Below are 53,604 nucleotides of genomic sequence, written 5' to 3'. Positions count from 1 at the left end.
ACAATAAATGTGTATAAAATACCATTATTAGTATTTCCTGATAATAAAAAAATATTACTAGAATTGAAAGTTTCCAGTAATATTTAGTAGCAAAAATATATATTTACACAAATCTATATACATTCTCGCTTTTTTATATAATTATAAAATTTTCCTACATTCTATTAGAATTGCCCATAAATATCTTCAAGTTCTTCTTTTAATACCTCAGGGTCATTTATACCAATAGACATGGTTCTAGCCAATATATTTGCTTGGTCGTAAGTTGATGTCCATGAGAATACACCACCTAGACAATTTCTAAGAACATATTGAGTTTTTAAGAATATTGATAAAGCATCCTCATATGACATTGCAAAATCTCCATCTTTAACTAAAAATGGGACTTGAGCAACATTATCAAATCTATATTCATATCCATTTTTATTTATATAATCCTTTCTAAGTTCATCGTAAGTTCTTGTTATAGTAGCACCTAGTCTTCCGTAAAATGGTATACCAAGAAGGATTTTTTCAGAAGGCATTCCAGCATTTTCAAGATTTCTTACCATTATATCAACACTATATCCTGGTAAAGATAAGTCAGACTCAAAAAGGTTTGCTTGATGTTTTCTACCATTTGGTCCTGTTTCACCTGCTGTAAAATCATAACTCATAAGATTAAAATAGTCTATTATTGGAGCTATTTTATCTATTTCAGCACTTAAATTTATATACCCTCTATCTCCTGTTCCAGCTACACTAAGCCATTTGTCATCCCCTATAACGTCTCTTATAGCAGTTAATAAGAGTGTAAAGTTTTCTCTATCTTCAGGTCTTGATTTTATTCCGGCCGCACCACTTCCAGGGTATTCCCAGTCTATATCCACTCCATCCAAAGCATATTCATTTATCATTTGGTTAACCTGTCTTGCAAAATTATATCTAGATGTAGGAGTTAATGCTGCATCAGAGAAGCCTTCAGCCCCCCAACCTCCAATAGCTACGATTACTTGTAAGCTAGGTTTTTCAGCCTTAAGAGCAAGTAATTGATTTAAAAATCTAGGATAAGGAATAAATACATTGCCAGATTCGTCTATCTCTGCAAAAGCAAAGATAACTGCATCCAATAATTGTGCATCTACATTAGTTGGATTGCCAAGAACGTATTCTGCCACAATTGGATTTATGTTTGGACAGTTTATATTTTCAACTATTGGATTGTATGGATCTGTTATTTGTGGTCTAACTAGTTTTTTTGAATCTTTTAAAGTTTTCATAGCTATTTTTTTAGTGTTTTTTTCACTAGTATAATCGTAATTTTTATAATTGTGTTTATAGAAATCTTCATAACTACTATCTTCTTTAGCGTAGTTAGAATTTATTTTGTCACAAGATTTGTCTTTATCATAGTTAGAATCTATTTCATTACAAGATTTATCTTTAAACTTATCCTGTTTGGAGTTGTAAACCTTGTTAGTATTTTTATTATATTTTTTGTCATGTTTACAATCATCTTTAATATCAGCCTTGTGTTCTTGTTTACAGTCAAGAGCTTTGTTCATGTAGTCATGATGTTCATGTTTACAATTACATTCCTTTTCAATATTCTTAGTATGTTCTGTTTTCCAGCTACTAGTATTATCAATTTTTTTGTTCAATTCTTCATCATTATAATTATCTGGTACAAAACATAAGTACCAGTCCATACAGGAATATTTCTTATTACAATTATTAACTCTATTTTTTAACTCCTTATAGTTTTTAGGATATGGTAAAATCACTGGCATTCCAGGAAACCAGTTTGCAGGAGTAACTATATTATCTCTATCACTAGTTTGAAGTGCATCTACTATTCTAAGTATTTCTGGAATATTTCTTCCTGTAGTTAGTGGATAATAGAGAATCGTTCTTAGAATTTGATTACTATCTATAATAAATACAGAGCGAACAGTTGATGTATCGCTCATTGGTTTTGATATCATGCCATACAATTTGGCAATTCTCATATCTCTATCTTCTATAATAGGAAATGGTATTTCTACACCTGTAAGTAAAGACATATTGTACATCCAAGCTAAATGTGAGCTGTTGCTATCAACACTTAGACCAATTAGTTCCGTATTTCTTTTTTTAAATTCGTCATAATATTTAGCAAAACATAAAAATTCTGTAGTACAAACTGGTGTAAAATCACCAGGATGTGAAAATAAAACAATCCAATTACCTTTATAATCAGAGAGTCTAATGGAGCCGTTTGTTGTATTGGCTTTAAAATCAGGAGCCTTTGATCCTAAACTTGGCAAATTTGGCATGTAAATCACCCCTCAATAAATTATCATTTATTTTATTCTATTAATTAGTACATATTAGTGTTACTACTTTATTAAAAATTAAGGAACCCTTATGTCAAAAAAAGATATTTATTAAAAAGATTTAATATTTTCCTAATATAAATGACAATAGTAATTGCTATTTTTTTACTAATTTGGTATAGTAATGGATAAGGGTTAGTGTCAATTTTAGTGATTATACGAGGTGAGTGGATTGAAAAAAATTCTAAGAATTTTAATTATCTCCATGATGATATGTTTTGCAATGACTTTTGCATTAGTATTAATAAATTCAGTTATGGGAGTGCATATAGGATTGGATTATTACTTTTTGATGGGAAGCGTGCTTACAGTTTGTTTGACAATTGGAATTGTTTTATGCAATGCTAGAAAAATATTTGATAGCAAAACTATACATAAAACAAGAATGAAAAATGTCAGTGTTGATAAAAAACAAAAGAGTCATTCTAGGGATATAAAAAGAAAGATATCATAGTTTATGTAAAGGAAATATTTATGTATAAAATAATGATTGATAGGTAAAATAAAAACACGATTTAAGTTGTGTTTTTATTTTTTTTCATGAATTATGATATAATAACCAATAAGAAATTTAGTTTACCATAAAATATAAAGATTGCTAAATGGAGAGGGAATTATAATGAATTTTAGAGATTTATTTGAGAAATCTGTAGATTTTATTGATGAAAAAAGAAAATCTATAGTTGCAATTTCATTATCAGCACTAGGTGTAATTGTTTTAATGATAGTATTTTTCTTAAGTAGTAATGAGTTTAGTGTAGGAAATGAAGCTAATGAGTTGTTAAAAATTATAGAAAAAAGACAATATTCTATAGCTGTTGATTATTATGCAAGTATAGAAAAAAAGTTTTCTGATTCAAAAATGGAAAGGTTTAATAAATCTGTTTCTAAAAAAATAAACAAATTGCTATTAAATAGTGGTGATAAATACTTGGATGGAGATATAAGTCAAGAAAGTTTTATTGGATTAATAAATACAGTGAAAGAGCTAAACAAAATAAGTATAGATGTTGAGGATTTATTAGTTCAAGCTGATAGAGTTAGAGAAATGTATAAAGAAGAAAATACTACTTATGATATTGCCATTAACTATATAAACACTATTTCAATATTGAATGGTATAGGTAGTAACTTAGATGTATACAAACAGAATATAGAAACAATCAAAGAGTCCAGAGATGTTTATGATTCAGCAGTAAAAGACCAAAAAGTATATAAGTTTTATGAAGCTATTGAAAAGTATAATAAGGTATTAAAAGAAGATGAAAAGTATTACGATATGGCTCAAAATGGGAAAGAACAATGTATTGAAGAAATGTATGATTACTATATAAGTAGAGCTGAAGAGGCAAATACTTCTGGAGACTATGAAAGAGCATTACAGTATATAGAGTATTTAAAAGAAGACTATTCAGATGATGAAAAGGTACAGAATTTAGAAAAAAAATATAAAAAGAATCTATCATTGTATACTTTAACATCTGATGACATTATAAATGTAATATCCAAAAAAAGTGGGAAAGACAAGGCAAATCTATCTATAAACTCACTTCCACAAATGATAAAAAATAATAAATACTATTATGCTGAAGTATATGAGTATGACAAATTAATAAATGAGGTCTTGGTAAGTGCAAAAACTAAAGATTTATATTCCTATAAAGATGGTAAAAAAGATTACAAAGTAGATTATGGTGATGGATACTTTAGAATATTAGAAGATGGAAGCTATCAATTTGGTATTACAAAAGATAAAGCTAAATTTGTATTAACTAATACTCTTGATGAAAAAGAAAATAAGTATAAAAAGATTGAGATATTAGACATAGAGAAAGCTGATAGATATGTAAAAAGTAAAAAGAGTTTGGAGGAATTATTTGGGAAATATAAAAATATTTATTATTATGCTGTAGTAAACAAAGGTTTTTTTAGAGGTAAAGAGGTTTATGCCATTAATATTTACAATGAAAAAATATATACCATATCAGAAAATGGGTTAAATGAATATTAATTAATTATATTAATAATGTTAAATTATTATGTAATTAAAAAGTTTTTGATTTTTTAAGGCATATTATGTAGTAATATAATAGTAGGTGTATAGAAATAATTTTATTGTAAGGAGAAGTATGGGATGATTAATGTGAACAAAAAGCTAGTTATAGCTATTGGAGCTGTAGCACTAGTAGTAATAATTTTTATAGGCATAATGTTTATGCAATTTAAAGGGGAGAAAATAGCAAAAAACACATATGTTAATGGAGTAAATATTGGAAAATTAACTAAACCGCAAGCAAAACAGGAGTTAGCTAAAAAATACAAATTAGAGAATGTTGAGTTTAGTTATAATGGTAAAAGTTGGAAAGTAAAAAGCGAAGATTTAAATTTAGCTACTGACTTGGATAAAACAGTAGATAATGCATATAATTTAAATAGAAAGAGTGGTTTCTTTAAGAATCTGTCAAAAACTATTTCAGCAAATTTTGGGAAAAAGAGCAACTTAGTAGTAGTGATAAATTATGATAAAAGTAAATTAAAAGCAGAAATGGAAAAAATAGCTAAAGAAATAGATGTAGATGTAAAAGATGCAACTCTTGATATAAGTGGTGAAAAAGTAAAGGTTGTACCAGATTCTGATGGTCTTAAAATGGATGTTTCTAAGAGTATGGAGAATTTTGATAATCAAACTAAAAAAGGTAAGTATAAAAATGAGTTAGTGGTAAAATCTACTCCAGCAAAAGTAAAAAAAGATCAACTTGCTAATATAGATACAAATTTAGGTAAGTATTCAACAACGTTTAAAACTTCCCAAATAAATAGAAGTATAAACATAAAATTAGCAACAGATAATATAAGTAATATATTACTTATGCCAGGAGAAACTTTCTCATTTAATAAACATACAGGTAAAAGAAGCAAGGAAAATGGATATAAGAGTGCACCTGTAATAATGGAAGGTGAGATGGAAGAAGACTATGGTGGAGGAGTTTGTCAAGTTTCATCTACATTATACAATTCTGTGTTATACGCAGGTCTAGAAATTGTTAATGTAAAAAATCATACAATACCATCAAGCTATGTTCCAAAAGGAAGAGATGCAACTGTTGCAGATAGTGGAATAGATTTTTTATTTAAAAATAATCTAAAGCATCCAATTTACATAAAAAATTACGTTTCAGGGAATCAAATTGTTTGCAACATATATGGAAGTGCAGAAGATAAACAAAACATAACAATATCAACAAAACTAGATGGTGTTTCACAGAATACGATGAAAAGGGTTAATGACCCTACAATGCCTAAAGGTAAAGAAAAAGTAGATAAGAGTGGAAGAAATGCATATTCTGTATCAACATATAGAACATTTAATGATGCAAATGGTAAGAAAATAAAAACTGAAAAAATAGCTAATTCATATTATCCTAAGAAGGAAGGTATTATATTAGTTGGAACTATGGAACCAAAACCAGAGGAAAAACCGAATACAGATGAAAATAAAAATAATCAGAACACAAATAATCAAAATCCGGATAATAAACCAAAACCAGAAACACCACCAACTGATAATAAGCCTAATGAGACACAACCACAACCGCAAGCTTAAAGTTCTCAAGAATAGGATTTATGTAGAGTATTAAAAAATATAAATCTAAATAGGAGGGATTACTTTGAATTTAAATAATATAACGAATTACGTTCAAAGTATTTGCGAGAATATTTCTAATGTGTTGGATGTAGATGTTACCTTAGTTACAAAAGATTTAACTAGGATAGCAGGTACAGGAATATTCAGAGGTAAAATAGGAGAGACAATATCAGAGAAATCTGTATACTCTCTTGTTTTAAAAGATGGAAAATCCTATGTTATAAATAAGGAGATAGAAGAGAACTGTAATAAATGTGCAAATAGAGAAGATTGTAAAGAGTTAGCTGATATATGTACTCCCGTTAAAATGGGAGAGCATATACTTGGAATTTTGGGTATAGCTGCATTTAATGAAGAGCAAAAAGAAAAGATACTTTCAAAAGATAAAGAGTTAACTGCTTTTGTAAGGAGTATGTCTGACTTAATATCTTTTAAATTAGATGAATTGTATAAACAAGAAGTTAAGACTATAGATGACCTTGAGAGGGAAGCTATAGAAAATGCCATAAAAAAATATGGAAGCAACACAGAAGGTATGAAAAAAGTAGCTGAGGCACTAAATATAGGTATAGCCACACTCTATAGAAAAGTAAAAAAATTCAACATTAAAAGTTAATAGTATTGAAAAAGAGGTAGCCTTTTCATAAAAAGAAGAGGATTACCTTTTTTATTATGAGAATAATGGCAAAATATGTATAGTTTTGACTTGACATATTAAATATGTTATCTTAAATATATATTTTAGAGTGGAGGTGAGTATTATTTTAGTTAAAGATATAAAACAAGATATAGAAAACATGCCTAGAAAAATTTTAGATATATCTTTGATAGAAGATAATAAAAGTGATTTGACTTTTTTTAATATAGAAGAAGAAGACGGTGACGAAACATTAAAAACATTAAAACAGAGTTATGTGACTACAAATTATAAAGAAGAAACACTATTGAACTTACAAGGAGCTTTAAATTCAAAGTCAGACACAACATCAAAGGAGTTAAAATTAGAATCATATAAAAGATATAATAATGCATTGGATTTAGCATATAAAAATTATATAACTAGTGCTATTAATATGGTCAATAAAGCTTTAGAGATAAATCCTAAAGACATTGATATACTAAATCTTAGAGGGCTTTTAAAGTTATTGAAATGTGATTTTGCTAAAGCCTTTGAGAGTTTTTATACTGCTTTATGTTATGAAAATAATCATATATCTAGAAAATATGTAAATCTAATTTCATCTGAAGATTTTAAAACTTTTTTAGGAAGATACAATCATTCTATAAGATTTATAAATGAAGAATTAAATTATGAGTCAATACATATTCTAGAAAACATAGTTGAAGAAGAACCTGAGCTAATAGAGCCATATGTAATTTTATCTTTGTTGTATGATAAACTAGGCAATATAAAAAAGAGAGAGGGATACTTAGACAAACTTAAAGAGTTAGATAAAGATAATCCAATATTTGAAAAAGGTGAAGAAGAAAAAAAAGATACAAATAAAAAGGAAGAAGTAAAAAAAGTAAAAAGAAAGAAAAATATTTTACCATACATTATAGTTGGTTGTGTTTTAGTAGGCATGGGTCTATATTTGATTCAAAACAAAAAAAGAATAGAAAATTTAAATAACCAAATAAGTAGTAAAGAGGAAAAGCTAAATGAAACTGATAAAAAGCTAGGAGAAACGAGTAAAAAATTAGAGAAAACGAATGAGGAATTAAATGCGGTTAAAAATAAAGAACCAGAAAGAGAGATAGCTGTAGTTGATGAGGAAGATTTATATTATCAAGCTCTAAATTTAAAGAAAAATAAAGAATATAAAAAAGCTATAGATAATTTTAAAAGTGTAGTCTCTTCTGGAAAAACTAAAAAATATATTTCTGAATCAATATATCAATTAGCAATAACAAATAAGTTGTTAGGAAATAAGGATGAAGCTATAAAATATTACAAAAAGTATATAAATACTTATACTAAACATGACCAGTATTATGATGACTCATATTACGAGTTGGGTATGCTTTATTATGATAATGGTGATTTAAAAAATGCACAACAAACTTTTTATAGTTTAAGAAGTGAAGTTCCTGATAGTATGTATAACAATTCAAAAATAAAAGAAATTTTAAGTGAAAAATAAGTTTATATAGTTAAGTTTTTTTGAAACAAACGAGTATGTATTTTATTAAATTAAAATAAAAATAAATTAAAAAAGAGATTGTATTAAATTATAACTTTCTATTTCAAGAAAGATATTTGCTTGTTGATAAAACTACAAATATATGATTTGAAGCAATCTCTTTAGTTTTAGGAGGTGGAAAATGAAAATTTTCAATCAATTAGTAATAATTTTATGTATATGGGTATTAGGAGAGTACATAAGTTCCTTTATACAGGAAATTATACTTATTCCTGGGAGTATAGTTGGTATGCTATTATTATTCATACTACTACAATTTAAAGTTTTAGATTTGAATAGTATAGAAAATGTAAGTGGATTTTTCCTTGACAATATGGCTATATTTTTTATACCAGCAGGTGTATCACTTATAAAATCATTAGACTTAATAAAGGAAAATGTATTAGTGCTTTTATTAGTCATATGTTTAAGTACACTAATAGTAATGTATACTACTGGAATTATAGTAGAAAAGATGATAAAAAAGAAGGAAGAAGGGCAAAAAAATGTATAATGTATTACAGATGCCAGTGTTTGGAATAATAGTAACAATAGTATTTTTTAATTTAGGGAGATATATTCAGAGAAAAACAAATAACCCCATATGTAATCCTATGTTAATTGCAATTATTGGAATAATATTATTTTTAAAAATAACTAAAGTTCCTTATGAGAATTATAAGATGGGAGCTGATAGTATAAATTTCTTTTTGGGTCCTGTTACAGTAGTACTTGCAGTTCCACTTTACAAGCAATTTAAATTATTAAAAAAGCACATACTTGAGATTCTTATAGGTATAGGTTGTGGCATATTAATTTCTCTTCTATCTGTACTGATAATTGGTAAAATAGCTAATTCAGATGTAAGTATAATAAATTCGTTGATTCCAAAGTCTATAACAACACCAATGGGAATATCTTTGGCAAATTCTTTGAATGGTGTAGAATCAATAACAGTTGTAGCCATAATTTTTACAGGTATTTTTGGTGGCATGGTCGCTTCTATAGTATTCAAACTTGGAAAGATAAATCATCCAGTTGCTAAAGGAATTGCCCTTGGAACGTCTGCACATGCTCTAGGGACTACAAAGGCTTTTGAACTTGGAGAAGTAGAAGGGGCTATGAGTGGCGTTTCTATTGGAGTTTCTGGTACAATTACAGTAATACTAATCCCAATTATAATGAATTTTATATAAAAAATAAAATTAAAACCAGTATCTTGAATACTTAAAACAAAATAAAATAAAAAAAATTTAAAATAAAAACTGAATGAAAAAAATGCAAATAATGAAATAAAAAAATCATGTACTGAAATTATAAAAATAAAAATTTCATTTAGGAATTAATTATGAACAGATAATTATTAAATTTAAATTTGTTAAAATAAAATAAATTGCTGTTTGAATGGATATTTAGAAAAAGATACTATAAATTTACTATATTGCAAGTTAAATAATAAGTAGTATCATATTATGCTAGAAAGAGTTTCATTTAGAGCATAAATGAGATGATTTGAACGTTTTTAAAGATTAAAATATAAAAGTTTGCACTAGACATATATGAAAAAGGTACTATAATAGATGATGTAATAGATGACAGTTCAAGACATTATATAAAAAAATTTATTTGAAATATTATCTATTGCATCAGGAATAATATGTGTAAAAGTGAGTTTTTAAAATTCTAAAGATTTAGAAAGATTGAAGGGAGAAAGAAATGAGTGAAGTTAAGAATACCCTACAAAAACATCCAGTTTTAAGATATTCAACGATGTTATTTGGGATGTTGATGACATCTATAGGAATAAATGGGTTCTTAAGACCAGCACATCTACTTAGTGGAGGTGCTACAGGTATAGCAACATCCATCAACTATTTGACAAATATAAATGTGGGTTTATTAACATTTTTAATCAATATTCCAATATTTATCTTAGGGTTTATATACCTTGAAAAAGAGTTTTGTATTTCAAGTTTAGTAAATATGATTGTATTTTCATTATTATTAGGTGCAACTCAAGAAATAAGTAAGATTATACCTATACATGATATATTGCTTCAAAGTGTATATGGTGGTATATTATCTGGTTTGGGTGTTGGGATTGTATTTAGAACTAGGTCTTCCCAAGGTGGTACAGATATAATAGCTGCAATACTAAAAATTAAGAAGAATATAGAACTGAAAGATACTGCTTTAGCAATAAATGGCTTGATAGTACTTACAGGAAGCTTTTTATTTGGATTAGATTTAGCATTGTACACTCTTATAGGTCTATTTTTAAATGCGTATTCAATGAGTTTTATTAAAGATGCAATGAATTATCAAAAATCTGTTATGGTAATGTCAAATGAAGTCGATTTAATAGCAGAAGATATAATGAAGAGTTTAGTTAGGGGTGTAACTTTTTTAGATGCAGAAGGTGCATACACTCATCAAAAAAAGAAGATTATATATACAATAGTATCATCAAATGAGATACCAAAAATAAAAGATATAGCTTTGAGGCATGATAAAAAAGCATTTATATCTGTAAATGATGTTACAGAGGTAAAAGGAAGAGGGTTCAAAGCAAAAGATTTATAGAAAATTTTACAAGCTGGGAGTTTATAATATGAATTCGTATATTATAGCTCTCGGCTTGTTTAAATTTAGTATAAGCAAATAAAGGTTTTATTAATAATTTGTGTATCACTTTAAAAAATATCATTTTAAAATTAAAATTGAAAAAATTACTCAATATGTAGAAAACATGACCACTATTAGGATATAATAAATTTAATAGATTTAGTAAAATATCTAGGAATAACGTTGGAGGAATGGCATTATGAATTTATCTAAAGAATATGTTAATTTGTATGATAATTATTTGAAATATATAAATGAAGTAAACAAAGAGATTAGAAGTATAAAGAACATGAAGAAGCGTGTTTTAAAAAAGGGCTATTTTGCTCCAGAAAATGAAGTATTAGAATTAGAAGGAAAAACGATACGTGATATAGATGATGTTGAAACAAAAAAACCAAAAAATAAAATATATAAATTTTCAAATGGAGATATATATGTAGGAAAATTTCTAGATGGAAAAATGGAAGGGCAAGGGTCATATACTTTTTTTGTTGATGAAGGGACGGATATGGAGTACATAGGAGAGTTTAAAGAAGATAAAAAAAATGGAAAAGGAAACTTTGTATTTTCAAATGGAAATGAATATATAGGTCATTTTGAGGAAGATATGATGAATGGTGTTGGAAATATGCTCTATAATAGTAAAGATGAGTACATTGGAACTTGGAAAAATGGCAAGAAGGATGGAAAAGGTATTTATAAGTGGAGTGATGGATGTATATATGCAGGCGAATTTAAAGGTGGAAAGATGGAAGGGTATGGTATTTGCTATGATAGTAAGGGTGAAATACTTTATGAAGGAGAATGGAAGAACAATTTGATTCATGGTAAGGGGATTTATATATGGGAAAAAGGTAAAAAATATGTAGGCGAATTTATGCATGGTAAAAAACATGGGCAAGGAACTTTTTATCTAAATAATGAATTGGTTTATGAAGGGACTTGGAAATTCGATAAGCCGTCCATCTTTGATAGAACATTAGATGAAATATTTTCTTTGAGACTGTAGCTTTATCTATTAGTAGATAAAGCTTTTTTCTAATACTTTACTGTAAATAGGTATGAATGATGCTGATTAGTACACACTATCAATATTAACGCAATAAATGTAATATTAAAAAATTTTGATTGATTTTAAGAAGGAGGAATATATTGAAGAGATTAATTGCTTTAGTGTTAGTAATACTTATTGTTTTATTTTATAGTCCTGAATTTTTAGAAGAAGGATATGATTTAAAAGAAAAGTTTTTTCAAAGTGAAATATGGAATGAATTTTTAGACAAGATAAATATAAATAATAATTTTAAGAAAGATAAAAAAGAAAAAAATCAAAATTTACAATCAAATAATACTGAAGGGGAAAATTTAGGAAAATCAGATATAAAGAACTTTGAAAAAATAAGTTTAGGAGACAATTTAAGTCAAGTTTTATCAAGTATTGGAAAACCTGGTAGAATTGATACTAGTGAATATGGTTTTGATTGGTATGTATATAATCAATATGGAAAAGAATTTGCTATGGTTGGGCTTGAAAATAATGAAGTAGTGGCACTTTACAGTAACTCTATGAATTCATGTGAGAATCAAGATATAAAAATAAATCAAGATAGACAGACAGTGAGAACTAAGATTACACCATTAAAGTATAAGAGAAAAGGAAATACCAGATATATAATAAACTCAGAAAATCAATATGATATAATAAGTAACGAAGGTAAGTATATTACAATTTTCTACGATATTCATGAAGAAAATAGAGTTTGTTCATATTTAATAATTGATAAAAGTACTGAAGATAGGTTTAAAAAATTGTATCCAGATGATAGAGAAGAAATTAAAAAATGTTTTGAACTTGAAGTTATAGACCTTGTAAATAGTGTTAGAAATCAAAGAGGGTTAAACTCGCTGAGATACAGTGAACAGGCAACTTTGAGCTCAAGAAAACATAGTGAAGATATGAGAGATAATAATTTTTTTGACCATATAAATAAGAATAATGAAACTCCATTTGATAGAATGAAAAGAGAAGGGATAGTATATACTTCAGCTGGAGAAAACATAGCAGCAGGACAGATTAATGCAATATATGCACATGAAGCTTGGATGAATTCTGAAGGACATAGAAAAAATATTTTGGGGAATTATAATAATATTGGAGTTGGAGTAATATTTGGAGGAAGCTATAAAACATATTACACTCAAAACTTTTATAAATAACTAAAATATTTGAAAGGAAGTTTGAAAATGACATCATGGAAAAAAAAGACAGTATATAAGTGTTTAATAGCAGTAATCTTGTTTTGCGGAATAATGTTAATATCTAATTTTAGTAAAGTTTCTGCTTTGATGACGGATACCAATGGAAATGTTTTGATTAAACATGGTTCAAGGGAAAAAAAGCTAGTAGCAATTACCTTTGATGATGGACCTCATCCTAAAGAAACTAGTCAAGTTTTAGATGTGTTAAAAAAATACAATGTAAAAGCTACCTTTTTTATAGCAGGAAAGCATGCAAAATGGTATAAAGAGCCATTAGTAAGAGCAAGTAAGGAAGGTCACGAGATAGGAAATCATACTTTTAATCATCCTGATATAAGCAACTTAAGTTCTAATCAAATAGAAGAGGAGATTGTTAAGTGTGAAGATATCTTAAAGGAAGTAACTGGAAAAAAACCTACATTATTTAGACCACCATTTGGAAGTTATAGAGAAAAAGACCTAATCGAAATTGCAAAGAAGCATGACTATAAAGTTGTTTTATGGACAGGTGTAGATGTAAAAGATTGGAAAAATCCAGGAGCTAATAGTATTGCAGATAAAATAATTAATAAAGTACAAAATGGAGATATAATACTTTTACATGATTATGCAACTAATGATACAGTTGAAGCTTTAGATATGTTTATTCCAAAAATGATTGAAAAAGGTTTTAAATTCGTAACGGTTTCTGAGTTAATAAAATAATTTTTAGGGGGAGATTTATAGTATGATTCTAATGATAGACAATTATGATTCTTTTGTATATAACCTAGTACAATATATAGAAGAATTAGGGGAAACAGTCGTAGTAAAAAGAAATAATGAAATCAAAATAAGGGACATTGAAGAACTAAATCCAGAGGTAATTGTGTTATCTCCAGGACCATGTTCTCCAAAAGAAGCTGGCATTTGTATAGATATTGTTGAGTTTTTTAAAGGGAAAAAACCTATACTAGGAATTTGCTTGGGTCACCAAACTATTGGTCATGTTTTTGGAGGAGATGTTATAAAAGCTCAACAGCCTGTACATGGAAAAGTATACAGTATAAACCATATTAATGAAGGCGTTTTTAGGGGGCTTAAAAATCCTTTAAATGTCACTAGGTATCATTCACTAATAATTGATTCTAATACAGTTCCTAAAGAACTAGAAGTTACAGCAACCACTGATAAAGGAGAAATAATGGGAATTAGACATAAGAAATACTTAATAGAAGGAGTACAGTTCCATCCAGAAGCTATTTTATCAGAGTATGGGCATGAAATGCTGAAAAACTTTATAACAGAAGCTAGAGAAAGGATACATATGTAATATGATAAGAGAGATAAATACTAAACTGAATTCTTTTGAAATATTTACTATTTTTAGAAATGAACATGATAGTTTTATATTAGATAGTGCTATGGATAAAGAAAAATTGGGGAGATATTCTTTTATAAGTAGCCAACCATTCAAGGTATTAAAATATAAGGATACTGATGAAAATCCTTTAGAAGTTTTAAAAGAAGAACTACATAAATATAGAGTTGTAAATGATACTAATCTTCCGTTTGTAGGGGGGGCTGTAGGATATTTATCTTATGATTTAGGTAATTACATAGAAAAATTACCTAGAACTGCTATAGATGATATTGACATGCCTGATATGTATTTTGGATTTTATAATCATGTAATAGTTATAGACCATCTTGTGGAAAAAACTTACATAGCTACTCCAAACATAGATATAAAATTAGAAGAAAAGATAATGGATGATATAGAACAAAAAATATTAAAAGAAGAGAAAAAAGGTATAGATAGCATATGTTATCAAGAAAAAGAAGTAAAACCTATAAGACTTAAATCTAACTTTACAAAAGAAGAATTTAAAAATGCAGTTCAAAGTGTTAGAGAGTACATAAGACAGGGAGATATATATCAAGCTAATTTAACACAAAGATTCAGTGGAGAAACAGAACTTACCAGTTTTGAATTGTATAGAGACTTGAGAAGATTTAGTCCAGCGCCATTCGGAGCATTTTTAAACTTTGAAGGTACACATATATTATCAAATTCTCCAGAACGATTTATAAGATGTGTCGATAAGAAAATAGAAACTAGACCAATAAAAGGTACTCGTCCAAGAGGTAAAGATAAAGAAGAGGACTTAAAGCTTCAACAAGAACTTAAAAGTAGTGAAAAAGACAGAGCTGAACTACTTATGATAGTAGATTTAGAAAGAAATGATATTGGCAGAATATCTAAAACTGGAAGTGTAAAAGTTCCAGAACTATTTGTAATTGAACCATATGCAAATGTAAATCACTTAGTTTCAACAGTTGTAGGTGAGCTAAAAGATGATAAAGATGCTACTGATGTAATAAAAGCAACTTTTCCAGGGGGGTCTATAACAGGAGCACCTAAGATTAGAGCAATGGAAATTATAGATGAGCTGGAGCCAACGCAAAGAAATGTATATACTGGTTCAATAGGTTATATAGGTTTTAATGGTGATATGGATTTTAATATAGCGATTAGAACAATAATTAAAAATGATAAAAAAGTTTATTTTCAAGTTGGAGGAGGAATGACTTGGGATTCTGACCCAGATGAAGAATATCAAGAGACACTTGATAAAGCAAAATCTATAATGAAGGCTTTGAGGGGATATTATGAAGAATAATGTAGGTTTTGATAGTAGTTTAAGTAAATTTGGAATTGGTTTGTTTGAAACTATTAAAGTTAAAAATGGCATACCAATAGATTTAAATATCCATATAGAAAGAATGCTAAGTTCAATAAAATGTTTAGATTTAGATATAAACTATAAAAAAGATTTCTTAATAAATGAAATTATTACATATATAAAAAAAGAAAATGTTATTGATAAAGCACTTAGAATTACCGTTTTTGATGAAGGTTATAATATATCCATTAGGAATATTCCATATAATCAAGATACATATAAGAAGGGATTTAGATTGACTATATCGCCAATAGTTAGGGGGAATAGTTTAATTCATAGACATAAGACTACTAATTATTTTGAAAATATATATACCAAAAATGTCGCAAATAAGGATGGTTATAATGATGGTATATTTTTAAATTCAGAAGGTGTAATATTAGAATGTTCTATGAGCAATATATTTTTCATAAAAGAAGAAAGAGTGTATACTCCTAGTGGTAAATTGCCAATATTAAATGGAATAATAAAAAAAAGGATTATAGAGATTTGTGACGAATTAGATATAGAGTTGGTAGAAAATGAAATTAATATATCAGAAATTAGTAGTTTTGATTTTGTTTTTGTCACAAATAGTCTTATGGGCATTATGAAAGTTACAGAAATTGACAAAATAAAATTTAATAAAGAAAATGCTGTTTTTAATAATATATTAGAATTATTAGAATAAATTAAAATATTAACAATTTGTTGGAGACAAAGAATGATAGGTTGCATTTATGAAGTATATAATGAAGAGATAACTAAAATAATAGAAAACCAAAACACTTTGGCCGTATATTTGGTGGGCTCTAGTAAAAATGTAGATTTTACTCTTTATGATGTAGAAATAAACGATATTGATGTATTCGTTTTTGTAAAAGAAGGGGAAAAACAGAAGAGAATACTATTTGAAAAAAAGGGAATAGAATTTGATATAAATTACTTTTCAAAAGATGGTGTAAAAAATTTATTATCAAATAGGGAATATTTCTTTGTGAAAGAAATGAAAGATGCTAAAGTACTGTTTGATAGAGAGAATATATCACATACTATAAAAGATATAAGTAGAGATATTTACTTAGAAGGACCTAGTAAAATATCATTAGAAGAAAAGTCTTTTTTAAAGCAAGATATTGGAGCAAAAATATCAAATTTAAAAAATAAAGAAAAATTTGATGTTTTTGAATATCATTTTTTGACGAATTTATATTTAAAAGATATAATAATTGGGTACTTTAATATAAATGATAAATGGGTACCAAAGGATAAAAAATTGCTAAAAGTTTTAAAAAAAGAAAATAATGAGCTTTTTGAACTAGCATCAAGAGTAAGTGAAAATTATGACTATCAAAGACTTTTAGATGTTTATAATTATATTTTTAAAGAAATTGAGACAAAAGAAGTTATAAAACTAATCTTCTAGTCACAAATCAATGGGGGGAGTTTAAATGAATAAAGTTGATAAAGAAAAGATACAACATGCAGTAAGAGAAATATTAGAGGCAATTGGGGAAGACCCAGATAGAGAAGGTTTAATCGAGACTCCAAATAGAGTTGCTAGGATGTATGAAGAGATATTCTCTGGTCTTAGTGAAGAACCAAGAGACCACTTAAAAGTTCTTTTTGCAGATGAAAAACATGAAGAATTAGTATTGGTAAAAGATATTCCATTTTATTCATGCTGTGAGCATCATCTAGTTCCTTTCTTTGGAAAAGCTCATATTGCTTATTTACCAAAAGGAGGAAGACTTACAGGTCTTTCTAAACTTGCTAGAGTAATAGATACATTGGCAAAAAGACCACAATTACAAGAACGAATCACTAAAAATGCCGCAGATATAATAATGGAAGAATTACAACCTTATGGTGTCTTAGTAGTAGTAGAAGCTGAACATATGTGTATGACAATGAGAGGTGTAAAAAAACCAGGTTCAAAAACTGTTACATCAGCAGTGAGAGGGATATTTGAAAAGGATATTGCATCTAGGGCTGAGGCCATGAGTTTGATTACTATGAAGTAGCAATTTATTATAGAATAGATATAATAATTTATTGAGATATAAAATTTAATTTAAGGGAGTGTCATTAATTGTGTTTGATTATGGTAAAAGGACTTATATAATGGGAATATTAAATGTAACTCCAGATAGTTTTTCTGATGGGGGAGATTTTAATAACTTAGACATAGCAATACAACACGCAAAAGATATGGTTGACCAAGGTGCTGATATAATAGACCTAGGAGGAGAATCTACACGCCCAGGTCATAGCTATGTAGACTCAGATGAAGAACTAAGAAGAGTAATTCCTGTAATAAAAAAACTTAAACAATTAGATATACCAATATCAATAGACACTTATAAGGCAGATGTCGCAGAAGAAGCCTTAAAATTAGGTGTTACTATGGTAAATGATGTTTGGGGTCTTAGAAAAGATAAAAAAATGGCTTCTGTAATAGGAAAATATGATGCAGAAGTATGTATAATGCATAATCAAGATGGGACAAACTATGATAAAGATATAATGGAGTCAATAAAAGACTTTCTTAAGGAAAGTATAGATATGGCAATAAGATGTGGAGTAAAAAAAGAAAAAATAGTACTTGACCCAGGAATAGGATTTGGGAAGGATTTTGAACAAAATATTGAAGTATTAAGAAGATTAAATGAATTAAAAGACTTAGGTTATCCTATTTTGCTTGGGACATCTAGAAAATCAGTAATAGGAAAAGTACTTCCAGTTGAACCCAAAAAAAGATTGGAAGGTACAATAGCTACTACTGTCCTTGGTATAAGAGATGGCGTAGATATAGTTAGAGTGCATGATGTTTATGAAAACTTAATGGCAGCTAGAATGACTGATGCAATATATAGAAAGTAGGTATAATATAATGGATAAAATATTACTTAGTAATCTAGGATTCTATGGATATCATGGTGTTCTTAAAGAAGAAAATTTTCTAGGTCAGAAATTCTTTGTTGACATGGAGCTTTATATTGATTCAAGAGAAGCAGGGCTTAGTGATGATATAAATAAATCTGTAAGCTATGCTGAAGTTTACAATGTTGTTAAAGATATTACTGAAAATAAACGATTTAATCTTTTGGAGGTTTTGGCAGAAAATATTGCTGAAGAAGTCTTAAATAAATTTATACTTATAAATGGAGTTATGGTTAGAGTTAGAAAGCCTGAAGCTCCTGTAAATGGTATTTATGACTATTTTGGTGTTGAGATAAGGAGAACAAGAGATGAATAAGGCTTATTTGGGAATAGGTACTAATATGGGTGATAGATTTGATAATTTATCAAAAGCATGCGAACTTTTAAAAAATAGTGATTCTATATATAAAGTCAAAGAATCAAGGTTATACGAAACAAAACCATGGGGCTATACAGAACAAGCAGATTTTCTAAATATGTGTGTAGAAATAGAAACAGAGTTTGAACCTTATGAGTTGTTAGAATATTGTCAAGAAATAGAGAAAGAACTACACAGAGAGAGAATAGTGCATTGGGGACCAAGAACTATAGATGTAGATATACTATTTTTTAATGATATAGTTTCTAATGATGAAAGATTAATAATACCTCATCCAAGGATTCAAGACAGAGCTTTCGTTTTGATACCACTTATGGATTTAAATGAAGAACTTCTAATAAATGAAAAATCAATAAGAGAACATTTAAACCTCCTATCTGCTGAAGAAAGAGAAGAAGTAAAGGAGCTTGTAGGTTATGAAAGAAAACCTATTTAATGATAATTCAAAGATAGAGATAAATACAAATAATAAAAAGATAGTTGTAAAAAAGGACAAACTTATAATAGCTGGTCCATGTGCAATAGAGAGTTATGAGCAACTTTTAGAGACTGCTAAATTTGTGAAAAGTCATGGTGCAAATATTTTAAGAGGTGGAGCATATAAGCCGAGAACATCGCCAAACTCATTTCAAGGATTAAAAAAAGAAGGTCTTGAAATATTAAAAGCAGTTAAAGAAGAGGTTGGTATAGCTGTTATTACAGAACTTATGGATGTAAGGGATATGGATGAACTGTATAGTATAAGTGATATAATTCAAATTGGCTCAAGAAATATGCAAAACTTTACTCTTTTAAGTGAAGTAGGAAAACAAAAAAAACCTGTTATGTTAAAAAGAGGAATAGCATCAACAATTACTGAATGGATAGGTGCTTCTGAATATATATCAATAGAAGGAAATAGTAATATTATAATGTGTGAGAGAGGTATAAGAACATACAATGATTATACGAGAAATACATTAGATTTAGCTGCAGTACCGATTATTCAAAAGGAAACAGGTTTTCCTGTGGTGGTAGACCCAAGTCATGCTACTGGAGTTAGATACTTGGTAAAACCTATGTCATTGGCGTCCTTTGCATGTGGAGCAGATGGAATAATGGTAGAAGTGCATCCTGACCCAGAAAATGCTTTGTCAGATGGTGCTCAATCTCTTTGCTTTGATGAATTTGAAGATTTAATGAAATCAATTAATAATTATTAAAAGAGGCAAGAGCCTCTTTTTTATTAGTAATTGTTATTAAGACGAATTTATAAGTTATATAATTTGATAATTAAACTATTTAATATAAATAAAGATTTAATATTGATATAATTAATATAAAAAATAAAAATTTTTTGTTTAATAAGAAGGATATCAATAAAAAAAGTCGAATTCTGTATATTGAGTGATTGACAAATTTAGAATATAGTGTAGAATAGAAATGTTAACACAAAAAATTACACCAGAAGGTGATAATATGAATGATATAAAAGACATTATTGAAGAAATAAAAGCTAGATGTGATATAGCAAGTATAATATCTGAATATATGAATATAAAACAATCTGGAGCTAATTACAAAGGATTATGTCCATTTCATGGAGAAAAGACACCATCTTTTTATATAAATACATCAAAACAGATTTATAAGTGTTTCGGTTGTGGTGAAGGTGGAGACGTAATAAATTTTGTCATGAAAATGGAAAATTTAGATTTTATGGATGCTGTAAAAATTTTAGCAAATAAATGCGGTATAGAAATTAACACTAACATGAATGAAGAAACTAGAATTAAAATAGAAAAATCTAAGAAATTTCAAGATATTCACACAGAAGCAGCTAGATTTTATCTTTCAAATTTATTGGGAAGCAAAAATCTTGGGTATGAATATTTAAGAATAAGAGGACTAGATGATAAAATTATTAAGAAATTTGGTTTAGGATTTTCTTTGGATTCATGGAATTCGCTTATGAATACTCTAATCAGTAAAGGATATAAAAAACAAGATTTATTGGAGTGCGGTCTAATAGCAAAAAATAGAGATGGAACTAATTGCTATGATAAATTTAGAAATAGAGTTATGTTTCCTATATTCGACTATAGAGGAAACATAATAGGATTTGGGGGAAGAGTATTAGACGATTCTTTGCCAAAATACTTAAATTCTCCAGACACATTAATTTTTAATAAAAAACAGAACTTATATGGATTAAATTTTGCTAGAAAAAATTTAGAGAGTAAAACTATAGTCTTAGTTGAAGGATATATGGATTTAATTTCTCTTTATCAGTATGGTATAAGAAATGTAGTAGCAACCCTTGGAACAGCCTTGACTGAACAACAAGGCATTTTAATAAAGAGATATGCGGACACTGCTATTATATCTTATGATTCTGATGAAGCAGGAATAAAGGCGACTTTAAGAGCTATAGATATACTTACTAAATTCGGTATCAATGTAAAAGTGTTGGACTTAAAAGATGCTAAAGACCCAGATGAATTTGTAAGAAAATACGGACTTAGTGATTATAAAAAAGCTATGGATGTTTCTACTCACTACATAAAATATAAAATAGATCATCTTAAAAAAGGATTTAACATTCAAAAAGATGAAGAACGAGTGAAGTTCGCAAAAGAAGCTTCTAAAATTATAAAACAATTGACAAGTCCTGTTGAAATTGATTTTTATACAAAGTATTTAAGCAATCAAATAGATATTAATGTCGAGTCTATAAAGAGAGAAGTTTATGGTAAGAATTATAATAAGCCATATAATAACAAAAATCAAAAGAAAGTAGAAGAAAAAATAATTGAAAAAGTCGAAGTCAGACAAGACGGAAAACAATTAGTTGAAGAGACTCTAATAAAAATAATGTTAGAAGATAAAAAAATTAGAGAAATAGCGTTACTTAAAGTAGAAGAAAGTGATTTTTTATTGAAAGAAAGTAAAGAAATTTTAAATTACATGATTAAAAATCAAGAATTGGACAAAATAACTATTGACAAATTGAAAAGTTTAAACATATCCGAAGAATACTTAAAAGAATTAAATTCGATTTCTTTGAATAGTATAAACTTAGAGAACACAAAAGAAATAGAAGAAATAATAACAAATATCAGAAAAAACTCATTAGAAGAGCAAATTAATAGCTTGTTGAGGGAACAACAAGAATTAGAAAATAATAATGATATGAAAGAGGTAGATGGTAGAGTTATGGAAATTGCTTTAAAAATAGTTGAGATAAATAAAATTTTAAAGAGCTTGTAGAGAAAGGAGGTTTGAGTGTGGAAAATAAATCGAATAAAAAAGAGTTAAAAAAGGTTACTGCTAAGACATTAATAGAAAAAGGAAAAAAGCAAGGTTCTCTGACACTTGCAGAGATAATGGAAGCTTTTTCGGAGAATGAACTTGATAAGGATCAAGTAGAGAATCTTTATGAGACTTTAGGAAATTTGGGAATAGAAATAACAGAAACAAAAAATTATAAAGCTGATATAGATTTTTCGGTTGCTGATGACGATTTAAGTATAAGCCACTTAGATGAAGATGCAGAAGCAATTTCACATGACGACTCTTCTGCAATAGAAATAGAAACTGTGGATTTATCTTTACCCAAAGGAATAAGTATAGATGACCCTGTCAGAATGTACTTAAAAGAAATAGGAAAAATTCCTCTACTTAAACCACATGAAGAAGTAGAATTTGCTAGAAGAATGCACGAAGGTGATGAAATAGCAAAACAAAGGTTAGTTGAAGCTAACTTAAGACTAGTTGTAAGTATAGCAAAAAGATATGTAGGAAGAGGTATGCTTTTCTTGGATTTAATACAAGAGGGAAATTTAGGTCTTATAAAAGCAGTCGAAAAATTTGACTATACAAAAGGATATAAGTTTAGTACTTACGCAACATGGTGGATAAGACAAGCTATAACACGTGCTATTGCAGACCAAGCTAGAACTATAAGAATACCAGTTCATATGGTAGAGACTATAAATAAGCTAATAAGAGTATCAAGACAACTACTTCAAGAACTTGGAAGAGATCCAAAACCAGAAGAAATTGCAAAAGAAATGGAAATGACAGAAGATAAAGTAAGAGAAATAATGAAAATAGCTCAAGACCCTGTATCTTTAGAAACACCAATAGGAGAAGAAGAAGATAGCCATTTAGGTGATTTTATTCCAGATGATGATGCTCCAGCCCCAGCAGAGGCAGCAGCATATTCTTTATTAAAAGAACAAATAGAAGATGTACTTGGCTCATTAAATGATAGAGAGCAAAAAGTATTAAAACTTAGATTTGGTCTTGAGGATGGTAGAGCTAGAACTCTTGAGGAAGTTGGAAAAGAGTTCGATGTAACTAGGGAAAGAATAAGACAAATAGAAGCAAAAGCACTAAGAAAACTAAGACATCCAAGTAGATCAAAAAAACTTAGAGATTATTTAGATTAAAAAGATACATCATTAACGTTTTTGTGATAAAGGCCATGAGATAAGTGATATCTCATGGCTATTTTGTAGTAAAGATTTAATTTTATTTTTGTAGTTATTTTAGTTTAACATTTATAACTTGGACTAAAGTCTACAAATAAAGGGAATTGAAAGGAGATTTATATTTGAAATTAACAGATAGATTATTGAAAATAGCATCATTAGTGTCAGATGGTAAAAAAATAGCTGACATAGGAACAGACCATGGATACATACCAGTATATTTGCTAAAAGAGGGAAGAGTACCATTTGCAGTGTTGGCTGATGTTAATAAAGGACCCCTTGACAACGCACGTAAAGAAGTCATACAGAACAATCTTTTAGATAAAGTTGATTTACGATTGGGTTCTGGTATAGAGATACTTGAAATAGGGGAAGTAGAAGAAGTAATAATTGCTGGTATGGGTGGAATCTTGATAAGTGAGCTTCTTGAAGCTAAAAAAGAAGTAGCACATAGTATAGAAAAATTAATACTACAGCCGATGCAAGCACAAGAAGAACTTAGACGTTACCTTTTAAACAACGGTTATGAAATTTTAGAAGAAGTTTTAGTGAGAGAAGATTTTAGAATATATGAAATAATAGTTACCAAATATACAGGTAAAAATACTATAATAGAAGATGAGATATATTATGAGGTTGGAATAAAGCTTTTAGAAAATAAGGACTCTCTTTTTAATGATTTTATAGAAAAAAAGATAAAGATATATAGTTCTATAGTTAGTAAGTTAGAAGGAAAAAATGGAGAAACTATAGATAAGAAGAGAGAAGAAAGTGAAGTTGCAATAAAAAAACTTGAAAATTTAATAAAATAAATTGGAGGTATATATGCTATTAAAGAGTCTAACTAGAAAAATTGAAAAAAAGTACCCTCTAAACTTAGCGGAGGATTGGGACAATGTAGGTCTTATAGTTGGAGATTTTGATATGGATGTAAAAAGGATATTAGTATCTTTAGAAGCTAATGAAGATGTTATTGATGAAGCTATATCCAAAAATATAGATTTAATTGTGACACATCATCCTTTTATATTTGGAAAAATTAATAAGATTAACAGTGCAGATTTAAAAGGTAGGCTTATCCAAAAACTTATTAAAAATGATATATCACTTTACTCTATGCATACTAATTTTGATATAGCATTTGATGGTCTAAATGACTATTTTATGGAAATTATGGAATTTAGTAACTCAAAAGTTTTAGATGTAACAGAAAGCGAGAATTTATACAAACTAGCAGTATATGTTCCATGCAACTATTCAGATGAACTTAGAAAGGTTTTAAGTAATTCAGGAGCAGGTAATATAGGCAATTATAGTGATTGTACGTTTTCAATAGAAGGTGAAGGACAATTTAAGCCATTAGAAGGCTCTAATCCGTTTCTTGGAAGTGTAAATGGTATAGAAACTGTAAATGAAGTTAAAATTGAAACTGTAGTGCCACAGAAGCTTTTAGGAGGGGTAATAAGTTCTATGTTGGATGCACATCCTTATGAAGAAGTTGCATATGATTTGTACAAGTTAGAAAATAAAGGCAAGACATTTGGCCTAGGTAGAGTAAGCAGACTTGATGAAAGTATGACATTGGAAAACCTTTCAAATAAAATAAAAGAGAAATTAAATATGAAACATATCAGAGTGGTTGGAAATCTTAGTACAAATATAACGAAAGTAGCAGTTGTAACAGGGGCTGGTTCAGAGTTTGTAAAAAAGGCTAAGAGACAAGGAGCAGAAGTCCTAATAACAGGTGATGTAAAGTATCATGAGGCACAAGATGCCCTTGATATTGGAATGTGTATAGTGGATTGTGGTCATTTTGATACAGAAGATATATTCAAAAACGTTATGAAGAGATTTTTGGATGAATTTAGTGAAATTGAAGTAATAAAAAGTGATGTATATTTGAATCCATTTAGTATCATTTAGCAGTATTTGATTATTCAAAATTCTATGAAGCAGAAACCCTGTTACTTTAGTCATAGGGGGTTCAGTATAAAATACTATATAAAAAATAAATTTGAGTTTAATTAGGGGGATAAGGATGAAAGCAGCAGTAATTTTTCATAGTGTTTGTGGGAGTACATATTTATTAGCTAGAGAGTATAAAGAGGTTCTTGAAGAAATGAATATCGAGGTAGATATATTTAAAGTAAGTGATGAAGTTGCAAAAACACTTCCTCAATATTATTTGATAAATTCTAAAGAGTATAAAGATGAATTTGAAAGTATAAACGTAATTAAATCTGGAAAAGAACTACTAGATTATGATGTTGTATTTATGGGGTCACCAACTTATTATGGAAATGTATCTGGTCAAATGAAGATGTTTATGGATAGTTTTTCTGATATTTGGGTAGGAGCATCTTTAAGCGGGAAAACATTTGGTTGTTTTGCTACAGCAGGTTCACAACATGGAGGAGGAGAGCTAGCTCTGCAAGCAATGAACATATTTGCCCAACATATGGGAATGACTCTTTTATCAGTTCCATGTACAGTAAGAGGAAGTCATCCAGCATATGGAATACTTCATATAGCAGGAGATAACTCTGATATAAGACCAAGTGATGATGTTAAGTTGGGTATAAGAGATTACCTAAAAAGACTTAATATATAAGATATAAAATAAAAATACCTAAAAGTGATTGTATAGATACTTTTAGGTATTTTTATTTGACTATAAACGTGAGGCTTTACCAGAAATATGGTCAATTTCTATTTTAACTACAGTTGTTAAATTCATATCTTTCTCTATGTATTTCATGCCTTCTTCAAAGAATCCTTTAGAATATTTTTTTATTATTTCTACAAGAGCATTTTTCTTTTCTTCATTTTCTACAGTACAAGCTTTCCCAAATACTATAGCACTAGAATAAGTAGTACTAAATTTGTCTGGCACAACATTTTCATTAGCAACTACTAGAAAAGAAACTTTGTTGTTTTTTGATATATTATCTAACTTATGACCATTTCTTGCACAATGGAAGTAAATATAATCATTAAAGTATACATAGTTTACAGCAACTCCATAAGGATAGCCATTTTCAGATATAGTGGAAAAAGTACCAAATTCACCATTTTTTAATACTTCGACAGTATCTTCTTTTGTCATTTCTCTCTTTTTTAATCTCATTTCTCTAAACATAATATCATCCTCTCTAATTTTGATGTTTAAATTAAATTTTAGAACATTTATAAAAATTATGCTATGTTTTTTACAAATTTAAAATAAAAAATTAGAGTTGACAATTATAAAAATTTAGAATATTATAATATCAACAGCAAATTAAAAATCCTATGACAAGGAAGAGTAATTATGTTTAGCTTCAATATAGAGAGCTGAGGATGGTGGAATCTTAGCAAGAAGGAATATAGTGAATGGACCTTAGAGGAGTAAATTGAAATCATATTATTATGAGAGTAGACTTTATCGTCAGTCGCACGTTACAGCGAATAGGGTATGTAAGTACCTGATAATGAGATGTATAAGAGTTAAACAATAGTTTATTTTTATATAATTTAGGTGGCAACGCGGATATTCTCCGTCCTATTGATTTAGGACGGAGTTTTTTATTTAAAAAATTTTAAGAGAAAATGTATAATTTGATATAAAAGGTGGTGAAAGAGATGTTATGAACTATCAAAGTTAAAGAGAATGATTTAGAAAATTGGCAAGAAAATAAAATAAATATTAAACAAATTAGGGGGAATTATTATAATGAAAACAAATACAAAAAAATTAACTTTAAATGCAATACTTTTAGCTATGGGTTTATTAATACATCAACTTACACCTGCTATAGGGCTTCCAATGCAACCAGATATATCTTTAGCAATGATGTTTATAATAATGATATTAAATAAAGATGATTATAGGATTTGTCTAGTAGCAGGAATTGTGACAGGGATATTTGCTGCGTTAACAACTAAATTTCCAGGTGGTCAAGTTCCAAATATACTTGATAAAACGATTACAATAAATATAATGTTCATGATAATGTATGTAATTTATAAATTACCATTTATGAAGAACTTAAGCAATAAAAAGCAAGATTTAATAGTAGCTACAATAATATTTCCAATAGGTACTATTGTTAGTGGAACTACATTTTTACTAGTTGCCGAGGCAATAGTAGGTCTTCCTGGAGGTTCATTTATGGCATTATTTATGGTTGCAGTAGCACCGGCAATACTAATAAATTTAATAGCTGGTTTGCTGTTATTTAAGGTAGTAAGCATGTCTATAAGAAGGGTAAGTTATCAAGGATAGAGGTTATGATTTATAATGATATTATAAGAAAATGTTGTTGTAGAAAATAATAAAATAGTAAAGAGGTATAAAGTTGAATATAATACTTAATACCTCTTCAAAATTAAATTATAAAAAGTGATAAGGAAACTGTCTTATACATGATAAGGAGATAATAAAGAATGTATCTTTAAAGTCTCAACTAAACAACAAAATTTATCCAACAAACACACAATAAGTGCTTCTTTATACCTAGGAGGCTTAACAGTAAGAGGCCACATATGCTTTAAAATTATATCCGTTTCTTTTTCATTTATTTGAAAAAATAAAGTTGCATTTTTTAATGCTTCTCTAGGGTGAGTAAATCCATGCAATCCTTTTCTATCACCTTTGTAATGCCAATCGTAAAGAAAAAAGTCGTGTAGTAAAGCTCCTCTAATTACACTTTGAATATCAACATTTAGGTGCAATTTTTTACATAATAAATAACTATAATATGCTACTGATAAACTATGTTCAAGACATGAAACATTACCATGATGAGGAAATGTTCTCATAAGTTGTACTTTTTCAGAAGAAAGTATCTCAGAAGCACATTCATTAAAGTATTTGATTTCAGCTTTTGACAACATTATGCAAATCTCCATTTCTAGTAATATAAATACTATATTTCAACGATAATATGAAATATTTCTTATCCTACAAAATATAATACCCAATAATACAAGTAAGATACACTTTATGGTATTTAAAGTAAAAGAGATTTTATTAGGCTATACAATGAAAAAATTAAAAACAAAGCTATAGCAATATATAGTATCTTTCCAAGAGGATTTCCAAAATTTATGGTCCATCCAAGACCAAACCTTTTATTAACCATCAATGATGGGTCATTTGGATTATTATACATGGTGCCTGCTATCCAATATTTCTCATCTTCTTCTGGCGAATAGGAAGAGTTGGATTTTAAATTTGGAGAATTAATATATAATAAAATCATTAAACAAAATTCAGTACCTATTAATTTAAATATATTAAGAAATGATTTTTCCATAAGAATATCAGGAGACCCATTTATACTCCAATGAGTAGCAATTAAGTCTGGCAGTTGATTATAATTAAATGTAAAAAAAATACTCATTCCAAAAGTAAATAGTATTGGTATTAAATACAGTATTTTAAATTTTTTATTAGTTTATTTTTCTTATTTATAAAATCCATATCTACTATTAATTTTGAGTCTACATCTATATGACCTAATGTAGAATAAATTTCTGATTTAAGTTTTTTAGCTTTTTTATGAACATGAATATACAATATACTTTCATAAAATAAAAAGATTATAATACCAATAAAATAAGAGAGTTCCAATTTATCAAATATAAAAACCAGGATAAAAACTAATATAAAATCTATAATAAAGCCTAAAGGTAAAAATTTTTTAAATTCTTTATCCAGATTTATAAAGTAAGTGTAGTTTTTATGTTCTTGGTCTATAGAAACTCCATAAATATGTTTTTTGCCTACAAAATAGGGCATAAAATAAAATGTAGCATACATCAAGATTAGAATCGGAAATATTGTAAATAAACATTCAATCTTACTCATAATATTTCACCTCATACTTGTCAAATAAATTTGAACTTAGTGACAAAAATTCTTCTTTGCTAATGCCTGATAAATAAGATTTTGCTACTAATAGTTCCAATTCAAACTTATTTTTTTGACGAGTTGTGTTGTCTATTTTCATTGGTAATTGAGCAACAATAGCACCTTTTCTTCTATCAATATTTAATAATCCCTCTTCTTTTAGTTCATTGTAGGATTTATTCACTGTATGTAAATTTACACCAATATTTTCAGCCATACTTCTTACAGATGGAAGTGATTCGTTTATTTTCAATTCTCCTGAAGCTATAGCCTTGGTTATTTCTTCCTTAATTTGTACATAAATAGATTTATCACTATTAAAATCTAAATTTAAAACCATAAAAAACCTCCATTATACTTTGTAAATGAAAAAGATTGTTATATATATAGTATAACATAAAAAATCATAACAAGTACAAAATATAAATTTATATTTTGTAAAAATTGTAATTTAAAAAATAACATAATTTTTATTAAAATAATACAGATACTATCTATAGATAGAAATAAAAATTAGAAAGGAGAAAAAATATGTTAACATATTTAATGAAAAGACAAATGCATAAAAAAGATGATGGAATGAGTAAACCAATGATGTTTACAGGAGCTGTACTTACAGGTGTAGGTATATATGCTGTATACAAAATGGTAAAAAATTGTAAATCTAATTCTCAAATGGTCAATACAAATTATTATGGAAATAGCGATTATGATGATTATAAATATGACGAATTTGATTATGACTGTGATTGTAGAGACAAAAAACAAGATTATGAATATGAAGAACTAAAAAAAAAAGTAAAAGAATTTAATTCAAGAAGAATAAACTGTGAAAATTGTCCACATGTTTCTCAAGAAGAAATGATGCAATATGTAAATAGTGTTAAAGATGTAAAGGATGATATTGATTTACATGAAGACGATAAAAAAGATAATATTTATAAGGAAGATGAATACAAAAAGTATGAAGAAGAGTAAGTAAAATTCTGTATAATTAAACAAGTAGTTGTGTTAGATTATTTAACATAAAGTTTCTAAAATGTAAGTTGTAGCTTAAGTTGAAGAAGTATCTATTATTCTTAATTGGGTTAAGTAACAACTTACATTTTTGTTTTATAAATTTTAATAACTCTTTGTGACTATTTTGTAATTATAGATATATTTTAGTATATAAGGTATTTGTGTATAATAAAAACTGTACAGGTAAATAATTTAAAATCAAAATGGAAAGAAAGGAAATAGCTATGTTAAAGTTGTTGATAGTTGAGGATGATAGTACTATATCTTTTGGAATAAAGTATGCTCTAGAACAAGAAGGATTTAGTATAGATATATCAAAGGATTTATCAAGTGGAAAAGAAATGATTTCTTCTAATGAATACAGCATGATACTGTTGGATGTTACATTACCAGATGGAACAGGTTATGAACTGTGTCAATATATAAGAGGATTCTCTCAAATTCCGATAATATTCTTGACTGCTTGTGATGAGGAAGTAAATATTGTTATGGGTCTTGATATAGGTGGAGATGATTATATAACAAAACCTTTTAGAATTAGAGAATTAATATCTAGAATAAAAGCTGTTTTGAGAAGAAAAGGTAATACTTTAGAAGAAGATAAGAAAATACTCAAATTTGGAGATTTAAGTATATATACCTTAGAAGCTAGAGTATATAAAAATGAAAAAGAAATATTTCTGACATCAGTTGAATATAAACTTCTTCTAATTCTTATACAGAACAAAAATACAGTTTTAAGTAGAACTCAAATATTGGAAAAACTTTGGGATGTAACTTATGATTTTGTAAATGATAATACTCTAACTGTTTATATAAAAAGGCTTAGAGAAAAAATAGGGGATGATTTATATAAACCAATCTACATAGAAACTGTAAGAGGTCTTGGTTATAAATGGATAGGAAGTGAAAATAGTGTTTCTATATAATCCGGAAGTGAAGAAGTTTTTAAGTAAGTATGTTATTTTGATGTTTGTTGTTATTATCATATCTGTTGGATTTAGCATAGTCAACGTGTCTATAACTAAAGATATGATTGTAAAAAACAATCAGGCTATAATAGGAACACTATCAAGTAAGTATCCAAACTTAGAAAGTGATATAGTAGATATAATAACTCAAGGAAACTCTATGGAAAATATAGATTATGGTCATAAAATATTAAGTAAGTATAATTATGGTAAATCTATTAGGATAAACTCTGAGCCTATTACTTCTAAATTAGTTTTAGAGACTATCAAAATAAATATAATCTTAGTCTGTATAATATTTATTTTGATATTTGTGTTGGTTGTTAGATATTTTAAGGCAATGTACAATGATTTATCAGATATGACTAAGTATGTTTACTATAGTTCAGAGGGAAAAGCATTTGATATGAAAAATAAAAATCAAGAAGGGCAGATAGGTCTTTTAAAAACTGAACTCTTAAAGATGACAACAATTCTTAATGAAAAAGTTGAACTTTTAAAATCAGAAAAGATATTTTTAAATAATACAATTTCCGACATATCACATCAATTAAAAACCCCTATGACTTCTTTAATAATGCTGAATGATTTATTATATAATGATGTACCATATGAAGTAAAAATCGATTTTTTGAATAAGATAAAAAATCAATTAAATAGAATGGATTGGTTGATTAAAAGCATGCTTAAATTATCAAAGGTAGAAGCAAAAGTGATAAACTTTAAAAAGGATAAGATAAAATTTAGTGAACTCATACATAGAGCAATGCAATCTATGAAAATACCTATGGATATTAAAAATCAAAAATTGACTATAGAGGGAAGTGATAATGTATCTTATATTGGTGATATTGACTGGTCTGTTGAAGCATTAGTGAATATAATCAAAAATTGTATAGAACACACTCCTGAATTTGGAAATATAATTATAACTTATAAAGAAAACCCATTATTTTCTGAACTAGTAATAAAAGATGATGGCGAGGGAATAGATAAAAAAGATATACCACATGTATTTAAACGATTCTATAGAGGAAGTAGTAGTTCAAAAGAAGATAGTGTAGGAATAGGTCTTGCAATGTCAAAATCTATAGTAGAAAGCCAAAATGGAGATATATATGTAAACAGTGAAAAAGGTAAGGGTACAGAATTTCATATAATATTTCATAAAATGTATGATAGTGACTAATCTGTAATATTTAATTCACTTTATAGTAATAGTCAAAACCTAATATATGAAGTATAGAATATAAATATTGGAGGTAGTCATGGAAATTTTAAGAGTAGAAAATCTAACTAAAAGTTATGGTAAAAATGAAACAAAAGTTGATGCTATAAAAAATGTAAGTTTATCAATTGAAAAAGGTGAGTTTATAGCAATAACAGGTCCAAGTGGAAGTGGTAAAAGTACATTATTACATTTGCTAGGAGGAGTTGACAGACCAACTAGCGGTAAGGTTTATATAAATGATGTTGATATATATAATTTAAAAACTAAAGATTTAGCAATATTTAGAAGAAGAAATATAGGTCTTATATATCAATTTTATAATTTAATTCCAGTTTTAAATGTAAAGGAAAACATATTGCTTCCAGCAGAACTTGACAATAGAGATATTGACAAAGAATATTTAAATGATTTAATGAAAACATTAGGTCTAAATGATAGAGAAAAACATCTTCCAAACCAATTATCAGGGGGACAGCAACAAAGAACTTCTATAGGACGTGCTTTGATTAATAGACCTTCTATAGTATTAGCAGATGAGCCAACAGGTAATTTAGATAGTAAAAATTCAAAAGAAATACTAGAATTATTAAAACTGTCAGTAAAGAAATACAATCAGACTCTAATAATGATAACTCATGACAAAAACATAGCACTTCAGGCTGATAGAATTATAGGTATAGAAGATGGAATTATAAAAAGTGATGAGGTGTTGTAGATGAATTTATATACATCATTAACTATTAGATATTTAAAACAAAATAAAAGAGGAACTATTGTAACTATAATTGGGATAATACTTTCAACAGCTTTAATCTGTGGTATAGGAAATATATTTGAAAGTTTCATGGATTATCAAGTAAGAGAAACTATAAAGAATGATGGAAGTTTTCATGTTACATTCCATGATGTAAACAAAAAGGATATAGAATATGTAACAAAATCAGCTGAAATAGAAAAACATGCATTTAGTAAACAAATTGGATATTCTAAATTGGAAAATAGTGAAAATGGTATATTAAGTATAAAACAGTATGATAAAAATGCCATGGAGGGATATCAAATTTCTGTAAAAGAAGGTAGATTGCCATCTAAGGTTGGAGAAATTGTTCTAAGTGAAAATGTTATTAATCTTATGGATGATAAATTAAAAATAGGAGACAAAATAATCTTAAAAGTAGGAGATATGTTTGACTCAAATAAGAAAAAGGTTGATAACATGGTATTTCATGAGGGTGATTATATAGCAAATGAAAAGGATAGAACTTTTAAACTTGTTGGTATAATTAAAAAGCCCGGATTTGAGCTTTATGATGAGATTACAACTGCTATAACTTACTTTAATCTGCTTGATTACAAAGGAACAATGAACATCTCAGTAACAGTAAAAAATCCTAAAGATGTGTATAAAATAAGTAAAAAAATAAGCAAAAACATATATCCAAATAAAGATGAAGAATCAATTTCTGATATGGTAAAATACAATGAACATTTATTAAGATTACAAGGGGCTAGTAAGTATGCAAACATAAATAGCTCTATAAAATCTATAATTTCAGTAGTAACTATTTTAGTAATTATATGTACTATTGCTACAGTATATAATTCTTTTAGTATTTCTATAACTGAACGAAAAAAACAGTTTGGAATATTAAATTCTATAGGTGCTACATCTAGCCAAATTAAAAAGTTGGTCTTTATAGAAGGTATTATAATTAGTTTAATTGGAATACCAATAGGGCTAATATCTGGAACAATAGCTATAGACTTATTATTTAAAATTATAAATAAGTATTTTACAAAATCGATTGTTACACAAATGAGTTTACAAATAGTGTATAACCCAATAATAATTATTGCTAGTATAATAATAGTTTTGTTTACAATATTTATATCAATTCTATTACCTGCAATAGCAGCTTCTAATATTTCTCCACTCGATATAATTAAAAACAGTGGAGAATATAAGGTGAGAAAAGTTAAAGACTCAAAGCTTATTAAAATGATTTTTAAGACTGAAGGAGTACTTGCATATAAAAATATGAGAAGAAATAGAAAAAAATTCATAGTGACTCTTTTTTCTTTAATGATAAGTATAATAATATTTGTATCTTTTAGTGGATTTACGTTACTTTTGCTAAAAGGTGAAGAAATTAGAAATTCTCAAAAAAACTATGATTTATATTTAACAGCAAAGGGTACAGCTAGACCTATTGATGATGTTATAAGTACACTACAGGATATTCCTGGAATAAAAAACTTTGAATTAGCAACAGGTCAGTATATATCTATAAAAGTAAGTGAAAATAAAATAAATAAATCCAATGAAGATTTAATTAAGGAGTATTATGAACAGCATAAGAATGGAGATAGTTATGAATACGACTTTATCAATAATGAATTAAAATTTCCAGGAGAGTTTGCAATAAAAAATAAAACAAATAATTTAATAAAAGGTTCTTTTGATAAGGAAAAAGCAATTAAAGAAAATGGTGTGATATTAGTTAGAAAAAGTTACTTTGAATCTAGAGGTAAGAAAGGTATAGTGGAGTTAACTAATTACAAAGTTGGAGATACAGTAAATTGTGAATATCTGGATGATAATGGTTCAAGTAAAAAAATAAAGATTAAAATTCTTGCGATAACCGATGAAGAACGTCTAGGAATGGGCTATCAAAATATGGGCTTGCAATTTATAACTTATGATGAAGTTGCTAAGAATTTAGGTTTAAAATTAAATAGAAGTCTTATATTTATTGATTCAGGAGGAGACGTTCAGACTAAGAAGAAAGTAGAATCTTTAGCCGATAAAAATAATTTTAACTTCCATGATGAAAGTGCAGGAGGTGAAGAAGAAAAACAAAATCTAAAGGTTATCAAAATATTTGTATATGGTTTTATAGCAGTTATATCTCTAGTAAGTGTTACAAATATACTAAATACAGTAAGTACAAGTATAAACCTAAGAAAAAGAGAACTTGCGATAATACAATCTATAGGGGTTACTCCTAAAGGATTTAGAAAAATGATATATTTAGAAAGTTTTATATATGGTATACTGTCATTGTTATTTGGGATACCAATTAGTATTGGTATAACTCTAATTATGAATAAACTTATTTCAGGTGTGATTGAGTTCTCTGCTGTTATACCTTGGACAGCAATAGCCATATGCATAATAAGTATTTTTATAATAACTTTTATAGCAGCTTATATACCAATGAGTAAATTGAATAAAGAAAATATCATAGATAATATAAGAAGAGAAAGTATATAAAAGTAATTTTTAATTATATAAAATATTATTAAAATCGTTTAATTGGTATAAACTATTATTATACTAATTAAGCGATTTTTTATTTATATAAGAAATCTAATAAATAAATCATTAGAGGTATTTAATTATTTAGAAAGAATTGGTATTATATAAAGTAAGGGTTTAGATAAAGTGCTTATAAATAAGGACAAATATCTAATTTTATTGGAAAACAAAAGAAAAAGAAGGTGATTACTATTTCTCATATAACTGCTAAGAACATGTATAAAAGTTTAGAGGAAAGAATAAATAAGTTTCCACAAGGTGCTCCACCATCAGATACATTATACAAAATACTAAATGTACTATATACAGAACAAGAGGCAAAATTAGTGGCTCAGCTACCAATAAAGCCTTTTAGAGTAAAAACAGCAGCTAAAATTTGGAGTGTAAGTGAAAGTGAAGCATATAGGGTATTGGATAAACTTGCCAGTAAGGCTCTAATACTAGATATAGAAGATAAAAAAGGTAAGAAATATATAATGCCTCCCCCAATGGCTGGCTTTTTTGAGTTTGCCATGATGAGAACAAGACATGATATAGACCAAAAACTTTTAGCAGAACTTTACTATCAATATATGAATGTAGAAGAAGATTTTATCAAAGATTTATTTTATTCAACGGAAACAAAGCTTGGAAGAGTGTATGTTCAAGAGGAAGTTTTGACTAATGATAATGAAGTTAGTATTTTAGATTACGAAAGAGCTACTCATATAATTGATGAAGCAACTCATATAGGTGTAAGTATGTGTTATTGTAGACATAGAATGCAACATGTTGGAAAAGCTTGTGATGCTCCTATGGATATATGTATGACATTTGACAATGTAGCAAATTCTTTAATAAATAATAAATTTGCAAGACGTATAGATAAAATAGAATGTAAAGAACTACTTCATAAAGCATATGAGCATAATTTAGTTCAATGTGGAGAAAATGTTAGAAAAGGAGTTACATTTATATGTAATTGTTGTGGATGTTGTTGTGAGGCATTAGTATCAGCTAAAAGATTTGGAAATCTTCATCCAGTACAGACAACCAGCTTTATACCAAATATAAACCATGAAAGTTGTGTAAAATGTGGTAAATGTATATCTGCATGTCCAATAGATGCGATAAGCAAGGTCAAGGAAAATGATAAAGAATATATAAAAATTGATGAGGATAGATGCCTAGGCTGTGGAGTTTGCGTTAGAAATTGCCATAAAAATAGTATTATGTTATTAAAAAGAGATGAAAAGATAATAACTCCAGCAAACTCAGTACATAGAGCAGTTCTAATGGCAATTGAAAAAGGGCAATTACAAAATCTAATTTTTGATAATAATGCCCTAGCTAGTCATAGAGCTATGGGAGCTATACTATCAGCTATATTAAAGCTTGAACCAGCTAAAAAGGTTTTAGCTAGCAAACAATTAAAGTCAGTATATTTAGATAAATTATTAAGTATGAATGATAAGTAGATACTAACTTAAAGACAGGAAAATTTTTTAGATTTATCCATATATTAAGGTGCTTATCATGCAGTATCTAAATTTATTTTTTATACGTATAAAGTTTATAACTGAAATAAAAAAGGACTGTATTCAATTAATATTACTTGAATACAGTCTTTCTTAGTATATTAAGCTATTTCCTTTATTTGCTTAAATGAATTCTCATTTCCATTTCCACCAATCTGTGTTACAGTTTTAAATCTCATAGTTTTAAATAGTTCTTTTTGATTATAATCTAGTAAGTTTCCTACTAATATTACAGGAGACTTAGTTCTTCCAGCTAAAACTCCAACAGATAACCCATCTATTAAATCATCTTGTTTATTGATTCCGTTTTTAGCAACATATAGGTTGTCTATCTTAGAATCTTTATAAAATTCTTTTATTACCTTTGCATTAGTTTCATTTCTAGTACTACCTGATATTCTTTGTGGGTTTTGAAGTTTACTTTCTATATTTTTAGAAACTGTGTATTCTCCACCAATCACATAAGATTTATCGATTTTTTTGTTTTTAAATAAGTTATTTATTTCAGCTATATTGCTATTTTCATTAGTAAGTATTATAGGCATATCATTTTGAGCTGATACAGCTCCAATGCTTACTGCATCGGCTAATCCTTTTTCACCATTAACTACTGAAATCTTTGATATATTACTAATACTGTCCAATTCTTTAGCAATATTCATAGAAGTTTGATATCTATCGTTTCCTGAAATTCTAGATACAGAAATATTATTTGACTTTATAGTATCTAGGGATTTTTCATTTACAGAAGCTTCTCCACCAATTACATATACATTTTTAACTTTTAATCTCTTTAATTCAGCTAAAGTTTTTTCATTTATTTGAGAGCTTCCAGTTAATAATATAGGCGCATTTTTCTTATATGCAAGTGGTGTTGCGGCTAAAGCATCTGCAATTGCTGAGTCGTTTATTAAAACTGCATTTTCAGCATTTTCCCAACCCGCTTGACTTATCTTAATAGAAGTTTCATATCTATCAGTTCCTGTAAGTGTACTTGCATTTACTTCATCTTGATACATAACTTCAAATCTAGCATTTGGGCTTCCTGAGAAAACAATTACGCCTCCTTTTGGCAATCTAACTCTATTGTTCTTTGTAACTAAAGAGTAGTTTACAGGAACTCCTTTAGCATCATAAACAGCAAAAGATGAATTTTGAGGAAGATTAACTTCTATTTTTTTATTTGCTATATCATCACCGATTTTATACCATTTTGCATAACCTTTTGAATCTATTTGGAATGTAAAAGAGTTTTCTGATGGTAAATTAGTAATAGAATCTTCACTTACATATGTTTGTGTAGCAAAAGTTAAGTATTCTGTATCATTTTCCTTATATATTCTAATATCACCTAAATCACGACCTATTGAACCAGGGATTTCTATAAAAGCATTTGAATTGTTCTCATCTACTATTTTAGTATTAACTAAGTAACCTGGAGTACTATCATGGATATAAAAAGATGCTTTTACAGAACCAAACATATAGCTCTGTGAAGAATACTTTTCATCTATTAGATAATAGCCCTTACCATTCCTTTTTTTCCAGCTTTCTTTAACACTATCTGATATATTGTTAGAATCTAGTTTTTGGGCTGCATAATTTATACTTGCAGTTTGACCTAATCCAGGCAGATTATCATAAGAGCTTAGGTGTAAATATGTAATATTATTTTTTTCTTTTACAAATTTCAGGCAACTATTACCTTTTTCAGATAAAAATCTATCCTGTCCTATATATACGTATTTATCTTCAGGTCCATTTTCTACATAAGGAGAAGATATTGTTAAAGTGCCATTATCATTAACATCAACTTTTAGTATGCTTGAAGAAGCATAAAGACCGCTATTTTCCTTTAAATAGCTTGGCATTTTAACTTGTTGAGGTTTACTAAATGTTTTATCTGGTTTTATTTCCTTAATTCTACCCTTTTCTTTTAATGCAGATAGTAAAATTTCTTGTCCAATTACTTCATTATGTGTGCTAACTCCACCAGAAGAAATAACTGCAACTGCCATATTTTCATCTGGGAGTACCGTAAGATTGCTGTGGAATAGTAAAGAATCTCCACCTTTTGTAAGTGCTTTTAAATTATATTGATTAAATGGATAAGTATTGACTGAGTCCCATCCTAAACCATATCCTAGAATAGAATCTTCACCTTCAGGCCATAGACCATTTAAGTATTCTTTGTTTTCCATGGCTTTTACTGAAGAAGGGGAAAGAATTCCATTTGATTTTCTCATAAATGTTTGTGCAAATGTACACAGATTTTCTGCACTTGAATATAAACCACCTGCACCTATAGTATTTAAGTTATCTCGTGGTACGGCATCTTCAAAATAAGGTACATAGGCTTTTGCAAGCTTTGAATTATCAAAACTATTTTCTGGAGTTTTTGTATTTTGTAAGTTAAGTGGATTATTTATGTACTTGTCAATAAAGTTAGTAAATGTCATTCCAGATACTTTTTCTACTAAAATTTCAGCTAATGTAAATCCATCATTACAATAAACAGAAAAAGCCCCTGGCTTAGCTTTTAATCTTTGTTTCTTTAGTTCATCTAGGAAATTATCATGATTATAAGTGTCATTATCTTCTAATAAAATGGCGTTTTTAAAACTACTTCCCATTAATCCTGATGAGTGATTTAACAACATTCTTGGAGTTATTTCTTTATATCTATCATCTGCCATTTTAAATTCAGGGATATAATTTACAACAGGAGCATCTAATTTTATTTTTCCCTCTTCTACTAACTTCATAACAGCAGTAGTAGTAAACAGCTTACTGATAGATGCAATATTATACATGTTATCCTTAGTTAAATTTTTATTATCTTGTCTACTGTAGACTCCACCATTACCAGAAATCTCAATTTTACCATTATCAATCAAAGCGTATTGAGCATTTTCAACTCCGTATTTAGATAATAAAGTTTTAATTTTTTCTTTAGCAAGAGCTTTAGTTTTTGGATAAGATTCTGAATTTTTGCTGTAATCATTTAGCTTTATATCAGAACTTTGATATTTCTCGGAGTTATCTTTTGTACTACTATCAGCAAAAGTAATATTTGGAGCAGTAGTAAATAACATACTAAGTACCAATGTGCTAGATAATAACTTAGAGAGTTTTTGCTTAAACATATTATATTACCTCTTTTCTTTTTAAAATAAATTTATAATTAGCATAACATTCTTAATTATTTTAATCAACAGATTATTATCAATAAAAAAAGTTTTATTAAGTATATCTTTTACATGGCAGAGAAAAATATAAAAAGAATATTTGTTGTTGGATGAAGAATAAAGGGTATAAGTAATATATAAATAAAATGGAGGAATCTTAGCACATGTACAAGAATATAAATAAGAATCAACTTAAAGAAATGATGAAAAATGAAAAGGATATTTTGCTATTGGATGTAAGAACTAAAGATGAATTTAGGGAATATAAAATAGAAAATGCTATAAATATATCTTTACAGGAGTTAATCAATAACATAGATGAAATTTATGAATATAAAGATAAGAAAGTAGTAGTTTATTGCAGAAGTGGTCATAGAAGTGTTACTGCATGTAATTTATTGGCAGAAGAAGGTTTTAAGCATTTATATAACTTAAACTCAGGAATAATTGATTACATGAATTAAATAATGTAAGTTATATATTAATACTATGTATATCATTGTTTATTAAGTAGGAATATATCTAAATATTCATAAAATAAATTTAGGAAAGAACGAATTTTTTTTCCGTGATATACTTTATAGTAGATGCTAGTTTTTAATTTGGAAAAAGGTAGTAGCTAAAAAGCTACTACCTTTAATATGAACTTAGAATATTAGTTTAAAAAATATATTTAAATACAGAATTAATTTTTTAATGACCAGTTAAATTACTATCTCCAAATTTGTCATTAAATGGTTTTATAATTCTGTTTATAGGTCCTTTTAGAATTACATTTAAACAAATAGACAGAATCATAAATAGTAAGAGAACCAATATGTATTTAATTAGATTTGGAGCGTATATACCACCAACTGCTTCCCTTGTAGCACCTATTGCATAAGTAAATGGCATTATAGGATTTATTCTTTGGAAGAATGTAGGTGTAACTTGTATAGGGAATGTACCACCAGAAGAACCAATTTGAACGACTAATAGTACTATTGCAATTGCTTTTCCTACATTTCCAAATACAGAAACCAAAGAATACACTATAAAGTTAAATACCATACTAGTAAACATAAGTAGAAGTATCAATAAAATTGGATGCTTTGCTGTTACTCCTAATAATAGTATATCTCCAGTTCCAATTATGAATCCTTGAACGAGAGCTATACTTAAAAAAGTAAGACCTCTTCCAAAGTAAACTTCATAAGGTTTATAGTTTCCATGTACAGATGTAGATAATAGTGCTGAAATAAGTAATATACCTACCCATGTAGAAAGAACACTATAAAATGGTGTCATTGCAGAACCGTAGTTTTCAATTGGATACAATTTCTCTGTTTTTACTTCAACAGGTTCCTTTAAAAAATTAGACTTTGTCAATATATCACTTTCAAGTAAGCTGACCAATTTTTTCATATCCTCACCATTACTAATTTTACTTAAAGTATCAATTAAGTCATCCAACATTCCTTTTGCTAAAGGAAGTTTTTCTCTTATTAATGATATACTTTCTTGTGCATTTCCTGAAAGACTTAGAGAAGTAGTAAGTATTTCTTCAACCTTTGGAAGTTTTGCCTCTGCCTTATCTAAAACAGTGATTATATCGTTTGCCACTTTTATACTGTTTGCAAATATACTATTTATAGGTTTTGATATTTTCGAATCAAAATTATTTAAAATATTTAAGTTAATTCTTCCAATACCATTTGATAAGCTTAAAACATTATTCAAAGTACTTACAGATGGTTGCTGTCCAGATATAACCTTGTTTTTAATATCATTTAATGTTGATATAGATGAATCTATTTTATTGCTAGAATCTTCAAGATTATCTATTACATCATCCAACCTATTGTTTGATGTAAGCTGATTTAATTTATTTAAAAAGTTTTCCAAAGTATCATTTAAAGATTGTAAATTGGAAAGCTTTTCTGATAAATTATCTATTAACTTAGGTATATCTTCACTGCCACTATTTACTGCATCAATTAAATTAAGTGTAAGAGAGGAAGCAGAAGATGAAAGATCAACCATTAAATTTAAGTCAGACTTTATAAGAGGAGAAAGTTCATCTAAATTATTATTTGTATCCTCTAAGAATTTCTTTAAGTCACTTGATAACAGTTTTGTATCATTCAAAGTCTTTTTAATTGTAGGCAAATCGGATTTAATATCTTTGACTGTATCAGATAACTTTGAAGTAGCATCAGAAGCTAAATCGACAGTCTTATTTATATGGTCAAATCTCTTTTGAAGGTCTATAAGAGAACTTTCAACTTTTGTCAATTTTGGAAGACTGTGTTCAATTCCTGCACCAACTCCATTTGATATACCAAGAACGATTTCACTAACTGTTTTTACTATAGTCTGATTAACTTGTAACTGTATTGTAGAAGCACCTTTATCAGTAATCTTTGGTGCAACTGCATTTATTTTTTCATTAACTGTATATATAATTTCACCTTTTTTGACATCATCTGTAATTAAAGATGTCAAATCTTTTGTAAAATTTTTTGGAATCTTAAGTGATGCATAATAAGTACCTTTTTTGACACCTTCAAGAGCGGTTTTTTCATCTACAAACTGCCAACCTAAACTTTTGTTATCCTTAAGTTGTTCAATTAGTTGCTCTCCTACATTAATCTTCTGTCCTGCTATTTCATTTCCTTTATCTTCATTTGTTACCGCTACAAGCATATTAGCAGTGCTTCCATAAGGGTCCCAAGATGCTTTTATGTTGAACCAAGCATACAGGGATGGTAAAAAAGCAAGACCTAAAACTATTATAAGTACTGCATAATTTCCACGTATATCTTTTAGGTCATTTTTAAAGATTTCTAATATATCTTTTAAACCGTTTGAAGGTTTTAAATTCTTGATATTATTCCAGCTTAAAATTTTTTTTAAACTATTAGTTTTTTTCAAATGTCTCACCTCCTAAAATATTTTGATAGAGAAAAAGTTAGATTTATAATCAATTTTAAATTATATTACTTTTTACACAAATAGTAAAGTTAAAGTTTTGTCTTAATTTTAATACATATATATTATATATAATAGTATGCTATAAATATAGGAAATAAAAAAAATAATTTATAAAATGTATGGTATAAAAATTAATGATAAATCAAATATTTATAATTGATATAATCAATTAAATTAGCTATGTGATATACTTTTGATAATGAGAAAATTCTATGAAGGGATGATTGAATGAAGTATTTAAAAAAATACATAAAAAAATATATAACATTATTTCTAACAGCGGTATTTTTTTTGACATTGGAAGCTTTTTGTGATTTAGCTCAACCAACTATAATGGCAAAAATAATCGATATAGGAGTTTCAAATAAAAATTTAGATTACATATTATCAACAGGAGCTTTAATGATAGGTATAACTTTTTTAGGAGCAATATTTTCAATAACAAGAAGTCTAATCTCAGCAAGAGTTTCTCAATCTTTTTCTTATGATTTAAGACAGGATGTATTTGAAAAGATAAATACGTATTCACTAAAACAAATAGACAAATTAGGTAGAGCTTCATTAATAACAAGAATTACTAATGATATTAATCAAGTGCAACTATTTGTTCATGGAATGATGAGGGTTTTTATAAAATCGCCAATCATGTGTATAGGAAGTTTAATTATAGCCATAAAATTAAATTTAAAGATGTCAGTAATTATTCTAATTGCAGTTTTAATTATATTTATCATAATATTGCTCAATATGAAGATAGGATATAGATTATTTAAAAATGTACAAGAAAGTACAGATAAAGTAAATTCAAAATTAAGACAGTTTTTAAGTGGAATAAAAGTAGTCAAACTATTTTGTAGATACGATTATGAGAACAAAAGTTTTGAAGAGTTAAATGATGAGCTTTTTAAAAATAGTAGAAAAGCTACGACTATGATGTCGTTTTTTAGACCAACAATTACAATAATTATTAATGTTTCTATAATAATAATATTACTGATTGGAAGATATTTAATTTATTCAGGAGAAATTAAAATTGGAATTATAGTTGCTTATGTAAATTATATGACTAGAATATTAACATCACTTATAATGATTTCACATGTTTTTAATGTTTTTGTTAGAGCAAAAGCTTCTTATGAAAGAATAAGTGAAGTTTTGATTGATGAGAATGAAGAAATAATTGAGAGAAATGCCAGTTTAGATACTGAAGAAAAAAATTTAAAGTTTGCAAATGGTGATATAGTCTTTGAAAATGTAGATTTTTCGTATAATAAAAATACAGATGAAAAAATATTAAAAGACATATCTTTTAAAATAGAAGAAGGTCAAAATATTGGTGTGATTGGTCAAACTGGTTCAGGAAAAACTTCTTTAATAAATTTAATTCAAAAATTATATATAATTGATAAAGGCGATATTAAGATTGGGGGACATAGTATATACAGTATTTCTGAAGATAGTTTAAGGGAAAGAATCGGTGTAGTATTTCAAAATAGCAGTGTGTTTGGTAAAAGCATACTAGAAAATATAGTTATGGGAAATAAGGATATAAGTAGAGAAGATGTTGCAAAATCATGTGAGATAGTAAATGCAAATCAATTTATAACAAAACTCGAAAATTCTTATGATGAGGTTTTATTTCAAAGGGGTAAGAATCTATCAGGAGGACAAAGACAAAGAATTACTATAGCTAGAGCTATAGCAAAAAAACCTCAAATATTAATTCTTGATGATTGTTTTAGTGCAATGGATATTAATACAGAGACAACTATAAGAAAGAATATAAAAGATTATATAAACAATTTAAGAGAAAAGGAAAACAAGAAATGCACTGTAATAACTATTTCACAAAAGATTAGTTCTATAATTGACTGTGATAAGATTTTAGTCTTGGATGAGGGAGAGGTGGTTGGATTTGCTACACATGAAGATTTACTGGTTAGTTCTCCAATTTATAAAAAAATTTTTGCGTTGCAGAATTTAGTAAATAAAGATGTAAATTAAGGAGGAAGGATATTGAATTTAAGTACTGGAAATCAAAAGGTCAGTAGATTAAAGAAAAAAGAAAAGCCTAAAGATTTTAAAAAAACGTTTAAAAGAATTTTTATTTACTTTAAAAAAGATAAAAAGATTACTAGATTTATTTTTTTGCTAGTAATAATTGATTCAGTTATATCAACTATAATACCGTATACTATTGGAAAAGTAGTTGACATAATAGATATTAATACTTATTCAAAGTCCATTTTCTTAAAAGGCATAATTATTTTACTTTCATTTTATATAATTGAGTTTTTAGTTAAATTGTCTAAAGGGATATGTACAGCTAGATTATCTCAAAGTATAGTTAAAGAGATGAGAAGTAATTTATTTTTAAAATTTAAAAATCTACCAATAACCTTTTTTGATAAAAGTTCTACTGGAGATATTATGAGTAGGGTAACAAATGATGTTGATAATATCAGTACAGGAATTTCAAATTCATTAGTACAATTAATTACAGGAATCTTAAACATATTGATGACTTTTATTATGATGTTTATATTAAGCCCAGTTTTAACTTTTTGCAGTATAATTTTAATACCAATAGTAATGTCTGTAAGTAATTTTATTGCAAAGAGAACTAGAATTTTTTTTAAGCAACAACAAGTTGAGTTAGGAAGGCTAAATGCTCATATTGAAGAAATGATATCAAACATAAATGTAGTAAAATCTTTCAATTATGAAAGAAAATCTGTAAATGATTTTAAAGAAATCAATGATAGACTTCTAAATATTTCACTTAAATCGCAAATTTATACATCTCTTTTAATGCCTATTATGAATGTGATTAGTAATATAGGATTTGCAACTATATGTATTATAGGTGGTACTCTTGCATCTAAGGATATTATAACTATAGGAGTTATAGCTAGTTTTTTGAGTTATGTACGACAATTTACAAGACCTTTAAATGAATTGGCGAATCTGTTTAATACATTACTTTCAGCCGTAGCTGGATGCGAAAGAGTTTTTGAAATTATAGATGAAAAAGAAGAACAACAAGTAGATAGTGTGCTTAAAAATAAGCTTAATGACAATAAACATGGTAATTTAAACTCTCATTTTATAAAGGGAGAAATTGAATTTAAAGGTGTAAGTTTTTCTTATGATTCAAAAAAAAGAATTTTAGACGATATAAACTTAAGAATCAAAGCTGGTACATCAAATGCCATTATAGGGGAGACAGGAAGTGGAAAAACAACAATTATAAATCTAATTACAAATTTCTATCATATAGATGAAGGAAGTATATTTTTAGATGGTAAGGATATATATTCTATTGACAAAAACTGTTTGAGAACTTGTTTTGGAGTGGTTCCACAAGAAAGTTATATATTCAATGATACAGTTATGGAGAATATAAGGTATGGAAATCTGATGGCTACCGACGAAGAAGTTATATCTGCTAGCAAAATAGCAAATGCACATAAATTCATAGTGAAAATGCGTGAAGGATATAGTACTGTATTATCGGATAGGGGTGAAGAACTAAGCGAAGGTCAAAAACAATTAATAAGTATTGCTAGGGCAGTATTAAAAAATGCCCCGATACTTATTTTGGATGAAGCTACAAGTAATATAGATATAGCAACAGAAGCTAAAATTCAAGAGGCAATAAATAGCTTAACTTATGGAAAGACAAGTATAATTATAGCTCATAGATTAAGTACAATATCAAATTGTGATAATATAATAGTTTTAGAAAATGGTAGAATTGTGGAATCTGGAAATCATAAAGAACTGATAAAATTAGAAGGACATTATTATAGAAACATACTATTAACACAAGGAAAATAAGTATTTAGAAAAAAACTTTAAAAAAATTGTTTAAAGGTATATGTTACGGGTATATATAGATTAACTTAATAAATAAAAAATTTAATTTGATATATAAAATTTAGGAGGAAAGTAATTATGAAAAAATTTGTTTGTACAGTATGTGGATATATACATGAAGGAGATGCTGCACCAGCACAATGTCCAGTATGTAAAGTTGGAGCTGATAAATTTGAAGAAATGAAAGGTGAAAAAAATTGGGCTGATGAGCATAGAATAGGAGTTGCTCAAGGTGTAGATGAAGAAATAATCGAAGGATTAAGAGCTAACTTTGTTGGAGAGTGTACAGAAGTAGGAATGTATTTAGCAATGAGTAGACAAGCTGATAGAGAAGGTTATCCAGAAGTAGGAGAAGCTTACAAGAGAATAGCTTTTGAAGAAGCTGAGCATGCTGCTAAATTTGCAGAACTTCTTGGAGAAGTTGTAGTTGCAGATACACAAGAAAACTTAAGAGTTAGAGTTGACGCTGAGTATGGTGCAACTGATGGAAAATTAAAATTAGCTAAGAAAGCTAAAGAATTAGGATTAGATGCTATACACGATACAGTACATGAAATGTGTAAAGATGAAGCTAGACATGGTAAAGCATTCTTAGGATTATTAAATAGATATTTTGGAAAATAAATTTAATATAAGTTAAGTGGATTTTTAGGAGTATATCATTTATGATTTTTAAAATTATAATGATATACTCCTTTTTAATAGTTATATTTTATATAGCTATAATCTTGTAAATATTTAAATAATTATAAATATAGCTTTAATGAAATTAATTTTTTAATTTTATTATCTCTGATTTATGTAATAAATGGAATTAATTTGATTTAAACATATATTTATGATAAAATATGAGAAATAAATAAGAATTTAATTAGAAAGGAGTGTTTATAACGTTTAAAACTATATTTGAAGATAAAGAATATGCTTTGTTATGTAAGAATTATTCTAAAAATGATGGAGTAAAAGCAATATTTATTTATTTGATATCCATGTTACTATTGTTTTTCCAAGGTTATTTGTATACAACAAATTTAAGTTCAACAATTTTAACTAACTCACAAATGATATTGTCAATCTTGATTTTACTTATAGGACTGGGATTTGTACTACTTTCGAAGGAAAAACTAAATACGATTGGGATTACAATGCGAAATTTAAATAAAGGTCTTTTGTATGGAGTTTTTGGTGCTACTGTACTCGTAATTTTCGTTATTTTAACAGATGGAATTATGCAAGGAAAAAAAGTTGATTTTGAATTACCTACTGTTTTTATGGTTGTTACATTTATTGTTTCTGCTATTTCAGAAGAAATTGTTTTTAGAGGGTATATTCAAACAAGGTTAACTGGATTAATAAAAAATAGTGTACTTTCATCTTCTATTAATGCTTTTCTTTTTCTATCTACACATTACCCTGTAAAATGGATTTCAAATGGATATTTTTCATTTGCAATTCTATCTGGATTTTATGTGATATGCCTTATATTACTTCACTTTTTATGTGATTTAGTATATCGAAAAACTAATTGCCTGTGGGGGTCATGCCTACTGCATATCTTGTATAATATTGGTACAGGAGTGTTGATTTTTACTACTTAGTCAATTTTACTTTGCAGAAAGTTTATCGTAAGAAACGGATTATTTTATAAGTCAAATTTTAGAGATAGTAAATTGACATACTTAAAAGAATACATTAAACTAAATGTAAAAAATATCGACAGGCGGTGGACAATCTGATTAAGTATGTACATAAAAGTAATATAGCTATTGTTGTACTGCATGAAATTTATGGAGTTAATAATTTTATAAAAGATGTTTGTCAAAAGTATTATAAAGGTGGGTATGATGTGTTTTGTCCAGAACTCTTAGGAGAAAAAAGAGTTTTTTCATACTCAAAAGCTCAAGAAGCATATGATTTTTTTATAAATAATATTAGGTTTGATATTTATAAAAAAGTAGAAAAACTTATAAATGGTTTAAAATCGGAGTATAAACATGTATTTGTAGTTGGGTATAGTGTAGGTGCAACTATTGCATGGAGATGTAGTGAAAATTCTTTATGTGATGGTATAATTTGTTGTTATGGCTCCCGAATTAGAGATTATATGGATGTAATTCCAACATGTCCTATTTTGCTAGTGTTTGCAAAATACGATTCATTCGATGTTGATTATGTTTCTTCCCAACTTTCTAGAAGACAAAATATTCAAATTGAAATTTTAGACGCAAATCATGGTTTTATTGATACATATTCAAAAAACTATTCTAATGCTCAAACAGAAGTGTTTAATATTAAAGAAAAAATTTTATATCTAAATGTTTAGACTAATATGTTTTATTATAAAATATAGAAGATTTAATCAATTTGAAAAACATAATGACACTACTAATGTTAAAAAATATTAGTAGTGTCATTATATTTTTTGAGATAGATATAGTCAGTAGAATCATAGAATTAATTACGTTTTTTTGATTGGATTAGATTAATATTCAATTACATTGAAAAGAAAAAAATCATTACTATAGAATAATGTCTTTATCAAAAGAGCATTCTTATACAGAATATGGTTATGAGCATCTAAGAGAAATCTCAAAATATATAGGATAGCAGTATGAATTTTTATAGATTTTATTAATATAATAAACCAAATGAGAAAAAAAATCAAAAGAATACAATAATCACTTGCAAAAAATATACTATTGTGATAGACTTAAATCAAAATTAGGAATTGTAAGAATAAGGAAAAAGATAGGTAATTATTTTAACAAGTTAAAATTTAAGAAATTGTGATTTATATATAAGATAGAAGTTGTTTGTAAATTTAAATTGGTTTAAGAGGAGGAATATTATATGATGCCATTGATGTTATCAAATACAGGTGAAGAAGTAGTTATAAAGAAAATTTCAGGAAGTGATAAGACAAGAACTTTTTTAAATAGTATAGGTTTTGTAGTAGGTACAAATGTTAAAATAATTTCTAAGATAGATGGGAATTTAATAATAGATGTAAAAGATACTAGAGTTGCATTAGATAAAAAAATGGCAAGTAGAATAATAATATAGGGAGGTAATGATATGAACAGACTAAAGGATATTAAGTGTGGAGAGACTGTAAAAGTAAAGAAGTTAGAAGGAGAAGGAGCCACAAGAAGACGTATAATGGATATGGGGATTACAAGGGGTGTTGATGTATTTATAAGAAAAGTAGCCCCTCTTGGAGACCCAATTGAAATAACAGTCAGAGATTATGAACTATCAATTCGTAAATCAGATGCAGAAAAAATTATTGTGGAATAATAAAATTAATTAGAGTAGGATTAATGTAATTATATAGTGAGAATGATTTTCTATATCACAAATAGTTATGTACTTAAATAATAATGGGAGGAATGGAAATGTCAATAAAAATAGGTCTCATAGGAAATCCAAACTGTGGTAAGACAACGATGTTCAATGGGCTTACAGGTTCATCACAATATGTTGGGAACTGGCCAGGAGTAACAGTTGAAAAAAAGGGTGGAAAATTAAAAGGAAATAAAGATGTGGAAATAGTAGATTTACCAGGTATTTATTCTTTATCTCCATATACATTAGAAGAAGTAGTTACACGTAATTTTATGTTAGATGATAAGCCAGATGCAGTAATAAATATTGTAGATGCGTCAAATATAGAGAGAAATTTATATCTTACAACTCAAGTTTTAGAGTTAGGTATACCGACTGTCATAGCTCTTAATATGATGGATATTGTTAACAAGAGTGGTGACAAGATAAATATTAAAAAACTATCTGAAATTATAGGTTGCCCAGTAGTAGAAGTAACTGCAGTTAAAGGTCAAGGAATTATGGAGGCTGCTGAAAAGGCAGTTGAACTTGCAAGTAGTAATAATAAATTAAATTTCAAATTACCTTTCGTTGATGAAAGTAAGGAAGCAATAGAAAAAATTGAAAAAATAATAGAAGAAAAGACTCCATATATAGATGTGGAAACACGCTGGTTAGCTATAAAGCTATTTGAAAGAGATGAAAATGTTATACAAAAACTTGGCATTTCTAAAACAATATTGAATAGCATTGAAGAAATAACTATAAATTGTGAAGATGAATTGGACGATGATAGTGAAAGTATAATAACAGCCAATCGTTACGAATTTATTAGTTCAATAATTTCGAATATAATAAAGAAGAATAGAAAAGGTAAGGAAACTGTATCAGATAAGATAGATAAGATTGTAACAAATCGTATACTAGCATTACCTATTTTTGCACTTATAATGTGGGGAGTTTACTATATCGCAGTAAGTTCGTTGGGCACTATAGCAACTGATTGGACAAATGATGTACTGTTTGGAGAAATTATTCAAGGAAATGTGAGTAATTTTCTAGCTTCTTTAAATGTAGCAGAGTGGTTGCAAGGGCTTGTAGTTGATGGTCTAATTGGTGGAGTTGGAGCAGTATTAGGATTTGTACCACAAATCATGCTTTTATTCTTACTATTATCAATACTAGAAGACTGTGGATACATGTCACGTGTAGCTTTTATAATGGATAGAATTTTCCGTAAGTTTGGTCTTTCAGGGAAATCATTTATACCAATGCTTATAAGTTCAGGTTGTGGAGTTCCAGGAGTTATGTCAACTCGTACTATAGAGAATGATAGAGATAGAAAAATGACTATTATGTTAACTACATTCATTCCATGTGGAGCAAAGATTCCAATAATAGCATTATTTGCAGGATCATTATTTGGAGGTGCTTCATGGGTAGCTCCATCAATGTATTTCTTAGGTATTGTAATGATAATCATCTGCGGAATTATATTAAAGAGAACTAGTTTATTTGCAGGAGAACCATCTCCTTTTGTTATGGAATTACCTCAATATCATGTTCCAAGTGCAAAAGGTGTTTTAATACACATGTGGGATAGAGGAAAAGCATTTATAATAAAGGCAGGAACAATTATATTTGTAGCTTGTGGAGTAATTTGGTTCTTACAATCATTTAACTGGTCATTACAAATGGTAGATGCTGGAGATAGTATACTAGCTAGCTTAGGAAATATAGTTGCACCAATATTTGCACCTCTTGGATTTGGAAACTGGCAATCATCAGTAGCAACAGTTACAGGTCTAGTAGCTAAGGAAAATGTAGTTGGAACGTTTGGAGTTTTATTTGGTATATCAGATGCAACAGAGCAAGACCCAGCACTTCTTGGTTCAGTTGCAAGTATGTTTACAGTAGCTAGTGCGTTTGCATTTATGGCATTCAATATGCTTTGTGCACCTTGCTTTGCAGCTATTGGAGCTATAAAAAGAGAAATGGGTTCTTGGAAATGGACATGGATTACATTAGGATTCCAGACTTTAATAGCATATATAGTTGCTCTTCTTATCAATCAAGTTGGAAGTTTAGTTCTAGGTACTGGAGGAAGTATTGCTGGGGCAATAATATCTATAATTGTAGCAGTAGCAGTGGTCTTTGCAGTTTTAGCTTATTCAAATAGAAATATGAAAAAAGAAAAAATCGGTAAATTAAGTTATATGAAAAATTAATTCACATAAATAAGGAGTGATGAATATGGCTACATTTGTTATAGCAGCTGTTGTAGTAGTATTAATGGTATTAGCTGTAATGCATATGGTTAAAAATTTAAAAAAGAATGGTAGCAGTTGTGGATGTGGTTGCTCTGGATGCTCAAGTAGTAAGAGTTGTCATAGCGCTAAGAGATAGATAAGATAAGAGCCTGATAAAAAGTTTAAATTGCTTTATTATCAGGTTCTTACTTTTTATATAATAACAAATTTCATGTTTGAAGTAGGTTAGACTATGTTGTAATTTTACTGTATAATTATATATAAATATATGATTAGGAGGAATTATTGCTAAATTAAGCAATATGAGTGAATATTATGTTTAAATTTGATTAAAAAATAGCTACACACACTTGTGACTTTAGTCATGAGTTAGTAGCTAAAATAGTCAGCATATAGGGAAACTTATATGTAGAGATAGGATAGAACCTATCCAATACTACTTGAATTGCT

49 protein-coding genes, 2 pseudogenes and 1 other annotated feature are annotated in these 53,604 nt (G+C 27.7%); of the genes and pseudogenes, 42 read left to right on the top strand and 9 right to left on the bottom strand.

The window, feature by feature from the left end; all coding sequences use genetic code 11:
- Positions 1-164: 164 nt before the first annotated feature.
- Entirely contained in the window at positions 165-2,294 is a 2,130-nt protein-coding gene (locus tag IR152_RS16885) for a peroxiredoxin (protein ID WP_227453073.1), read from the bottom strand.
- A 265-nt stretch (positions 2,295-2,559) separates the two neighbouring features.
- Here IR152_RS16885 and IR152_RS16880 point away from each other — a divergent pair, with 265 nt between their 5' ends.
- From IR152_RS16880 to IR152_RS16760, 25 genes are all read left to right on the top strand, one after another.
- Positions 2,560-2,808, top strand: a complete 249-nt coding sequence (locus tag IR152_RS16880) for a hypothetical protein (protein WP_311315452.1) — start codon at positions 2,560-2,562, stop codon at positions 2,806-2,808.
- 165 nt (positions 2,809-2,973) lie between these two features.
- Positions 2,974-4,365, top strand: a complete 1,392-nt coding sequence (locus tag IR152_RS16875; protein ID WP_227453071.1) for a UbiD family decarboxylase — start codon at positions 2,974-2,976, stop codon at positions 4,363-4,365.
- Between the two features lie 123 nt (positions 4,366-4,488).
- Positions 4,489-5,958, top strand: coding sequence for a VanW family protein (locus IR152_RS16870; protein ID WP_227453070.1), 1,470 nt, complete (start codon positions 4,489-4,491; stop codon positions 5,956-5,958).
- Between the two features lie 64 nt (positions 5,959-6,022).
- On the top strand, positions 6,023-6,616 hold the full coding sequence (locus IR152_RS16865; protein ID WP_227453069.1) for a GAF domain-containing protein: 594 nt from the start codon (positions 6,023-6,025) through the stop codon (positions 6,614-6,616).
- Positions 6,617-6,746: 130 nt separating this feature from the next.
- Positions 6,747-8,144: a tetratricopeptide repeat protein gene (locus tag IR152_RS16860; protein ID WP_311315451.1), complete on the top strand. Its 1,398-nt coding sequence runs from the start codon at positions 6,747-6,749 to the stop codon at positions 8,142-8,144.
- A gap of 181 nt (positions 8,145-8,325) precedes the next feature.
- Positions 8,326-8,697, top strand: a complete 372-nt coding sequence (locus IR152_RS16855; RefSeq protein ID WP_227453067.1) for a CidA/LrgA family protein — start codon at positions 8,326-8,328, stop codon at positions 8,695-8,697.
- Positions 8,690-9,379, top strand: a complete 690-nt coding sequence (locus IR152_RS16850) for an LrgB family protein (RefSeq protein WP_227453066.1) — start codon at positions 8,690-8,692, stop codon at positions 9,377-9,379. Before IR152_RS16855 ends, IR152_RS16850 begins: the two co-directional genes overlap by 8 nt.
- Positions 9,380-9,899: 520 nt before the next feature.
- A complete protein-coding gene (locus IR152_RS16845; RefSeq protein ID WP_227453065.1) occupies positions 9,900-10,766 on the top strand; it encodes a YitT family protein in 867 nt (288 codons plus the stop codon).
- A gap of 241 nt (positions 10,767-11,007) precedes the next feature.
- Positions 11,008-11,817: an MORN repeat-containing protein gene (locus IR152_RS16840; RefSeq protein ID WP_227453064.1), complete on the top strand. Its 810-nt coding sequence runs from the start codon at positions 11,008-11,010 to the stop codon at positions 11,815-11,817.
- A gap of 143 nt (positions 11,818-11,960) precedes the next feature.
- Positions 11,961-13,025 (top strand): CAP domain-containing protein, encoded by a 1,065-nt coding sequence (locus IR152_RS16835; RefSeq protein WP_227453063.1) that lies wholly within the window; start codon positions 11,961-11,963, stop codon positions 13,023-13,025.
- 27 nt (positions 13,026-13,052) lie between these two features.
- Positions 13,053-13,772 (top strand): polysaccharide deacetylase family protein, encoded by a 720-nt coding sequence (locus tag IR152_RS16830; RefSeq protein ID WP_227453062.1) that lies wholly within the window; start codon positions 13,053-13,055, stop codon positions 13,770-13,772.
- A 22-nt stretch (positions 13,773-13,794) separates the two neighbouring features.
- Entirely contained in the window at positions 13,795-14,379 is a 585-nt protein-coding gene (locus tag IR152_RS16825) for an anthranilate synthase component II (RefSeq protein WP_227453061.1), read from the top strand.
- Between the two features lies 1 nt (position 14,380).
- Complete coding sequence (gene pabB / locus IR152_RS16820; protein WP_227453060.1) at positions 14,381-15,730, top strand: aminodeoxychorismate synthase component I; 1,350 nt, start codon at positions 14,381-14,383, stop codon at positions 15,728-15,730.
- Positions 15,720-16,463 (top strand): aminotransferase class IV, encoded by a 744-nt coding sequence (locus IR152_RS16815; RefSeq protein WP_227453059.1) that lies wholly within the window; start codon positions 15,720-15,722, stop codon positions 16,461-16,463. Before pabB ends, IR152_RS16815 begins: the two co-directional genes overlap by 11 nt.
- Positions 16,464-16,496: 33 nt before the next feature.
- On the top strand, positions 16,497-17,198 hold the full coding sequence (locus tag IR152_RS16810) for a hypothetical protein (RefSeq protein WP_227453058.1): 702 nt from the start codon (positions 16,497-16,499) through the stop codon (positions 17,196-17,198).
- A gap of 25 nt (positions 17,199-17,223) precedes the next feature.
- Complete coding sequence (gene folE / locus IR152_RS16805) at positions 17,224-17,796, top strand: GTP cyclohydrolase I FolE (protein WP_003429416.1); 573 nt, start codon at positions 17,224-17,226, stop codon at positions 17,794-17,796.
- Positions 17,797-17,866: 70 nt separating this feature from the next.
- Positions 17,867-18,655: a dihydropteroate synthase gene (gene folP / locus IR152_RS16800; protein ID WP_227453057.1), complete on the top strand. Its 789-nt coding sequence runs from the start codon at positions 17,867-17,869 to the stop codon at positions 18,653-18,655.
- A 10-nt stretch (positions 18,656-18,665) separates the two neighbouring features.
- A complete protein-coding gene (gene folB, locus IR152_RS16795) occupies positions 18,666-19,031 on the top strand; it encodes a dihydroneopterin aldolase (RefSeq protein WP_227453056.1) in 366 nt (121 codons plus the stop codon).
- Positions 19,024-19,530, top strand: a complete 507-nt coding sequence (gene folK, locus IR152_RS16790; RefSeq protein WP_227453055.1) for a 2-amino-4-hydroxy-6-hydroxymethyldihydropteridine diphosphokinase — start codon at positions 19,024-19,026, stop codon at positions 19,528-19,530. Before folB ends, folK begins: the two co-directional genes overlap by 8 nt.
- Entirely contained in the window at positions 19,511-20,296 is a 786-nt protein-coding gene (gene aroF, locus IR152_RS16785) for a 3-deoxy-7-phosphoheptulonate synthase (protein WP_227453054.1), read from the top strand. Before folK ends, aroF begins: the two co-directional genes overlap by 20 nt.
- A gap of 256 nt (positions 20,297-20,552) precedes the next feature.
- Entirely contained in the window at positions 20,553-22,343 is a 1,791-nt protein-coding gene (gene dnaG, locus IR152_RS16780; protein WP_227453053.1) for a DNA primase, read from the top strand.
- Positions 22,344-22,360: 17 nt separating this feature from the next.
- The gene (gene rpoD / locus IR152_RS16775; protein ID WP_227453052.1) at positions 22,361-23,527 is read left to right on the top strand and encodes an RNA polymerase sigma factor RpoD; all 1,167 of its coding nucleotides are present in this window, start codon (positions 22,361-22,363) and stop codon (positions 23,525-23,527) included.
- 164 nt (positions 23,528-23,691) lie between these two features.
- On the top strand, positions 23,692-24,381 hold the full coding sequence (locus IR152_RS16770) for a tRNA (adenine(22)-N(1))-methyltransferase (RefSeq protein WP_227453051.1): 690 nt from the start codon (positions 23,692-23,694) through the stop codon (positions 24,379-24,381).
- Between the two features lie 13 nt (positions 24,382-24,394).
- Positions 24,395-25,492, top strand: coding sequence for a Nif3-like dinuclear metal center hexameric protein (locus IR152_RS16765; protein ID WP_227453050.1), 1,098 nt, complete (start codon positions 24,395-24,397; stop codon positions 25,490-25,492).
- A gap of 115 nt (positions 25,493-25,607) precedes the next feature.
- Complete coding sequence (locus IR152_RS16760; protein WP_227453049.1) at positions 25,608-26,180, top strand: flavodoxin family protein; 573 nt, start codon at positions 25,608-25,610, stop codon at positions 26,178-26,180.
- 60 nt (positions 26,181-26,240) lie between these two features.
- On the opposite strand, the gene IR152_RS16755 is transcribed toward IR152_RS16760, so the two are convergent.
- Complete coding sequence (locus IR152_RS16755) at positions 26,241-26,708, bottom strand: pyridoxamine 5'-phosphate oxidase family protein (protein WP_227453048.1); 468 nt, start codon at positions 26,706-26,708, stop codon at positions 26,241-26,243.
- A 143-nt stretch (positions 26,709-26,851) separates the two neighbouring features.
- Positions 26,852-27,116 (top strand) — a binding site (T-box leader).
- A gap of 165 nt (positions 27,117-27,281) precedes the next feature.
- Here IR152_RS16755 and IR152_RS16750 point away from each other — a divergent pair.
- The gene (locus IR152_RS16750; protein WP_227453047.1) at positions 27,282-27,833 is read left to right on the top strand and encodes a tryptophan transporter; all 552 of its coding nucleotides are present in this window, start codon (positions 27,282-27,284) and stop codon (positions 27,831-27,833) included.
- Positions 27,834-27,967: 134 nt separating this feature from the next.
- Here the strand turns inward: IR152_RS16750 and IR152_RS16745 are convergent, their stop codons facing one another.
- The 5 genes and pseudogenes from IR152_RS16745 to IR152_RS16730 all read right to left on the bottom strand — a co-directional run bounded on the left by IR152_RS16745 (position 27,968) and on the right by IR152_RS16730 (position 29,802).
- Positions 27,968-28,444 (bottom strand): HD domain-containing protein, encoded by a 477-nt coding sequence (locus IR152_RS16745; protein ID WP_227453046.1) that lies wholly within the window; start codon positions 28,442-28,444, stop codon positions 27,968-27,970.
- Positions 28,445-28,560: 116 nt separating this feature from the next.
- Positions 28,561-28,866, bottom strand: coding sequence for a DUF5808 domain-containing protein (locus IR152_RS16740; RefSeq protein ID WP_255624970.1), 306 nt, complete (start codon positions 28,864-28,866; stop codon positions 28,561-28,563).
- A gap of 36 nt (positions 28,867-28,902) precedes the next feature.
- Positions 28,903-28,953 (bottom strand): annotated as a pseudogene (locus tag IR152_RS20130) (hypothetical protein); the annotation flags it as partial.
- 23 nt (positions 28,954-28,976) lie between these two features.
- The gene (locus IR152_RS16735) at positions 28,977-29,420 is read right to left on the bottom strand and encodes a hypothetical protein (protein WP_227453044.1); all 444 of its coding nucleotides are present in this window, start codon (positions 29,418-29,420) and stop codon (positions 28,977-28,979) included.
- The gene (locus tag IR152_RS16730) at positions 29,413-29,802 is read right to left on the bottom strand and encodes a GntR family transcriptional regulator (protein WP_227453043.1); all 390 of its coding nucleotides are present in this window, start codon (positions 29,800-29,802) and stop codon (positions 29,413-29,415) included. The genes IR152_RS16735 and IR152_RS16730 overlap by 8 nt, the downstream gene beginning before the upstream one ends.
- Positions 29,803-29,993: 191 nt before the next feature.
- Here IR152_RS16730 and IR152_RS16725 point away from each other — a divergent pair, with 191 nt between their 5' ends.
- The 6 genes from IR152_RS16725 to IR152_RS16700 all read left to right on the top strand — a co-directional run bounded on the left by IR152_RS16725 (position 29,994) and on the right by IR152_RS16700 (position 37,460).
- A complete protein-coding gene (locus IR152_RS16725) occupies positions 29,994-30,440 on the top strand; it encodes a hypothetical protein (protein ID WP_227453042.1) in 447 nt (148 codons plus the stop codon).
- Between the two features lie 245 nt (positions 30,441-30,685).
- Positions 30,686-31,411: a response regulator transcription factor gene (locus IR152_RS16720; RefSeq protein ID WP_395970755.1), complete on the top strand. Its 726-nt coding sequence runs from the start codon at positions 30,686-30,688 to the stop codon at positions 31,409-31,411.
- Positions 31,389-32,642: a HAMP domain-containing sensor histidine kinase gene (locus IR152_RS16715; protein ID WP_311315450.1), complete on the top strand. Its 1,254-nt coding sequence runs from the start codon at positions 31,389-31,391 to the stop codon at positions 32,640-32,642. The genes IR152_RS16720 and IR152_RS16715 overlap by 23 nt, the downstream gene beginning before the upstream one ends.
- Before the next feature lie 79 nt (positions 32,643-32,721).
- Positions 32,722-33,399 (top strand): ABC transporter ATP-binding protein, encoded by a 678-nt coding sequence (locus IR152_RS16710; protein WP_227453040.1) that lies wholly within the window; start codon positions 32,722-32,724, stop codon positions 33,397-33,399.
- Positions 33,400-35,958: an ABC transporter permease gene (locus IR152_RS16705; RefSeq protein WP_227453039.1), complete on the top strand. Its 2,559-nt coding sequence runs from the start codon at positions 33,400-33,402 to the stop codon at positions 35,956-35,958.
- A 227-nt stretch (positions 35,959-36,185) separates the two neighbouring features.
- Entirely contained in the window at positions 36,186-37,460 is a 1,275-nt protein-coding gene (locus IR152_RS16700) for a 4Fe-4S dicluster-binding protein (RefSeq protein ID WP_227453038.1), read from the top strand.
- A gap of 161 nt (positions 37,461-37,621) precedes the next feature.
- On the opposite strand, the gene IR152_RS16695 is transcribed toward IR152_RS16700, so the two are convergent.
- Entirely contained in the window at positions 37,622-40,666 is a 3,045-nt protein-coding gene (locus tag IR152_RS16695) for a serine hydrolase (RefSeq protein ID WP_227453037.1), read from the bottom strand.
- A gap of 206 nt (positions 40,667-40,872) precedes the next feature.
- On the opposite strand from IR152_RS16695, the gene IR152_RS16690 reads away from it, so the two are divergent.
- Complete coding sequence (locus IR152_RS16690; protein ID WP_227453036.1) at positions 40,873-41,172, top strand: rhodanese-like domain-containing protein; 300 nt, start codon at positions 40,873-40,875, stop codon at positions 41,170-41,172.
- Between the two features lie 229 nt (positions 41,173-41,401).
- Here the strand turns inward: IR152_RS16690 and IR152_RS16685 are convergent, their stop codons facing one another.
- Complete coding sequence (locus tag IR152_RS16685) at positions 41,402-43,630, bottom strand: YhgE/Pip domain-containing protein (protein ID WP_227453035.1); 2,229 nt, start codon at positions 43,628-43,630, stop codon at positions 41,402-41,404.
- 279 nt (positions 43,631-43,909) lie between these two features.
- Between IR152_RS16685 and IR152_RS16680 the strand changes: the two genes are divergently transcribed.
- The 9 genes and pseudogenes from IR152_RS16680 (at position 43,910) to IR152_RS16640 (ending at position 53,290) form a co-directional block, all read left to right on the top strand.
- Entirely contained in the window at positions 43,910-45,685 is a 1,776-nt protein-coding gene (locus IR152_RS16680) for an ABC transporter ATP-binding protein (RefSeq protein ID WP_227453034.1), read from the top strand.
- Positions 45,686-45,697: 12 nt separating this feature from the next.
- Complete coding sequence (locus tag IR152_RS16675) at positions 45,698-47,521, top strand: ABC transporter ATP-binding protein (RefSeq protein WP_227453033.1); 1,824 nt, start codon at positions 45,698-45,700, stop codon at positions 47,519-47,521.
- A 117-nt stretch (positions 47,522-47,638) separates the two neighbouring features.
- Positions 47,639-48,184: an NADH peroxidase gene (locus IR152_RS16670; protein WP_227453032.1), complete on the top strand. Its 546-nt coding sequence runs from the start codon at positions 47,639-47,641 to the stop codon at positions 48,182-48,184.
- 257 nt (positions 48,185-48,441) lie between these two features.
- Entirely contained in the window at positions 48,442-49,158 is a 717-nt protein-coding gene (locus IR152_RS16665; protein WP_227453031.1) for a CPBP family intramembrane glutamic endopeptidase, read from the top strand.
- Positions 49,159-49,283: 125 nt separating this feature from the next.
- Positions 49,284-49,888, top strand: a pseudogene (locus tag IR152_RS16660) (dienelactone hydrolase family protein).
- Between the two features lie 522 nt (positions 49,889-50,410).
- Positions 50,411-50,623, top strand: coding sequence for a FeoA family protein (locus tag IR152_RS16655; RefSeq protein WP_227453029.1), 213 nt, complete (start codon positions 50,411-50,413; stop codon positions 50,621-50,623).
- Between the two features lie 12 nt (positions 50,624-50,635).
- Positions 50,636-50,857 carry a FeoA family protein gene (locus IR152_RS16650; protein WP_227453028.1) on the top strand — a complete coding sequence of 74 codons (222 nt, stop codon included), beginning with the start codon at positions 50,636-50,638 and terminating at the stop codon, positions 50,855-50,857.
- Between the two features lie 98 nt (positions 50,858-50,955).
- Complete coding sequence (gene feoB, locus IR152_RS16645; protein ID WP_227453027.1) at positions 50,956-53,112, top strand: ferrous iron transport protein B; 2,157 nt, start codon at positions 50,956-50,958, stop codon at positions 53,110-53,112.
- 25 nt (positions 53,113-53,137) lie between these two features.
- Positions 53,138-53,290 carry a FeoB-associated Cys-rich membrane protein gene (locus tag IR152_RS16640; RefSeq protein WP_227453026.1) on the top strand — a complete coding sequence of 51 codons (153 nt, stop codon included), beginning with the start codon at positions 53,138-53,140 and terminating at the stop codon, positions 53,288-53,290.
- The last annotated feature ends 314 nt before the right edge of the window (positions 53,291-53,604 follow it).

It is taken from the genome of Clostridioides sp. ES-S-0108-01 (genome assembly GCF_020662285.1).
Classification (GTDB): Bacteria; Bacillota; Clostridia; order Peptostreptococcales; family Peptostreptococcaceae; genus Clostridioides.
This window is presented reverse-complemented; position numbering and strand designations above follow the sequence as displayed.

What these genes read in the sequence shown, in the direction of transcription:
- IR152_RS16885 (WP_227453073.1), bottom strand. Translation starts at nt 2,294, where the DNA reads ATGCCAAATTTGCCAAGTTTAGGATCAAAGGCTCCTGATTTTAAAGCC.
- IR152_RS16880 (WP_311315452.1), top strand. Translation starts at nt 2,560, where the DNA reads ATGATGATATGTTTTGCAATGACTTTTGCATTAGTATTAATAAATTCA.
- IR152_RS16875 (WP_227453071.1), top strand. Translation starts at nt 2,974, where the DNA reads ATGAATTTTAGAGATTTATTTGAGAAATCTGTAGATTTTATTGATGAA.
- IR152_RS16870 (WP_227453070.1), top strand. Translation starts at nt 4,489, where the DNA reads ATGATTAATGTGAACAAAAAGCTAGTTATAGCTATTGGAGCTGTAGCA.
- IR152_RS16855 (WP_227453067.1), top strand. Translation starts at nt 8,326, where the DNA reads ATGAAAATTTTCAATCAATTAGTAATAATTTTATGTATATGGGTATTA.
- IR152_RS16850 (WP_227453066.1), top strand. Translation starts at nt 8,690, where the DNA reads ATGTATAATGTATTACAGATGCCAGTGTTTGGAATAATAGTAACAATA.
- IR152_RS16845 (WP_227453065.1), top strand. Translation starts at nt 9,900, where the DNA reads ATGAGTGAAGTTAAGAATACCCTACAAAAACATCCAGTTTTAAGATAT.
- IR152_RS16840 (WP_227453064.1), top strand. Translation starts at nt 11,008, where the DNA reads ATGAATTTATCTAAAGAATATGTTAATTTGTATGATAATTATTTGAAA.
- IR152_RS16830 (WP_227453062.1), top strand. Translation starts at nt 13,053, where the DNA reads ATGACATCATGGAAAAAAAAGACAGTATATAAGTGTTTAATAGCAGTA.
- IR152_RS16825 (WP_227453061.1), top strand. Translation starts at nt 13,795, where the DNA reads ATGATTCTAATGATAGACAATTATGATTCTTTTGTATATAACCTAGTA.
- pabB (WP_227453060.1), top strand. Translation starts at nt 14,381, where the DNA reads ATGATAAGAGAGATAAATACTAAACTGAATTCTTTTGAAATATTTACT.
- IR152_RS16815 (WP_227453059.1), top strand. Translation starts at nt 15,720, where the DNA reads ATGAAGAATAATGTAGGTTTTGATAGTAGTTTAAGTAAATTTGGAATT.
- IR152_RS16810 (WP_227453058.1), top strand. Translation starts at nt 16,497, where the DNA reads ATGATAGGTTGCATTTATGAAGTATATAATGAAGAGATAACTAAAATA.
- folE (WP_003429416.1), top strand. Translation starts at nt 17,224, where the DNA reads ATGAATAAAGTTGATAAAGAAAAGATACAACATGCAGTAAGAGAAATA.
- folB (WP_227453056.1), top strand. Translation starts at nt 18,666, where the DNA reads ATGGATAAAATATTACTTAGTAATCTAGGATTCTATGGATATCATGGT.
- folK (WP_227453055.1), top strand. Translation starts at nt 19,024, where the DNA reads ATGAATAAGGCTTATTTGGGAATAGGTACTAATATGGGTGATAGATTT.
- aroF (WP_227453054.1), top strand. Translation starts at nt 19,511, where the DNA reads ATGAAAGAAAACCTATTTAATGATAATTCAAAGATAGAGATAAATACA.
- dnaG (WP_227453053.1), top strand. Translation starts at nt 20,553, where the DNA reads ATGAATGATATAAAAGACATTATTGAAGAAATAAAAGCTAGATGTGAT.
- IR152_RS16765 (WP_227453050.1), top strand. Translation starts at nt 24,395, where the DNA reads ATGCTATTAAAGAGTCTAACTAGAAAAATTGAAAAAAAGTACCCTCTA.
- IR152_RS16760 (WP_227453049.1), top strand. Translation starts at nt 25,608, where the DNA reads ATGAAAGCAGCAGTAATTTTTCATAGTGTTTGTGGGAGTACATATTTA.
- IR152_RS16755 (WP_227453048.1), bottom strand. Translation starts at nt 26,708, where the DNA reads ATGTTTAGAGAAATGAGATTAAAAAAGAGAGAAATGACAAAAGAAGAT.
- IR152_RS16750 (WP_227453047.1), top strand. Translation starts at nt 27,282, where the DNA reads ATGAAAACAAATACAAAAAAATTAACTTTAAATGCAATACTTTTAGCT.
- IR152_RS16745 (WP_227453046.1), bottom strand. Translation starts at nt 28,444, where the DNA reads ATGTTGTCAAAAGCTGAAATCAAATACTTTAATGAATGTGCTTCTGAG.
- IR152_RS16740 (WP_255624970.1), bottom strand. Translation starts at nt 28,866, where the DNA reads ATGGAAAAATCATTTCTTAATATATTTAAATTAATAGGTACTGAATTT.
- IR152_RS16735 (WP_227453044.1), bottom strand. Translation starts at nt 29,420, where the DNA reads ATGAGTAAGATTGAATGTTTATTTACAATATTTCCGATTCTAATCTTG.
- IR152_RS16730 (WP_227453043.1), bottom strand. Translation starts at nt 29,802, where the DNA reads ATGGTTTTAAATTTAGATTTTAATAGTGATAAATCTATTTATGTACAA.
- IR152_RS16725 (WP_227453042.1), top strand. Translation starts at nt 29,994, where the DNA reads ATGTTAACATATTTAATGAAAAGACAAATGCATAAAAAAGATGATGGA.
- IR152_RS16720 (WP_395970755.1), top strand. Translation starts at nt 30,686, where the DNA reads ATGGAAAGAAAGGAAATAGCTATGTTAAAGTTGTTGATAGTTGAGGAT.
- IR152_RS16710 (WP_227453040.1), top strand. Translation starts at nt 32,722, where the DNA reads ATGGAAATTTTAAGAGTAGAAAATCTAACTAAAAGTTATGGTAAAAAT.
- IR152_RS16705 (WP_227453039.1), top strand. Translation starts at nt 33,400, where the DNA reads ATGAATTTATATACATCATTAACTATTAGATATTTAAAACAAAATAAA.
- IR152_RS16695 (WP_227453037.1), bottom strand. Translation starts at nt 40,666, where the DNA reads ATGTTTAAGCAAAAACTCTCTAAGTTATTATCTAGCACATTGGTACTT.
- IR152_RS16690 (WP_227453036.1), top strand. Translation starts at nt 40,873, where the DNA reads ATGTACAAGAATATAAATAAGAATCAACTTAAAGAAATGATGAAAAAT.
- IR152_RS16680 (WP_227453034.1), top strand. Translation starts at nt 43,910, where the DNA reads ATGAAGTATTTAAAAAAATACATAAAAAAATATATAACATTATTTCTA.
- IR152_RS16670 (WP_227453032.1), top strand. Translation starts at nt 47,639, where the DNA reads ATGAAAAAATTTGTTTGTACAGTATGTGGATATATACATGAAGGAGAT.
- IR152_RS16655 (WP_227453029.1), top strand. Translation starts at nt 50,411, where the DNA reads ATGATGCCATTGATGTTATCAAATACAGGTGAAGAAGTAGTTATAAAG.
- IR152_RS16650 (WP_227453028.1), top strand. Translation starts at nt 50,636, where the DNA reads ATGAACAGACTAAAGGATATTAAGTGTGGAGAGACTGTAAAAGTAAAG.
- feoB (WP_227453027.1), top strand. Translation starts at nt 50,956, where the DNA reads ATGTCAATAAAAATAGGTCTCATAGGAAATCCAAACTGTGGTAAGACA.
- IR152_RS16640 (WP_227453026.1), top strand. Translation starts at nt 53,138, where the DNA reads ATGGCTACATTTGTTATAGCAGCTGTTGTAGTAGTATTAATGGTATTA.